Genomic DNA, 57,671 nt, shown 5'->3' on the forward strand with positions numbered 1-57,671 from the left:
AGACGGCATAGGAGATGATCTCGCGGGGAAAACGAAAGCCCTTCAGGCGTCGAATTGTCGGCACGGTTTTCATGATGACCGCCTATCCCGACGGAACCCCGTGATCAACTTGGCAATGCCCTATGATTGCCTGCGGAGCCCACAGATTGCGCAGTAGGCGATCATAGCCGGGTTTCAGGTCCCTACAGTGGTTTTGCACAAACTACACCGCAAGGCAGACCGACCATGGCCGGTAACAGTATTGCACAGGCCGAGCCCGTTTTGGCGGTGATTGATATTGCCATGCCCCGCCACGAAGTTTTGACAACTATTCCCGGCAGGAAGCGACACCAATCCTCAACATACCTCGCCAGGGTACTAGTGAGACATAAAAACCGGAACTTTACTGGTCCTCGTTACCTCATGCGTGACACCACCAAAAAGGTCTTGAGAGAACTTGCTATGTTCGTACGCCCCCATCACGATTAACTTTGCGTCCAGTTCTCTGGCCGTCTCTTGAATAACCTCGGCGATACCGCCCTTGCTTTTTGGACGGGTAACATGCTCTGCGTCGACATTATGACGCTTCAGATGCGTCAAGATATCCGCCCCCTCCGGCATTTTCGGAAAGCTAGACCCAACACTTAGTATTGTCACCCGACGCGGCTTTTCCTCGAGGATCGTCATTGCATCGTTGAGCGCCCGGGCCGCAGAACGCTTTCCGTCCCATGCGACAAGTGCATGCGATGCAAGCTGATCCGTAGAATATCCATTCGGAACCACAAGAACGGGTCGGCCGCTCTGCAATGACATCATATCCGGGCTGACGGCCCGAAACTCATCTGTTGGCAGGTTGGAATGATAGCCGGTAACGACAAAATCGAAATTTCGCGCCAGCTCTGGCAAGTTGATTTTGCCAATCTCATTCGGCATAATAAAGCGGGACCGCTCTGCAAGGCCTGCCTCGGCAGCCGCCTGTTGGAACAGATCACGTGCTGCTGCAATTTTCTCGTTTCTTGCACTGCCAAGCTTGTCGAGAAGATCTTCTGTCAAACCAAGAACATGCTCGAAATACGAGGATGCGTTCCCATAGACACAAGTCAGCCATGCATCGTGCTTTGCGGCGATTTTTGCCGCGTGCTTAACGCTGCTTGGGAAGCCTGCGCTACCGGAATGTGCAATAAGGATGTTCTTGATGCTCATTTTATCCTCACAATTCGAACTTCATAGGCAAACTAGCAATCACAATCTTAGAAGTCTATGATTTTATGAGGAACAGTACACGCCCTGCATCCCGACAAAGAAAAGACTGGGCAAGCAAGCTGCCCAGTCCCCTGGTGATACAAGCCCTACATTCCGCTTCATGAGGAGTGCAGGATGCTTGATCACCCTTTCTTGTTCGCTTCAATCTCGTCGAGGAACGGAATGTCTGACCTGAGACCCGTTTCCTCCTCCGTTTTGAGGTAGAATCCGTCCCAACGAAGGAGACGGAAGAATGAAGCGATCACGGTTCAACGAAGAACAGATCATCGCGATCCTGAAGAAGCAGGAGAGCGACATTTCGAAGGCGGTTGTGTGCCGAGAGCATGGGATCAGTTCATGATCAGCCCCACCTGCGTGGTCCGGTTTGATTGTTAGTGCATGACCGGTCTCGGGTCCATCAGAGCGATGGTTTCCGGGGCGGGTGGGCGATATCAAGGCACTATGTGGTCGTTTGGTATTGTAGTGTTTCCTCCATTGCTCGATCAGGATTTCCGCTTCCCGAAAGCCGTAGAAGACTTCTCCCGTGAGCAGTTCATCGCGGAACCTGGCATTGAAGCTTTCGCAGTAGCCGTTCTCCCAAGGTGACCCGGGCGCGATGTAGGCAGTCTTGGCGTCGGCGGCCCTGATCCAATCCTGAACGGCCTGAGCCACGAACCCCGGGCCGTTGTCAGACCGGATGTAAGACGGCACACCCCGCATGATGAACAGGTCGCTCAAGGCATCGATCACGTCATCCGAGTTCAGCTTGCGCTTCACCTTGATCGCTAGGCATTCCCGGCTATGCTCGTCCAGGATGTTGAGCGTCCGGCAGTGGACAAAGTCATAGCTCCAGACGTGGTTGCGATACTCAGGGCGCAGCCGGACACGGGATCCGTCATTCAGCCAGAGCCGTCCCTTCTTCGGTTGCTTCATTGGCACCTACAGCCCCTCTCGCCGCCATACGCGCTCGACCCGCTTGTCGTTCGCCTCCCAGCCCGCATGTCTCAGAAAAGCGGCGATCCGACGATAGCCGTAGCGGCCATACTGCCGCGCCAGTTCGATCATGTCCGCGACCAGACGCTCCTCATCGGCACGGCCATGCGGCACTTTCCTCTGTGTGGATCGGTGCTGCCCCAGGACACGGCAGGCGCGTCTCTCTGACAGATGGAACCGGGTGCGGACGTGATCGATGCAGGCACGGCAGCGAGCGGGGCTCAGAAGTTTTCCTTTGGCGCCTCCGCCAGGATCAGCTTGTCCAACGTCAGATCCGAGACGGGTTTTCTCAACCGTTCGTTCTCTTTCTGGAGGCGCTTCAGTTCCCTGAGCCGGTCGGTTCCCATACCCCCGTACTGCTTGCGCCAGCGATAATAAGTCTGCTCTGTAATGCGAACCTTGCGGATCGCATCCACCCGGGACATGCCTTGCCCGACAAGCACTTCAACCTGCCGCAGCTTCGTGACATTCTCTTCCGGCTTGTGTCTCTTCGTAGCCATTCTGATCCTCCATTTTCCTAAACATAACGGCGGACCACTTCAGTGTGCGAGGATCAATGCAGGCGGCCCGCCTTGCAACAAATCAAGCATCCCAGGGATTTGACGAAGACGAACTTACCGTCTTCTTTGCGGCGATGGACAAGCTGATCAGCAACCTTTCACATAGCTGACCGTCCCTCGGCGTTCACTCAAGCGTCGGAGCAATCGCAAGGATGATGACCCCCGTCGCAGCCAGAGCAGCCGCAATGTAGAACCTGGGGCCAGGCCGTCTTTCGGTTTTGAAGATATGCCCAGCAAGCCAGGCTGCAAAGAACATCTCGATAGATGACATGATGGCAACGACGGTCACACTGGTGAACATCAACGAGAAAAACAGTGCGACTTGTCCGATTGTCATCGCACCACCAGCCAGCAATTGCCACCCGCTTGGCTTATGCAACCTCCATGAAAGCCCTACCCGGCCACGCAATCGAAAAAGCCCCCACCCAACGAACCATACCAATCCCGTCAACGCACCAATGAACACCCCGGCCAGCGGATCAGGCAAGGTCTGCATCGCGAGTTTGCGCGCTACGAAGGAGCCACCATAACCCGCAGCAGAGCCAAGCGCCAAAACCCGACCCTTGGTCCTGTCCTGTGGCGAAGGTTCCGTAGAGACCAGGGTCGATACCGCCTTGGCGGACTTGCGAGTCATCATGATCAACACGCCACCTGTCACCAGAATAAACGCAATCACAATAGAAGTCGTAATCACCTCTCCAAGCAGGAGAAATGCGAAAATCGCTGCAAAAACAGGAATCAGACGCCGGATGAAGCCTGTCTCGATCGCGCCAGCCAGCTCCACCGACCGAAACAACGTCAGGCGGCCAACCACATTCCCCAGAACACCCGCCAGCACAAAATAGGCCACCCCGATCAGTACGGGCTGGCTAACAGAAGGCAGCTCTGGCCCCCAAACCAGCCAAAGGGCACCGGAAACGAAACCTGTCATCAACACTGACAGCAGAACATCATTCCCGCGCCCTTGGGCGGATTGAGAGCTTTTGGCAATTGCGACCGAGCTAAGCGCATAACAAAACGCACCAAACGCGGCCATCAGACCACCAAAGCCAGCAGTCATTGGTCTAATCGGGCAACAAGAGCGGCGCTATTCATCCGCGACAAGCTGATCCAGGAAGCGTTCTGCCGACATGATTTCACGCATGGGCAGCTTTTCCTGCTGCTGCATAAGCTCTGTCGTGTATGTCAGCCCCTTGCCATCCCAGAACCACCAGTAAATGATCTCGCCCTTCTTATCCCGAATGGGCATTCTGAAAATTGGGAACTCCCTTTCAGCACGGGGAATTTCAACCGTACCCACCCGGGCGTGTTTCAGCCCGAGCTTTTTCAGAACACCACTCAAAGGCACCATCGCGATGGGCGAGGCCTCGCGTGCCAGAACGGTTACAGCTTCGGGCCGTTTCTGGAATGGGCCTTTCAAGAACTTCACGACCGGGGGATAGCTGGGATGCGTATGCGTAAGCTGCACATAAGCCAAACCAGCAGATGTTTCGATCTCAACAATGTCGCCAGGTTGATAATCTTCCATTCTCGGCATTCCTCTTACAGGCTATAGGCTTCCAGGGTCGACGGATGGAACAGCTCTTCGATCTCCACACGGCGCGGCGACAAGCCCTGGCTTACGTGGTAGTCCAAAAACTTGTTGAGCACATGCGCATTTCCACTGACGCCATAGCTCCAAGGGTCATCCCCCATCAGCGCGTGGACACGGTTGAGATTGTCCTCCACGAAGGGCATCGTCACCTTGGTGGCAGATGTGTCCGAAAGGGCCTCTTCGGCCAACCGTTTTGACTGCGTAAATGCCTTGAGCAATGCCGCGGGCAAGAACGGGTATTCTTCTGCCAGGCTCCGGCGTACGCCCAGTACGTGCATGATCGGGAAGATTTTGGTTTTCTCGAAGTAATATTCCGCCGCTGTAATGCTGTCTGCGAACAGTCGCCCAACATGCGGATGACGTTCAGCAAAGCAACGCGGCCAGCGCGGCCCGATAAAGCCATCAATTTCACCCGCTTCAAGCATGCTGTTCAGCGTGCTACCTTCTGGGGCTTCCTCCATACGAATGTCATCGGGCAACTGAACCTTGATTTTTTCAGGCCGGCCGGGTGTGTCCATGCCGCCGCGCACCCAGATGATATCCGAGGGCTTAACGCCATATTCCTCTTCCAGGATACCACGCACCCAAACGTTAGCTGAAAGCTGATATTCGGCGATACCGATACGTTTGCCCTTCAGGTCTTCTGGTTTGTTAATCCCTTTGTCCGTGCGGATATAGACAGAGGTGTGACGGAACGCACGGCTCAGGAAGACCGGGATTGCCACATAATGCGGATTCCCTCGGGCAACCGAAATCGAATAGGACGACAGCGAGATCTCGCTGATATCGAAAGCCTCGTGGCGGAACGCGCGAAAGAACATTTCTTCCGGCGACAACAGCATCGGAACCGGGTCTACTCCGTCGATCTGAACACGCCCATCCACGATTGCCCGTGTGCGGTCATAGTTACCCATTGCAAGGGAAAGTTTGAGATTGCTCATCCTGTCGGCTCCTAGTGATTTGTTTTACATTGCCGCTGAAGATCGACCGCTTGTCCGGTCTCTGCGGATTGCAAGATCGCGTGGCAAACCTCCAGGCTTGCCAGCCCCCATTCCCCTGTTTGGTCGGGGGCCTTGTTATGACGCACGGCATCCACCAGCGCATCCAGAACGGTTCTGCGTGGTGCCGGTCCGAATTTGGCTTCGATAAAGCCGCGTTCGGTGTCACCGAACACTTCTATCCCATCCGGGGTCAGTCGCAGATCGGCACGGTCACAAAGCGCGATCACCGGACCGAAATGTTCGTTATGTTCAGCCTCAATCGTCGTGCCGCTGCCGAATGTTCGTGTAGTTTTCAGCCGGACCTCGTCATCAGGGTTGAGATCCAGCAAAGCACGCCTTGCTCCACCGTAAGCCCCTTCTGATTTACGCTGTCCAAGCTCTCCGACATTGTTCATCCAGATATCACTGTCGAAATGCGCATAGCCCGAGTACGTCATGTTCGCGACACACCCCCCGGCAAAATTCATCAGTGCAGTGAATGCGCCCTCGGTCGGGCGCTTGGGATCCCATGCGCCCGTCATGGCATAAATTTTTTCGGCCATGCCGCCGGCAAGCCTGCGAACCACATCAATCTGGTGGATCGCCTGACTGAACAGCACGCCCCCACCCTCTTCGGTTCGCAGCTCTTCCGGGCGACGCGGACGATAGAGGAAGTCCGTATAGTTAAAGGCCTGGATCATGCGCAACTGACCGAACTTTCCGCTGGAAATAAGTTGCGTGGCCAATTCAACCGGCGGGTCGAAACTGTGACTCGGCCCAACTATCAAATGCACCCCAGCCTCCTTGGCTGCGGACACCATTACTTCGGCATCCTCCATCGAAACGGCCAACGGCTTTTCGACAAGGATATGTTTGCCCGCGCGCGCCGCAGCTAACACATGATCCACATGCATCTGGTGCGGCGTCGCAATGTAAATGGCCTCAACGTCAGGGTCTGCGCACAATTCCTCGACGGTGGCATACCCTGTGCCACCGTACTCTTTTTCGAATGCGTCGCGGCTTTCCTCCCTTGGGGCGGCGGCAGCCGTCAGCTTCACACGGGTGTCGGCATCAAACGAAGGCACCATGAGCATGAAAGCACGCCCAAGCCCCGCCACGCCAAGACGAACGGGATCAGAGGTCAAGAACCAGCCTCCCGGATTTGGCGCGCGAAACGCAAATCATGATCTGGCTGCCTTTTTCTTCTTCCATCAGCACCATATCACGATGATCTGCCTCGCCTTCCAGTAGGCGGGTTTTACAAGTACCGCACGTGCCACTTTCGCAAGAACTGCTTGTTGCGAAGCCAGCATCACGCAGTGCTTCGAGGATAGAACGATCCTCAGGAACAGTAACCGTTTGGCCGCTTTTCTTCAGCTCGACTTCGAAAGCAACGTCATCCTGACGAACCACATCAACAGGCTTGAAATCCTCGAAGTGGACACGGCCTTCGGGCCAGTGACCCGAGAAAGCTTTGATTTCTTCCATCAGCGGTTTGGGTCCGCAGCAGAAGACATGGGTCGCGCGCGGCGTCACCAGATCGTCCCAGAAATCATAGACAGCGTTCGGATCGCCGTCATCGTGGTGCACGATGATCCGGCCTTCGAAATCTTTCATCAGCTCATCAAGATAGGCCGATTCTTCCGCGCTCCGGCTTACGTAAATGATCCGAAGCATCTTACCTTTCTTATCCAGATAACGCGCCATCGAATAGATTGGCGTGATACCGATACCGCCGGCAATCAAGAGGTATTTCTGCACATCCGTCAGCGGGAAATCGTTTTCCGGGTGCTCGATATTCAACTCTGTCCCGACAACAGCTTGCTCATGCATGGAGGCAGACCCCCCGCGCGACTGCGGCTCTCGCTTGATGGCGACCACATATTCTTTTGGGTCGCTCCCATCATTTACCAGAGAGTATCGGCGCATAGCACCCGATGGTGTCTCGATCGTGATATGTGCACCTGGGTTGAACTCTGGCAGGGACTCGCCGCCAACCGGAGCCAAAGTGAATTCTGCAATAGTAGGTGTCAGATCGCGCCGTTTTTCGACGCGCATTTTGATCTGCTCCATGGGGTCCTCCCGTCCGTTCGCTTCCGAAATATAATTAGATAGCTAAGTTCAAGATGTCAACTGGACGCACCGCCCAGCCACGCGCTAATTGTGTCTAGAAATCACATATTTGGCCCTAAACGGTCTTCTCGTCCGCCAATATCCTTGGCCGACATGACAACCCCTGCTTCAGACAGGTCCGAAACGCCATGACATCCCGTAAAAATCATGGTCCTGCGCATCTCGTCTTCGAGAATCGAAAGCGCGCTGGAAACCCCCGCACGCCCCCGCGCCGCCAGGCCGTAAAGAGGTGCCCTGCCCAGCAGCACAGCGTCCGCCCCCAACGCAAGCGCCTTGACGATATCACTGCCGCGCCGAACACCACCATCAAGCAAAACTGTCATATGTTGGTCCAAGACGGACACAATCTCTGAAAGAATTTCAATCGTCGCCGGAGCTCCATCAAGCTGCCTGCCACCGTGGTTGGAAACAACCACCCCATCAGCGCCTTCGCGTTGTGCGGCCATTGCATCCTCAGCACACATGATCCCCTTAATCACAAGTGGCTCCTGCCACAGCTTCCGAAGACGCCTTACATCGTCCCAGGAAAAATTCGGGTTTCGTTGCGCCCGCGTAAATTCGGCAAGCGCCTTGTCGCTGACATCATCCCCCTAAAAGGCCGCCAGATTTTGCAGTCGCGGCCTATGTTGGCTCAGCCATACGGATTTGAACCATCTCGGATGCAACAATCCGTCCAATACGACAGAGGGGCTCATGCGGATTTCATGCGCGAAACCATGCCGCAAATCCCTCTCTCTTTTGCCACCCACCAACGAGTCGACAGTGATTACAAGAACACTGTAGCCCGCAGCCGACGCCCGTTCGATCAATGCATTGGAAAATGCTTCTTTGCCCCATGGGTACAGCTGAAACCAAAGTGGCCAATTATTTTTCTACGCGATTTCTTCCATAGTCGTGTTTGACGCTGTCGAAACCGTAAATGCGACCCCGGCCTGCTTTGCTGCGGCTGCAAGGTGCAAGTCCCCTTCTGGCCAATAAAGCCCGTTCAGGCCGGTTGGTCCGATTTGGAAAGGCGCCGCATACTTCTGACCGAACAGCGTGACAGAGAGATCGACATCCCCACCCTTGAGAATACGTGGCTTGAGTCGGATATCATCAAATGCGCTACGGTTCCTGTGCAGCGTGATTTCGCTCTCGGCACCACCATCCAGAAAATCAAATACCACACGGGGCAAACTCCGCCTGGCTCGGGTGCGAAAATCTTCGATGTTTACTTCTTGCCGCATCCGGCCTCCTGCCTCCTGCCAATTTCAACATGGCCACCAACCATGCTCAGGGCCAGAATCAAAATCCGCCCAAGGTCTATGCGGCCCCGGGCGGATCTGTTTGCAAACGTCGGACCGGTTATTCAGCTGCGGCTGTTTTGCCCGAAGTATTCAGCAAGGTGCGCCAATCCACATCTTTCGGATAAACGCCTTCATGAGAGTTGATCATGCTTTGCGGGATTTCATAATCGGTGCCGATTGCTTTGCCACCCTCTGCCACTTTCTTGGCGGCATCCGCCATCAAGCGACGGAACTCGACGATAGCCAGGTCCGAAGCACCAAGCACATCGGTATGGCGCTGAACGCGCGCGCCCATCGACACCCACATGGCGATATCTTGGTTCGGAATACCTTTGATCCCAGTGAAGTTACCTTCTTTCATGGCATCACGGTCTTGCAAGAAGTCGTTCTCGACAGTCCGCAGGCAGCGCCACTTGTCGTCAACATCCACTCCTGGAACAGCATGGGTAAACTTGCGCCATTCTTCGGTCGACGGCACATTCGGGCCATCCCAAGCGATGAAGTGGAACGCGGTCTCTTCATCATTGATCGGCACGATAACGGCCGCCACACGATAGTTGTTGTTCGGTGGGATCAACGAATAGTAGGGCGCAACAAATTCGGTCACACGGATATAGTTATGGGTCGCCGCGTTTTTGATCGGCGTACGGATTGCAGCATAGTGGAACCCGTAGCTGGTTGTCTCTGTCTGCATACGCGGAGACTTGTCCGTCGAGGGACGGTACCAGGATTTTTCATCGGCAGCAGCACCTTCCACGCGGGCCGGAACCATGTCCGACGAGTGCAGCGAGGACGAGTGGGCACTGTCGATCTGACCTTCGTGGATCTGCGCCCAGTTTGCGGGAATGCGGATTTTAAGGATAGCGATCGCCGAATCCTCGCGCGGGGCAAACGCCGGCGGCTGGAATTCAGGCATATCTTCTTTGTCACCCAGCCAGGCCCAAACGAAACCACCCCATTCTTTCACAGGATAAGAGCGATGCTTCACCTTATCCATAAGGGGGCTACCTTCGGGTTCGGAAGACATGGCAACGACATTGCCATCAACATCCATTTTCCACCCGTGATACAGACACCGCAGCCCGCATTCTTCGTTCCGGCCATAGACCAGCGATGCCTTGCGGTGCGGGCAAAGTTCATCAAGCAGGCCAAGACGCCCTTTGGTGTCGCGGAACGCTACATAGCTTTCCCCGAGCACCTCAACACGAAGCGGCTTGCCGTCGGGCTCTTCCACTTCTTCAATCAGGCATACAGGGGTCCAGTGCTGACGCATAAGACGTGCCATCGGTGCATCACCGGTCACGCGCGTCAGCAGTTCATTTTCTTCAGGTGTAAGCATTGAATCTCCTCCACAGGTCGCCGCATCAGAATTTGCGAAATTTTATTGGGAAACGCCATTATTCTTAGCTCTCTAAGTTTAGTCTGTCAATGGTCAGAGCGATATTCCCTTCACCTCACAAGTAAGAAAAACCCACGTAAATAAAACTACTTATGGGTTTGCGAGCAATTGGTATTATTCCGCGCATGATCGGGCCTTGTGTTCATACAGATCTGCTCTGCCGGTTCCTCTCTGGTTGTTCTATGGCCTCGGGATTCGTACACCCCGCTTGCGCAGCTCCCTGCATCGATCAGAATCACCGAAGTGTATTTTGATCAATAACCTCTTGGGCAAAAAAGCCCGCAGACAGTCATCCGAACAGACCGCGATTGGAACCAAAGACGCGGCCTGAAACTTTTCCGTCTCTCAGTCAAAACGGCAAGTAGCCGCCAAACCTGGCGGCCACTTTGGATTCGCATTCAGCACATTACACGTGGCTGACGTTACCCGCTTGCGGGGACTTCTTCCTTCAACAAGGCCTGTCGTCCAACCAGAGCGATGATAAGCAAGGTACACACAATTGAGACCGCGAAGTACGGGCTAACCGCGCCAATTGCAAAAATCGTCAGGAGACCTCGCTCCAACGAGCTGAGCTGGGTTTTGATAAAGCCTTCCATTGACGCCGAGACTGCAAGAGCACCAGCAACGGCACCAATAACAGCAAGCGTATTTGCCAACGGACCAAGCTCAAGAACGATGCCGGGGTTCCAGACAAAAGCGAACGGCAGAAGGAAGCCAACAATTGCAAGCCGCACAGCCGAGAATGCGATCTTGAATGGATCGTCATCAGCAATCGCAGACGCTGCGATTGCAGCCACAGCGATTGGCGGCGTCAGAGCAGACAGGATTGCATAGTAGAGCAGGAACATCTGGCTCGGCAGCAGAGGGAAACCCAGCTTGGAAAGAGCGGGGCCGACAAGCACAGCCGCCAGAATATACGCACTCGGAGTCGGCATACCCAAGCCCAGCACAATGGTCACCACAGCAGCAATCACTAGCGTCAACAGCGGCTGCGCATTACTGACCGTCAGGATCACGTTAGCCGATTTCATCCCCAATCCTGTCATAGACAGGCCACCAATAACCAGACCAGCAGCAGCACATGCCCCAGCGACAGGCAAAATTTGCAGGGTGGTTGTGCCAAGGCCTTCCACCATTGCCCACAACGACATCCGCGTTTGCTTGAGGATCATCGACGCAAGGATTGTCACCAGAACACCGACACCTGCGGTGAAGGTCGGCGAATAGCCAAGTATCAGCGCCACAATGATCCCGATAATGGGCAGCAAGAAAACCCAGCCGGTTCTGAACGTTTCCTTCGTCGTCGGGATTTCATCCTGAGAAGGCCGCAGATCGTATTTCACTGCGCGGAAGTGCACCTGGGTAAACACGCCCATATAGTACAGCAACGCAGGAATAAGCGCGGCAAGCACGATCGCATTGTACGAGATACCCGAATACTCTGCCATGATGAAGGCAGCCGAACCCATAATCGGCGGCATGGCACTGCCCCCCGTGGACGCCGCAACTTCAACCGCACCCGCAAACCGGGCCTTATAGCCCAAGCGCTTCATCACCGGGATCGTGATGGACCCCGTGGCCACAACATCCGAGGTTGGGCTACCAGACATGGTTCCATACAGACCCGACGAAATGATGGCGATCTTTGCAGGGCCGCCTCGTGCGCCCCCGGTGACCAGAGCCGCCAGGTTGAAAAAGAAGTCCCCTCCCCCAGCCTTGGCAAGGAAAGTCCCGAACATCACGAACAGGAAGACGTAACTTGCCACAACCTGAAGCGGGACACCGAACAACCCATCTGTGGTGAAGATCAGAATATCGAGCAGATAGCTGAACTCGCTGACGCGATGCCCGAACGGCGGCGGCAGAAGATAGCCAAAAAGGTTGTAAATCAGGAACAGCATCACAACGCCTGTCAGCCCCAAGCCAGTTGTCCGGCGCGTGGCTTCGATGGTCAGGAACAGCAGTGACGACCCAAAGAACAACTGATCCGTCGTGAACTGGTCCAGCAGGCTGATACGGTCCGAAATCTCGCCAGAGCTTACATAGAAGTAAATCCCGCAGGCCAAGCTGAGCGCAGACAACATCCAGTCATAAAATGGAATGCTATCTGGCGCTTTCGCGGTTGCACCAATCGCCAAGAAGAGAATCGTGAAAATCCCGGATACGAACAGGATCCCCTGAATGAGCGGGTCTGCGATAATGAACAGATTAGAGTGAATCACCCATGCCGCGAACGCCGCGGCCAGAACCATGACGACGGTCCGCATGGGTGGCTCTAGCTTCCGACGGCGTCCAGTTTCGGTAAGAGAAGGGAAATTCATGCTGGCACCATTTCCATGTTTGTGAGGTTTGGTCAGCTTTGAGTGCGCAAAATCATCCTACTGCCCGTGATCAGCACGGCCAGAGCACGACAGAGGCACTCTTGCAAACGAATCCGGTGCGCTTTGGTCAGCGCACCGGCATTGTTTTCCGAAGGCTTACTTGAGAAGCCCCAGCTCCATGTAGGCGCGCTTCGCGCCCGGGTGGAACGGCAGCGTTCTCTGCGAAACCAGCAACTCAGTTGAGAGCTGTTTCATTGCGTTATGAACGCCGCGGATTTCATCAATGTTCGAGGCAATGCTCTTGGCCAGCATGTAACCGGTTTCTTCGGGCAAGGCATCAGAGGTGATTACCATCGCGCCAAGTGCCAGCGTGATAACATCGGAAGTCTGGTTCTTATAGTTTCCGGCGGGAATGACGTAGGTCCCGGTGCCAAAACGCTCATTGGTCTTTTCGATGATATCCTGAGGCACGCTCAGCAGAACAACGTCGTTGCCTTCATCAACCTTGCGGAACGACGAGTGCCCAACGAAGATACCGTTGATCACCATATCCGTACGGCCATCGCTGATCAGGTCTGCCTGCTGGGACGAACCGCCACGCACCAGAACGCCGCCATTCGCTTCAATCGTTCCTTCGTCATAGCCTGCTTCTTCCAGCATGAAAGTGGCAATATTGGCCACGATGTTACCTGCGTTGTTGTTCGCCACACGGATTGCAGCGCCCGACTTCGCCAAGTCGTCGATGCTGTCGATGTTATACTCTTCGGCAAGAGACTTCTTGATGAAGAAATGCATCGGGGCCCAGTTGTACATGTACCCGATTGCCTGAAGGTTCTCGATGGGCGCCTTGAACGGCTCATCACCCGCTAGCGCCAGCTTGATTTCTGCATCATGGGCCAGACCCAGATCGGTCCGGTTTGCACCCAGCAGACCGATATTTGCGAAACCGCCACCAGTGGCCTGGTAGGTCACGACACCGCTTGCATCGTCAACCTTCACAGCCCGGTCGATCCCTGCGCCCAGCAGCGACCAAAGACCTGACGGACTCCCCCCGGACAACGTGACGTTGACGCTGTCCGCCATGACGCCGGTCCCGATAACGGAGATGCTCAGCGCCGCAACGGCAGCCTTGATTTGCTTTTTCATGGTTTCCTCCCTGTCATATTATCATAGATTTCTAAATTTAGATATCTATCTTATAGATCATTATTAAAAACCGAACTTTGCGTCAACCATGATCGAAACCGAGACACCGTCCAAAAATTTAGGTTAAGAACTGCGAATGGCTTGAACGCTCTCGCAGAGCATCCAAACCCCTACTCACATAAGGTTGCAGCACGCCCAAGGCCTAGCACAAGACTATTCCGAACTCTCTCAGAGCTTCCCCAAAACCATACATCTCAGCGGAAGTAGCCCAACGGAATCACCCGAGCCTAAAAGGCCCGGCTATCGCAGATGAAGCTAAAGAGACCTTCAGGATCCAAGGTTACTTCTGGTCGGTGGGACGCGGACACCGCTCAAAGCAGCTTTTTCCTCATCATCTTCGAGGTTTCGAATCATTACAGCAAGGGCCTTGCGCAATGTTTTCTCTTCGGCACCACTCAGGCCTCTGATGGCGGCGTTATTCACTTCGTGTGCCAAAGGCTCCAGGAGCTCCCGCAACTCCCAACCTTTTTCCGTGAGGAAAGCATGCTGACGACGACGGTTCCCAGCCACATTGCGGCGTTCAATATATCCAAGCTCTTCCATTCGGCTGAGTGCAGTATGCGCAGTAGGCTCTGTCAGATGTGCTCTTTCGCTTAACTCTCGTTGCGACAAACCATCTTCCTGCCAAAGGATTCGAAGGAATATCCACTGCCCGAAAGTCACATTTTGCGTCTGTAACCGCAGCTGCAACGCACGGTTAAACCCTCTTGCCGCAAGACGTACCAAGCGAGCAATGCGCTCGTTATATTGGGTCAAACCGTCGTCTTTCAACGCGGAATCAGATTTTTCGTTCATGTATGCTCAGACCACAAACATCTATTGCCCAAAATCAGTTCTGGGCTTCTACAGGTCCGAGACTATCCCTGTCATCTTACGAAGATGCAAGCCTCAACAATGTCACTACTTTTACAGCTAGTGACATGCGGTGCGCGCAAACCGACGTAAATCTTGCAGCAAACCCTGCTTACAACTTTTCGATTTTTTCTCTCCATATTTTTCGATTTGGGGGTTTCTGCGCGCTTGATGCGTGTTGCGTTTTCGACGAAGATGTCGGGCAAGACGGTGTAGAGCTCAATGGTGTGTCCCGGGATATGCGGGGGGAGGATCACCCGGTCGAAGCCGCGCAGCGGGCGGGCAGCGGTTCGGTTTCCGTCACGCCTAGCCTAGCACCGGCTAGGTGTCCTGCTGTCATCACCCGCACCCGCGCATCCTCATCAATGAAACCCCGCGCGAGGTGTTGATTAACACCGCATCCGGCTTCATCATGCGCAGTTCGGCCTCGCAGATCATTCCTCGTGTCAGCGCGTTCAACGGCACATGGAGGCTCACCAACATCACACATGGCCAGAAGCTCAGCGCGTTTCACCAGCCCCACGCCCGTAGGTGCGGTGTCCGGTATCAGGAACGGATCGTGCACCAGTATCTGTGCCGGATCTGTGCCGGCTCGAACGCCAACTGTCGCTCGATCACCCGGTCCTATCCGCCCCGAATCGATCAATCCGATCGCCCGGCCTCGCACCATCCGCGCAAATATCTGTTGCGGTCGGCCCGCATTCTCGCGCAGCAGGCGCTCGGATTCATGCAGCCGGTACAGCAGCACCAGCATCAGCATCCCTATCGCTTCGGGCATCCCCAAAAAGTTCTCGGGCGTTACACCATTCGTCACGATCAGACCGCGCGCGGCACAGGCCTCCCAGATCTCCCGCACCCACCCCGATCGTTGGAAGTACTAGCGCCCGCAGCCGTGGCGAGGCGTCCAGATCCGCGTCGCTCAGCCCCGACCGCGAACTGACCACGATGATAGCAACGTCCGACAGCAGCGCCTGCCGCTGTTCCTCCGTCAGCCGCAGCGGAACACCTAGGGTGATCTGGGGGCCGCGAACGACCTCCCAGCCTTCGGTCCGCAGACGATCCGAACCCTCGAAGTCCAGTGGGTGACGGAAGTGCCACGCCTCGCCCGCCCAGCCCAACGGCAAACACACAAAGCTGGCACAGACACCTTCCAGACCTTCGCCAAGCGCCCCGGCCTGCGTCATGATATCAAGCTCAACCTCTGCATCGGGGGCGTTCAGCGCAGGTTTGATCGGTAAATCACCGGGCATCTCGCCCGCCCCTACACCCAGAGCATCGGCAATCGCATGCATCGCAACATCCGGACCGCAGGCAGCGCTTGATGCTCCATCCCCCAGCCATTGTGCAGCTGATAATCCAGCGACGCCTGGATCACCTGCTCCTTCACATCGCCCGCCAGTTTCAGCGTGCCCGCGACATCCAGCCAGTCCAGGCTCAGGATCACATCCGCCTCGCGCAGCACCGCGCCCGCCGCATCGTCAATGAAGAAGGCCGGTTTGCCGCGATGCTGCGGGTGATCCGTCGGGAAGGACGCCCCGTTCCGGATATCCGTCAGAACCTTCGCCCCAGCGCCTTGGCGTTCTTCGGCAGATCTGCCGCCCGCGCCACTCCTTCGGCCGAGGGTGCCGCCGGAGGCGACGGCTGGTAACGCGCAAAATCTGGCAACTCCGGTGCCTTCTCGTGCTGCTTTTCCTGGATCGACACGTCGAAGTTCACATAGGTCGGGCCTTTCGGTTCGCTCCACGCGATTACATCCGCACGCAACATCGATTCCAGCGCCGCATCAACCGGCCCCGTCGCCCCATAAATCAGAACCGGCACACGGTCGCAGCACACGTTGAAGATCGCCATCGTACCATGCATCAGACCCACGTTGCTGTGCAGGATCACCGCCAATGGCTCCCCCGCCACCTTCGCATAGCCATGCGCAATCGCAACCGCATGCTCTTCGTGCAGACACAACAGCATCTGCGGATCTTCATTGCCAAGGTGGTTCACAAGGCTGTCGTGCAAACCCCGAAAGCTCGACCCCGGGTTCAGTGCAACATACTTCACTCACCCCCAAACCTCGCAATATATCCGCAAATACATCGCTACCCCACACCCCCAAACTATCCGACGATACTGGGCGCTCAACCTGATACAGCCTGTGGTCTGTCATGTGTCTTGACCTTTCCTTATGAAGTGTTGATGCAACAGCGCCCCATTTTGAAAGGCGTACGCAATAGGTATCCATTGCCCGCCGAAAGGGCGGGCATTTTGCATTTCAGACGGTCTGGAGCGGCTCAGAGGATCAGAAATCCAAACCGAAATCGACGGTTCCCGCCGAATGGGTCAAAGCACCGGAGGAAATATAATCCACATTTGCCGATGCGATTTCGCGCAAACGGCCAAGGGTCACATTCCCGCTGGCTTCGGTCTTCGCCCGCCCGTCAATGCGCTTTACAGCTTCGGCCATGTCTTCGGTCGACATATTGTCGAACATGATGACATCTGCGCCCCCGGCCTGAAGCACCTCGTCCAACTGATGCAAACCGTCGATCTCGATCTCTACCACGACCATGTGACCCACATTTCGTTGAACGGCTTCCAGCACCTGTTTGATGCCACCAGCCGCTGCGATATGGTTGTCCTTGATCAGGATCGCATCGGACAGGGAAAACCGATGATTGTGGCCGCCGCCATGCAAAATGGCGAGCTTTTCGACAAGTTTCAGCCCCGGTGTGGTTTTGCGTGTACAGGTGATACGTGTCTTGGTACCCGCAAGCTCCTGAACATAGGACGCTGTCAAGGTTGCCGTCCCAGACAACCGTCCGGCAAAGTTCAGGGCAACACGCTCTGCGGCAAGGATCGACGCCGCCGATCCCTCTATACGCATCAACGTATCGCCCGCTTTGCAGGCCGTACCATCCGCCACGACAGTCTCGACCACAAGATTGGGATCAATCAGCCGAAACGCGAGAGAGGCCACCTGCATCCCAGAAACAACCGCGTCCTGCCGTGCACGCATTTGCGCCTTGTAGCGCGTGCCTTCAGGCAGAACGGAACGGGTTGTCACGTCGCCTGCGGCACCCAGGTCCTCCATAATAGCGTTCCGAACCATGGGTTCGAGGATGATATCGGGGACGTTCGCAACATTGCTCATTATTTTTTAGATCCTTATCGGTTTGCAAAAGGGGCAGGAAGGGATGGCCTCATCCCGGCCAAAGCAATCAATACAGAAAAAGCTTTTGGATCCCAGACCCCGTTCGCACATTACCTACGCACCGGGTCACTGACCCGACAGATTGATATGCACATTCTTTTCATGGGTGAAGGAAATCAGTTCGCCAATACCTACTTCGCGCCCGATACCCGATTGCTTGACCCCACCGAACGGGGCACCAAGGAAATGCCGACCGACTTCGTTAACCCAAACAAACCCGGCCTCGACGCGTGCAGCCGTACGATGAGCCATCACCAGATCCCGAGTCCAAATTGCACAGGGCAGCCCAAGCTCAAGTGCATTGACCTCGTTCAGCATGGAATCTTCGTCCGACCATTTGCGAACCGCAAGAACTGGCCCGAAAATCTCTTCACGGGCGATACGCATCTGCGGCGTTACATCCGCAAAAATCGTCGGCGCGATAAAGCTGCCTTTCGCCAGCGGACTATCCGTGACCGCATAACCGCCAGTAACGGCGCGCGCACCCTCACTTTTGGCAGAGTCAATGAAACCCATGACCCGGTCGAACTGCGCACGGCTGACAATCGTGCCTATCGTGGTTTCAGGATCCGTCGGAACGCCCGGCTTATATCTTTCAACAGACTCGGCCAGATAGGAAATGACTTCGTCGTGGATATCCTCGTACAGGAATGCGCGACTTATCGAGCCACAGGACTGGCCGCACCAGCCAAAGTTCATTCTAGCGACAATCGCGTCCGCAATCTTTTTCGGATCACTGTCGGGATAGGCAATCAGCGCGTTCTTGCCACCCAGTTCCAGCAGTACAGGTTTGCCCGTAGCGCTGGCGCTTCGCATCACAGCCCGGCCAGCCGACACAGAGCCAATAAGCGTGACCTTTGCAGCGCCAAGGTGCTCGGCCAGGCCAGCACCTGCCTCTAGATCACCCGGCAACACGTTGAATGTGCCTTTGGGCATCAGGCCATAAACAATCTCTGCCAGGCGCTATGCAGTCAAAGGCGCCTGTACCTGCGGCTTGATGATGACAGCGTTCCCTGCCGCCAAAGGCGCCGCCATTTTACCGCCACAAAACATGAACGGATGATTGAACGCCAGGATACGTGCCACAACACTAAGCGGCTGGCGCAGGGTCATATTCACCCGATCCGGCCCCAAAGGGATCGTGTCGCCCTTCATTTCAGTCACAAGACCGGCGAAAAACTCCATCTGGGCCGCCGCGATGGCCGCGTCGCCGCGCACCTCGGTATATGGGTTGCCGCAATTGGCCGCGTCCATCATCGCAAGCTCATCTCCGCGCTTGTGCAAGAGAGCCGCGATTTCCTGCAGAATACTGGCACGCTCAAGAGGAGCAACATCACGCCATTCCTTCAAACACGCAGGCGCTACGTCCACCTCGGCCCGGGTCGCCGCAGCCACTAATCCGATCAGCTGACCTGTGCCCGGGTTAAAAGTCTCCTCGTAATTTCCTGCGCTTGGCGGAACCCATGCGCCCCCACAATACAGCTGCTCCTTACCAGAGAGAGCATGGTTTGCATCCATATTCACCATGCGCATATGACGTTTCCTCCCGCGATTGCCCTTGATTACTTAGATTACTAATATATTCAACCAATGAACCCCATCGCCTGCCAAGTGAAATCGTTGCGCGTATGAAAGGTTTTCGCCGGGCGGCACGCAGGTTAGCTGCCCTGTCAGGCACCCCCCACCGGGTGCCGCTGATCGCTAGCGCATCGGCTGGGGTGACTAATGCCTTCCAAGCTACCAACATTCAAGTGAAATATTGGACCCTCCACTAGCAAGCAAATTACCGCCATACGCTCACTATCTGCTATTTTAGATCACTAATTATTCGCGTAAATACTCTCTTGGATTGAATTATTTTCTGGGCATTCAATTGATTAAGAAAAAGACAGCCTGGCCCTTTCAGGAAGGGTTTATCATCAACGGAACGGCGGAAACCCATGTGTTTACCGACTACCGCTGGAATGATGGAAGCGTGAGCCGCCGCCAGTTTGTGGATCCAAACAGTTACGACCACACGCGTATCACAGTACGGCCGATTTCACTAAAGCTGCCAAGCAGCCAGGATCAGTAGGAGAACCACTCCGAGTGACCCACCGTGCCCTCGTAGTCTCCGTATTCGACCATGATGCTGCGCAAATAGAAGTACGAGGAACTTCCGCCGCTCGGAAAGGCAATCTCCTGCCCGCTTTCCGAGATGAATGTCACGGGCCAGGGCGTGTGGGATCGGTAGACCCGCTGGATGTACCGGCAGGTGCGGTTCTCTCGGTCGCAGGAACGAAGCGACCAGTCCCAATACCGATCACCTCCCCTTTCTCTATAGGCTTGACCGGTGAACCAGATCACATGAGTGCGGTTCAGCCATTCGTATTCGGGCAGGTTGGTGTCGAGCTCGCCCTCCCCGCCGGGCCCGCCCAGCTCGACCGGCACATGGGCAAAGGTGCAGACCCCGAAGGGCGGCAGGCTCGGCCAGGGTGTGATGCGGCGGATCATGGTGCGATAGGCGCGCGCGCAGACCGCGCTCGGGGGGAAGCCTCCCGCCATGCAGAGCATGATGGCGCAGTCGACGTCATAGGCCCGCGCTTTCTCCGGGGCTCCGAACACCGCCATCACTCCCATTGCAGCTGCCATCATCTGTCGCTTCATGTCGCTCTCCCGCAAAAGTTGCGCAGACTATCGCGCAATATGTGTTTATCTGCAATATGTCGTATTGACTCCATATGACTTTATGGCCTTAGTGTCGTGAAGTAGAAGGGCTCTCGTGGGGAGAGTCCGAACATGCCGATAGCGCGCAACCAGATCCTGATCACCATCGATGGTGTCAAAGACCTGTCCGAGAAGGGCATAGCGTTCCGCTGCCGGTATGAACTCGTGGGGTTCACGGACGATGGCAAGCCGCGCTACCAGTGCATCTACCTGCGCGAGGGCGAGCCGGAAGCCATTCTGGTCTCGACCCGGATCACCCCGCACGGGCCAGAGCCGCGGTATTTCAACATATGGCCGGGGCTCTTCAAACATCATCTCGAGTTCGGTGACGGGCGCGATCTGCGCTTTGGTCCTGACTACAGCATCACCCTCGAGGAGCGCGGCTGACGTCATCGCCTTCGGCCGCGACGGCACGGCGCGGACATCCGGCTGGACCTTTCATGGCGAACGACCTGCCTGGGCAGGGCTAGATGATAGCACTGAGGCGGAAGTCTTTTTGGCCTCATTGGACGCCACGCCGCCTTCCGGTCGCGACGGCACCCTCTCCCTGATCCACGCCACCGCAGATCGCCACCAGGGAAACCGCGCCCTGCGGCAGGTCGGCCTCGATGCGGACGACTGGCAGATCCTCTTCCGCGCCCTGGTCGAAGCTGAAAGCAGCTATGACCCGACCGCCGTCAGCCCCAAGGGTGCCTACGGTCTCGGCCAGCTGATGCCGGACACAGCCCGTGCGCTCGGAGTCGATCCGCGCGATCCCTCCCAGAACCTCGATGGCTCAGCGCGGTATCTGCTCGCGCAACTCGGATCGTTCAAGGACATCGACTTGGCGCTGGCAGCCTACAATGCCGGACCGCACCGGGTGGTCGATTATTCCGGCATCCCGCCTTTCACCGAGACCCGCGACTACATCGCGCGCATCCACCGGATCCGGTCCCGACTCGCGGGTACACCTGTTTCCGCGCCGGACATCCGCGTCGCTGCCCGGGTGCCTGCGCGCGCTCCGGTCCTTATCGATCTTCAGTAATACAAGGGAACTTCGCATGCTTCGACATCGCCTCAGCCGCCTCTTGCCCGTCGCCACAACCCTGGCGGCTTTTGCAAGCCCTGCCCTCGCGCAAGACTTGTCCCCGATCCAGACCATGCTGGAAACCGTCGAGGCCGCGCTGACCGGTCCCATCGGGATCGCAGTCGCCACGCTCGCGGTCATCGGCACCGGTTTCATGTGCATGATGGGACGGCTGAACTGGGGCTGGTTCGCCTCGGTCATCATCGGGATCGTGCTGATCTTCTCGGCCGGCACCATCGTCGACGGCTTCTCGTGACATTCCGGCAAAATAGCGTCCTACGAGCGACCCGAACGCGTTGTGCTACGCAAACGCTGCCTCGGGCCCCTCTCCGGACACACATTTCCTTCTAAGCCGGAATATCACCCAATGGCAGAACGATCTCCCCTCTTTCTGGGCCTCGCCCGTCCGCCCAAGTATCTGGGTCTCCCTGTCGGATACCTCGTGGTTCTGGCGACCGGGGTCGTTCTGCCGTTCATCTGGACGAAGTCGATGGTGTTCTTCCTGATCGGGATTGTCGCCTATCCGATCCTCTGGTTCGTCGCCGACCGCGAGCCGCATTTCTTCGAGGTCCTGCGCGTCTCCTACGGCTCTGTGCGCGCGACGAAGAACCGGGCCCTGCATGGAGGCGACAGCTTTGGCGCGTGATGCGGGCACCCTTTCTTCCTTCGGGACCGCCTTGCATCACGCCGGCGGCGGCGAGTTCGCGCGGGAGAGCTATCTGGCCGAGCACCTGCCGTATTTCGCGCTCACGGATGACGATGTCATGGTGCTGCGAGAAGGCGATCTCCTCGCAACCATGCGCCTCGATGGTCTCAATCCGATGACCACTGAGGACGCCCGGCTCGACGCGCTCAAGCGCGCGGTTGCCGCCATCGTCGCCCAGACCGGCAATGCCTTCGGTTTCTACATACACCGGATCTCCGTGCCGCAAAATCTCGGGATGCGCCCCATCGAGGGCGACAGCTTCGCCGCCGCGATCGATGCGCGGTGGCAGTCCCATGTGAAAAACCTGCGCCCCGCCAAGCGCCAGCTTTATCTCAGCGTCATCCGGCGGCCCGACATCTCGGCGCGCATTCCGCTCCTTCGGGCACTGGCCCGCAAGGCCTGGGTCAAGGACCGCGCGACACGGATGCAGGAGTTGAACGAGGTCATGGGCTTCTTCGAGGTGGCGCTTGCGTCGGCCAATCCGGTCAGACTCACGAAAGCTGGCGGCGAATGGCTGGGCTATCTCAATACGCTGAACGCCGGCAGCTTCTCCCCCATCGCCTTCGGGCAAAGTGCCTTGCCCCTCTCGCACACCCTGAGCAATTGCCGCGCGACCTTTGATGGCGACGTGGCCACCCTGACCGATGCAGTGACTGGGCGGGTCAAATACGGCGCGCTCTTCTCAATGAAGACCTATCCCGCACTGACCGACGTCACGCTGCTCGACGCGCTCGACCTGCCCCTCGACATCGTGCTCACGAACTCCTTCAGCCCGATCCCGAACAACATCATGGCCGAACGCATCCAGCGGATCATTCGTCAGATGCACGCCTCAGACGATGCCGCCGTGTCCCTGCGCGAACAGCTGGGACAAGCCGCCGATGATCAGGAGGCAGGACGCATCGCCTTTGGCGACCACCACCTCTCCATCGCGGTCTATGCGCCCGACCGCGACACGCTCGAACGGGCCGCCGCCCAGATCAAACGCGTGGGCCAGGAAATCATGTCGGTGATCGTCCGCGAAAACATGGCGCTGAAGGCGACGTATTTCGCGCAGTCGCCCGGCAACTTCGGCTACCGCGCCCGCAAGACACCAATCTCCTCGATTAATTTCGCTGACTTCGCGGCCCTGCATGGCAGCGTCGAGGGGCGCAGCCCGGACCAGTCGCCATGGGGTCAAACCATCACGGTCCTGCCCACGGTCGGCACTTCTGGCTATCGCTTCAACTTCCACGAGGCGGGAGCCCCAAGCAAGGAACCCACGGTCGGCCATACGCTCGTTCTGGGGCGCACCGGCACCGGCAAGACACTGACCACCGCTTTCCTCGCAGCCCAAGCGCAACGGGTCGGCGCGCGGCTTTTCTTCTTCGACAAGGACCGCGGCCTCGAAATGGCGGTCCGCGCCCTTGGCGGGCGCTATAACGAAATCCGGGCTGGCGTACCCACGGGCCTCAACCCGCTTGCCACCGAGACCGACGAGCGCGGCCGCGCCTGGCTCTCGGACTGGCTCGCGACCCTGCTCACACGGAATGGCACGCTCTCGGGCGAGCAATCCCGCCACATCCAAAGCGCGGTCGGCCAGAACGCCGATGCGGGGGCAGGCCTGCAGCGCTTCGCCAGTTTCGAGACCCTGTTCCAGTCGCTCGATGACGATGGCGAGCTGCAATCTCGCGTCGCCGAATGGGCGCCGGGTGGGCGCTATGGCTGGGTGTTTGACGAACCCGAGCGCGGTGCGGGCCTCAAGCTCACGGGCGACATCGTCGGGTTTGATATGACCGAGATCCTCGACATGACCACCGAGCGAATGGCGGTGCTCTCCTACATCTTCCGCCAGATCGAACGTGTGGTCGAGGATCGCCGTCCCACCATCATCGTGCTCGACGAAGCCTGGAAGCTCTTGGACGACCCGTATTTCGGGGCGCGGCTGGAAAACTGGCTGGTCACGCTTCGGAAGATGAACTGCGTCGTGATCATGATGACGCAATATCCAAGCCAGCTGCGCGACAGCCGCGTTGGCAAGACCATCGTCGAAACAGTCCCGACCCAGATCCTCTTCCCGAACGATCGTGCCACTGTCTCCGACTACGACTTCCTCCGCGTCAACGCCAAGGAGGCGGCCCTTCTCGTGCAGCCCACCATCGGCCAGCGCATCGCGCTCGTTCGCTCGGCGGGCGACAGCGTCTTCGTCGATGCCGATCTCTCTGCGCTCGGAGAGTTGCTGCCCATCCTTGGCGGCGGCGCCACCGGCGAAGCCCGCGTGCCTGCCGATTGGCGCGCCAATCCCGATTTCTGGAGACATGTGATATGAGTTCGCAACCCCTTCTCGCGCTTTGCGCCGCCGCAAGCCTTCTGTCGGCTTGCGAAAAATACACTGAGAAAACCTCGCCATGCTTCGGACGCAAGGGCGAGCCGCAGGTGACCCGGTCCGCACTTTCCTTCTCGACCATGGGCGCACCGGTTCAGGAGACAGCCAAGCCCGACTGTACCTTCGAACCCCTGCCCCGTCCGGAATGAGCCGCGCCGCGATCATATCCACCGGACTCTGCCTCGTCCTCGGTGCCCTGCCCGCGCTCGCCCAGGGCGTGCCGACGCAGGACAATTCCGCGATCGGGCGCGCCATCGCACGGGTGACGGCACTGGCCGAGGATCTGGGTGTCCAGCAGGACAAGGATCGCACGGAGACGACGCTCGCCGATGTCCAGGCCGACCAGTTGCGCGTCCTCGAGGAGATGACTGCGGCGATCACTGGTCCCGGCTTCGATATCCGCGCGCTCGAAGGCAATGCGGATTTCGGGGTGGCGGCGGTCTATCCCAATACCGATCCAAGCCCGATGAACAGCCGCCTCTTCGGCGAGGGTCGCGAGACCGTCGAGATGATGATCGTCGAGGTCGCGGGCGAGTTCGCAGGCGCCCCCGGTGTGGCCCGCGCCGGTCTCTCGGCCACCCAGTGGCGCTGCCTCTTCCAGGCCCTGATCAAGCAGGAGAGCCGCTTCAACGTCGCGGCACAAAGCCCGGTCGGCGCCTATGGGCTGACCCAACTCATGCCCGGCACCGCCTCCGATCTTGGAGTCGACCGCTATGACGTGAAAGACAACCTCCGCGGCGGCGCGCGCTATATCACGACCCAGCTCAACCGCTTCGGCAACATCCCCCATGCACTTGCGGCCTATAACGCAGGGCCGGGTCGCGTGATCGAATATGGCGGCGTGCCGCCCTTTGCCGAAACTCAAGGCTACGTGCGCAACATCTCGAAATTCTACAACGAATACCTCGCCGTGGTGGGCGGCGCCGACGCGCTCGGCACACTCTCTCCCTCGGACTTTGCGCTGGCCGAATATGCCAGCATCTCCGAGGCCGGCGTCTATTATGCCGCCGACAGTTCGGCGACCACCGAGCAGGTCATCAACCGCTTGCGCGCGATCATCCTGCAGATCGATGCGCAACCCAATGCCAAGGCGGCCTGGGAGCTCAACACCTACGCCAAGGCCGAGATCGGCCGCATCCTCAATCTCCGCGTCCGGCTGATGGCGGCAAACCAGCAGCGCGAGGCGGCCTACGCCCAGCACCTCGTGGCCGACCGACTGGCCGAGCGCGACTTCATGCAGATGGGAGTTCCAGAATGAGACATCTTCTCCTGACCGTGGCCGCGGTCACCACACTCGGGTTTGCCTCACCCGCAACGGCCCAGGGCGTACCAACCTTCGATGGCTCGCAGCTTGGCCAGCTCGTGGCACAGCTCGAGCACATGGCCGAGGACCTGAATGTCCAGATGCAGCAGCTCGCGACCATGCGGCTGGAACTGGAAACCCAGCTGTCGCAACTGACGAACCTCGAGGCGCAACTGACCTCACTGATAGAGGGCAGCGGGCTCGGAGAACTCTTCGCCACGGTCGAAGAGTTCCGCGCGCTGCGTGGCAAGCTGGTAGCTCCGCTCAACACCGCGCAGTCTTTGGCCAGCGGGGATTTCCTGAGCGGCTTCAATCCCGGCGCGGAACTCTCGGCCTCGGTCGAACGAGTCCTGTCTGGCAGCGGCTTCACCTCGGAGCGCCTGAGCACGCTCTCGGGATCGGATCAGCCCGCCGACAACCGCATCGCCACCTCCGCCGGGGCCAGTGCCATGCTGTCCGTCGCCGCGCAGGAAAGCCATGAAGAGGCCGGTCAAAGCCTCGAGCGGCTCGAGACCATGGTCGGGCTCATCGACGATCAGGACGGGCTGAAAGCCGCCGTCGATCTCAACACCCGCGTCACCGCAGAGCTTGGCATCATCCTGACCCAGATCTGGCGGCTGGAAGCGGCGCAAGGCGTCAGCGCCGGCCAGCTTGGTGTCGTCGATGCCGCGACCCTCGCGGACGAGCGCAAGTTCCGCTCGATGGCGGTGGATCCATGAGGACCTCCAAGCTTACCCCGAGCCGCTTCACCCTGTTGGAAGCCGGACTTCTAAGCCTTTCGCTTGCCCTGCCGCTCGGCCTCCTTGTCTTGCCTGACGCGGCATCAGGTCAGGATCGGCCCTTCACCTCGATGGAGGTCCCACGGGAAGAAGAGGATGCATGCCGTGTCCCGAAACCGCCCGCCGATCTGGCCGAGACCGCCTATCTCCGCAATGGCTACCGCGCGATCCTGCGCATCCTGATCGCCGAAGAAGCCCTCGCCTCGGAAACCTGCACCTGCCTGCTGGACCAGTTCACCTGGGATCAGGCGCTCACCGCCCTGCCCCGGTTCCAGACCTCGGACAACCCGCGTCTGCCCTTCAACGTGCTCGAGCTCTACGCCAAGGCGGACGCGCTCGAGGCGCAAGTTGTGGAGGCCTGTGCGGAGTAAATGGGGGTCATTCGCGACATCCTTGGCCAGGTCGACGCCGCCGTGAACACCGTGGCACAGGACGGCTTTGTCTCCTCGGCAGGTGCTGTCGGTGACGTGATTTCTGCCGGGGCCGCGCTCCTTGTTGTCCTCCTCGGCATCAACGCCGTGATGCAACTCCGCCCCCTGCCCTTCGGCACCGGCTTTGCCTTCGGGATGAAGGTGGCACTGGTGGGGATATTCGCGCAGAGCTGGGATAATTTCAGCGTCATCTATGACGTCGTCACGCGCGTGCCCGACTCCGTCGGTGCCTCGATCCTCGCGCTCACCGGCTCGGGCGACGAGGCCGGGGTCTATGAGAGCCTCGACAACATGGTCGCCCGCATCACCGCCTATGGCGACACGATCGGCGATCGCGCGGGCTGGGTCTTCGGCGCGGTTCTGGGTGCCATCTTCTTCGTCCTTTCCGCCGTTTTCGCAGCCGTCACCGCCGGGATCATCGCCTTCGCCCGCATCGTCTTCGCGCTCATGATCGTGATCGCCCCCTTCATGATCGTGACCTCGCTCTTCAAGCCGACCCAATCGCTTTTTGAGGCCTGGACCCGCGCCACCATCGGATATGCGCTCATGCCCGTCGCCGCCGCAGGCGCCGCGGGCATCATCGTCGCCATCGCCGAGGCCATCGGGGACGCCTCCGCCGATCCGGGCGATGTCGAGACCGTCAGCCTCATCCTGCCCTTCCTCGTCATCCTCATCCTCAGCGCCGGGATCATGGCCTCGGTGCCCTACATCGCCTCCAACCTTACCGGCGTGGTGGGCATTGCCTCGAATGCCGTGGGTCTCACGGGCCTCGCACGTCAGGGCTTCGTGAACACGCGCCAGTATGGCACCGGCGCAACCGCGCGCCTCGTCACCGGCAAGTCTCCGCACGAGCTGAACCAGATGGCCAATGCGGGCGTGGTCAAAACCGGCGAGATGATCCGCCAAAGCCCCGGCGCGCTCCTCTCCGCCGCCAAGGCCTTCCGCAAACCCTGATGTGAAAGACGATTGACTTGAAGAAGCTTGTGACCAGTTCCCCCGCGCCCGATCGCGATGCTTTCGAGGCGGATTTCATCTACGGGCCACGGCGGCGCGAACGATTTGCCTGGTTTGTCGCGGCGGCCGGCGTACTGGTCGGCGTCGTCGGCATGGTTGCGGGCGCGAGCCTCTTTCCGCTCAAAACGACAGAGACCTTCGTGGTCGTCGTGGACAAGGAAACCGGCGAAATGGACCGGGTAGCCGCCGTACAGGCCCTGACGCTCTCGGAAAGCGACGCCATCATCCAGGCCAATCTCGTGGCCTATGTGGATGACCGCGAGACCTATGACCTGACCGACGGCGAGCAGCGCATCAACTCGGTGCTCGACCGTTCGGATGGCGACGCCGCTCGCACGCTGCGCGATCTCTGGTCTTCCACCAATGAGGATTACCCGATCACCGTCTATGGGCGTGACGCCAAGATCGAGGTGGTGATCAAGTCGGTGAACCAGATCGAGCGCGGTGTGGCCCAGGTCCGTTTCACACGCACGCTGCGTCGCCCCCGCGACACCCGCACCGTCACCCGGTCTTACGTCGCCACCGTCGGCTACGATTTCCAACCTGAAACCCGCCAGCGCCTTCAGGACGTCTGGGCCAACCCCTTGGGCTTCGTGGTGACCTCCTACCGCGTCGACGCCGAAACCCTGGAGAACTGACCCAAATGAGATCTCTACCTGCGCTCCTCCTGGCGCTTGCCATGCCCGTTGCCGCATCCGCCGAAGCCACGCCGCAAGGCGGTCCGCTCGACATCCGCATCCGCACCGCCGTCTACAATGAAAACCAGATCTACCGGATCGAAACTGACTTGCGGCATTCGACCACGATTCATTTTGGGGCGGGCGAGCGGTTTGAAGCTGTGATCGTCGGCGACACCGAAAGTTTCCAGGTCGACCCGATCCCGGAGCTTGGCAATGTACTGACCATCAAGCCGCATGTGGCCAATGCCTCGACCAATATGACGGTGATCACCAACCGCCGCACCTATTCCTTCCACCTGCGCGAAGGCTCGATCCCGAACCGCACCGGCATGTTCTTCGAAGTCCGCTTCCGCTACCCCGACGAGGAACGCCGCGCGACGGGTGCGACCCAGCCCAAGGGCTTTGAAGCCCCGCGCAATTACAACTACCGCGTCTCGGGGATCGGCGATTTCCGCCCCAGCCATATCTATGACGACGGGCGCTACACGTATTTCGTCTTCCCGGAGAACGGTCGCCAGCCCGCCCTCTTCAAGGCCGATGACCAGGGCCGTGAGCGCACGGTGAACTGGACGCAAGCCGGCAACACAGTCCGCGTGCTCGGGGTGAATACCTACTGGACGCTGCGCATCGGGGACGAAGCGATCTGCGCCTGGCGCGACGAAAGCGCCATCTACGTGAGCAATTGACCATGGCCGATCAATCCCCTCCCGACCTTCAGGACCGCCTCGATCAATTCAGCCAGCGCGGCAAGTCCAAGCGCCGCGGCAACAGCCTCGGGGTTGGCGCGCTCGCCGCCGCCCTCGCCCTTGGCGGCGCCGGGGTCGCGTATTTCCTGGCCACCGGCTTGCAGGAAGGCGATAGCGCACTCGAGACCTCCGATGTCGAGACCTTCCAGGACCGCCGCCCCGGCACCGGTGGGCGGCTGGAGTTTCCACCCGATGAGACCGAACAACGGGTCAATGACGCGCTGATCGCCGTCGAAGAAGCGCTTGATGTGCCCGCCGCCCCTGCCCCCGAACCGAGCGCCGAGGTGTTGGCCGAGATCGCCAAGCTCCGCGAGGCCCTCGCCGCCAGCCAGGCCGCCCGCAACTCGGAAATCCAGTCCGCCGTTGCCGACCTGCGCGAAGCCTTCGATGAACAGAAGGCGGCGCTTGAAGCGACGCTCGCCGCCAAGGAAACCGAACTCGCTAACCTCCAACGCCAGACCGAGACCCGCATCGAAGGGCTGCAGGCCATGCTCGATGCCGAACGGGCGCAGCGCGAGGGGCTCGAGGCCGAGCTTGACCGCGAAGGGCTGATTGCCGATCAGCGGCTTCTCGAAGAACGCCGGCGTCAGGAAGAGGAGCAGCGCCAGCGCGAGGCTGAACGGGTCGCCGAGGAGCTTCTGACCGCGCAGATCAAATCCCCCGCCGTAGTCTTTGCCGACGGTCCACGGGGTGGCCAAAGTGGCGCGGCGGTCGCCGATCCTGCTGCCGCTGGAACCGGGGGCCCGGTCCTGTCAGGAAACGAGCAGTTCCTGCAGAGTGCGCGGCCGCTCGAGGTGCAGGAGGCCGCCCGCCTCACCCATCCCGAACGCACGTTGACCCAAGGGTCTGTCATCCAGGCGGCGCTCCAGACCGCCATCAACAGCGATCTGCCCGGGTCTGTCGTGGCGGTGGTCTCCGAGCCGGTCCCGGCCTTCTCCGGGGACCGGATCCTGATCCCCCGGGGCTCCCGCCTTTTTGGCCAATACCGCTCCGGGATCGAGATGAACCAGAAGCGCATCCTGATCCTCTGGACCCGCGTCCTGACCCCGGACGGTACCTCGATGGAGATCGCCGCCGTGGGCGGCGATCAGCTTGGCCGCTCGGGCCTAACCGGTCTCGTTGACACCAAGTTTGCCGAGCGCTTCGGCGGAGCTGCACTGATTTCCGTGATCGGAGCCGCGCCTGCGGTGGCGGCGGAAAGCGCCAACAATGAAACCACCAGCATCGTCCTGGGCGATGTTGGCAGCGATCTTCAGGACGCGGTCGGATCGGTCATCGCCGACCAGGTGTCGATCGCGCCGACGATCTATGTCGATCAAGGCGCGTCGGTCACCGTGCTCGTGGACCGGGATGTGGTGATTTACTGATGGATCAGGCATCACCAGCCTCATACCTCGAGCGCTATCTCGACCCGTTCCGCGACCTCCTAAGGCGTGACGACGTGGTCGAGATCGCGATCAACCCGGATGGCAAGGTCTGGCTCGAGGTCGCGGGCGACGCCACCATGCGCCACGACGGCCAGACCGTGGACCGGACCACAGCCCTCAACATGGCCCAGACCATCGTCGGCGACGCCAAGGCCCGCGTCTCTGAAAAGAACCCGCTCGTCTCCGGCAAGGTGGAATATGCGGGCCGACCCCTCCGGGTCCAGGTCGCCGTGCCGCCCGCCATCGATCGCGGCGCCTCGATCACGATCCGTCTCTTCGCCTCGGGCAGCGTCCGGGATTACGCCCCTGCCTATCTCTTCGGCAAGGCTGTCTCGCTCGACGCGCTCCGCGCCGAGAAGATGAAGAACATTGCCAGTCTCGCCGAAGATAACCTCGAAGGCGCCCTACAGACCCTGGTCGAGGCGCGGCTCAACGTCCTGATCAGTGGCGGCACCTCAACCGGTAAGACCACCTTCGCCCGCCACCTTCTGACCCATGTCAGTGAGCAGGAGCGGCTCATCACCATCGAGGACGCTTTTGAGCTGTTCCCAGGCCAACCCAACACCGTCGCACTCTTGGCCGACCGCGGTGCCGGCTCACAACGCAGCGCCAACGCCCTCCTCCAAGCCTCCCTCCGCATGCGCCCCGACCGGATCATCGTCGGCGAGCTGCGCGGCGCCGAGGCTCTGACCTATCTCGAAGCGATCAACACCGGGCATGGCGGATCGGTCTCAACCATCCACGCCGAAACCGCGGAACTCGCCATCGACCGTTTGGCGATCATGGTGCTGCAGGCTGGCACGCCGCTGACCTTCGCCGAGGTGCGGGAATACATCCGGAAATCCATCGATGTGATCGTGCAGCTGGGGCGGGCCGAGGGGAAGCGGGGGATCACGGAGTTCTATCTGCCTGGAAAACAATCTTGGAGAAGTTCAGCCAAATAATGACACCGAGCCGTCCAGCGAAGCACTCATTCCAGTAAGGTCCAAACTAAAGCGCACTTCAGCTATGGGATCCCCGAAGGCGACAACAGGTACTGGCAAATCTCCAGCTTGGAACATTGCTACAGATTCACCATCAGGATAGGTCGCAAAGCGCGTATCCGATCCATAAATGTCCGCTCCGCCTTTTCGGAGGCACTGGCGAAAGAATTGAGCACGGACAACAGGATCGTCTAATGCAGCGTAAATCTCATCAATCAACTCGCATGCCATTTCACCGCCAGGCAGTTCAATCAGCAAGATGGATGCAATATAGACCCGGATGTCGGCATTAGGGCGAAGCTGTTCAAGCGAAAACCGATGCCGCCGGGAAGACTTCAGAGTCGTCTTCACCTCTAGTGCAAAATGCTCCGTCACAAAGTCGTACCGGGCATGTGCAGACGACGACCACGCCCTAACTGCTGCGTTCAAATCTTGAGCTGTGCGGATGATGTGCAGCTCACCCCAAAGCCCAACGACGTCGTTTAGTTCGTCGTTCAACCGCGTGAACAAATCGGCAATCGCGAGGATTTGGTCGCGGACGGCCGCTGCGGAGTGATCCGCCCCGGGTGCCAGAAACGCCTCTTCTAAGAGGCGAAGGAAGACACGGATGATGTCGGGATCGTCATTCGCAAGGGAAACTAACGTGTAGGTGCCGGACAGAGCGCTTCCATCCTGAAGCTGGATATCGCAGGGGCACGCAAAGCGAACCTCGACGGCCTTCAGCTTCAGATCAGGCTGGCCATCATCCTCGGCCATCTCGAAGAGCAAATAAGGCTGCCCTTGCGCATCCAAGGAAAGCCAGAGGCCGTGGGCACCATCGATCTTGCTCCCGAAGAGATGCTGGCAGGCATCCGGGAAACGGCGGGCAAGTTCCTGATACGCCTCAAACAGCATCGTCCTCTCGTTCCACCCAAACACGCTCCGCCAAACGCTCGGGGATGTGCACAGCAAGCACGGGCAAGTCTTCCAGAAGCACGCGGTTCTTGGCCGCATTTTCTAGGTGGTAGCGATGAATCTGGAACGTGATCGTGTCGTCAGCCCGGATTTGGCGCGCGCCGGGATAATTGGTGCGCGCGTTGCTACCCTGAAAGAGGTTTCTGATCTTAGGCGGGTCTTTGGTATCGAGACTGCGGCGCGCTTCCACGCCCGACCATGGGCCGGAGAAGGCAAAGACGCTGCACCGCATCTCAGGGTCTTCGCTAGCCAGCTTTTCGAGGCCGACCATGATGGCCGAGTGCTGCAAGCTATCGCCGGGGTTCTTGTAGCGGATTTGCCCGATGTAGGGGATTATCTCGCTGAGCGGAATGTCGTCGCTGAACGCCGGAATGGTCTGCTGCTGGTTCCAGCCGTCCTGCTTGTATTCCCAGAAGTCGAACGCGCCGAGTAGCTGGTTCACCGCTTCCCGGTTATCGGCAACGAAGCCGGTATCCTCATAGGGGTAGTCGGGGTAAATCCACCCTTCACGCCCCCGCGACTGGTACATGTCGAGCAAGATGACAGAGCGTCGTGTCGGCTGAAGCCTCTGGCTGAGGAACCAGGTGCGCCGCCAGTCCTTCAGGCCGCCCCCATCTTTGATGTGCTTGGAGATCGATGAACGGACCGATTCCTCGTGGGAAACGTAGTCTTGGAACGCTTCGATGTTCTCTGTCGTCAGATAGATGCGGCAGAGGCCAAGATAGCGCTTCTTGTAGCCGAAGAAGCGAGCGCGCTGCTGGATGTTGTCGGCGTTGCCGATCCCGATGGACCTCGGCATGTAGGAGACTGTCAGGCCTTCAACGGTGAAGCCACGGTCCAGGCCGATCCCGCCGACAAGTATCCAACTATAATCACCCTTCCAATCAATGGAGGGTATCTTGGTCTTCTCGCGTGTGTTGAGCTCGGCGATGGCGGTTTCCGACACGGCGTCGAATAGCAGCGGCTCGATCTGATCAAAGCCATAATTGACGGCATAGGTCTCGCTCAACCGTTCGAAGGCAGTTCGAAAACCTGCCAGCAAGTCGTCATGGCCGTGATGATCCGGGTCGTCCAAGATGGCCGCCCATTCATCGCGCGTGTTCCGCGCCCATCTCGCAAACATCAGATGATCGGCCTTCGGGATGGCCGGGTGGATCATCATGGAGCGATTGCCGCCGCCCTGGTCATCTTCTTCGCGCAGGCCGATGGCTACGCCAACGAAGAAGTCTTTCAGGGCCTCTAGCATGCTGGCAGGCGGGCTCGCTGGCGGATCGTCCCGGTCCGGCACATCGGTTTGCGGGATGAGCTCGATGTACTTGTCCGGCCCGTCCACAAAGAACTCTTTGCCGCCGACATAGGCGTCTCCGGGTGTCAGCACCGCACCGAAGTCAGGCGAGAGCGTGTCGATGCGGCTGATCAGAAGCGGCGCTTGCGGCGTGGCAGTGTAGAGAAGATAGCTGTGATGCGGGAAAAGACGGCGCAGCGCCGTGATGCGCGCGTAGGTCGTGCTCTCTTCCTGTTGCAGGGCCTTGGTATTCATCCCCGCCTGGTCGCCTTCGTCATCAATGATGAGCGTCGGCACGTTCGTCAGATCGACCCCGGTGAGCAGTGTGGCCAGATGATCGAGATGGCGATGCTCCTTCATGGAGACGATCAGCACTGTGCGCGAGCGCGTGCTCCCCTTGCGCCATTTCGCAAGCTCGCTTTTGACCCGCTCAACCTCGGCCCCCTGGAAGCCTTTGTCTCTGGTCGAGAACAGCTTCCAGTTTCGGTTCTTTTCGACCTCCAAGTCCTTCTTCAGACGCTCGAAGGATTGCTCGACCAAGTTGTTGGTCGTGCCGGCCAGAAGAAGGACGATCTGATAGTCGTTGTCGTGCGCGAGCGCGGACAAGCTTGTGAAAGAAAGCGTCTTGCCGCTTTGGACATAGCCGATGATGAGACCGGTATTGTGATCGCCGGGATTCTTTGGATCAGCGCATTGACGCATGATCGACAAGGTTTCCGAGACAAGCCGGGTCTTCTCGACCTCTGAAAGTGATGTGTTTGACTGAAGAAGGCGCGTCAGAGCCGGACCTTGCGCCGGGTTCCACTTGCCGGAAGTCTGGCGATCATGAATTTGGATAATGCCTTCGTCACTCATCGGGGACAGTCCTCGTCACAAGGTTCTTGAGGATTTCATTGGTGTATTGCCGGATTGCTTTGGGGTGATGCGAGGCAAGCTCTGTGGCGATGACTTCTGACAGCGCCATGGTAGCAGCGATGTTCAGCACTGCAGCGAAGCCTTCCGAGTCGAGATTGGGAAACTGCGCCATGAACGGATGGAGCATGGCCACCCGGATTAGCACTTCGCGCGGATCCGGGTCTGTGATGGCTGGTCTGCTCTGGATGGAAAGCCAGTCGCTTTCCCTGTCGGCATAGGACAATTCGAGCTTCACGATCCAAGGCGTCCCCCGGAACAAGAACTCAAACTGAAAATCATCGCGCTCACCTTCCGCAACCGCGTCAAGCTGCTCCCCAACATCGGGAAGGTTTTCGTCCGGCGAAGGCTCGGGGCTCGGCGATACAACACTCGGAAACGTCTGCTGCGATGTAACCAGGGCTCTGTGATCGAACTGCTTGGCCACGGCGGGCGCGGCACTGCGGGCGACCTTGCGCGCGTTGCGAGCGTCCTCCAAGGCCCTGTATTTTTGCGTCTGCTTGATGATCGGCAGGTCTTCGGCGTTCAAGATTTTGTAGAGCTTGCGAAGAAACTCGTCTTCATGCTCGCCCCACTGAACACCGTCCTTGGTGTGCGAGACACTGAAGCCCTTCAGGTGGATTTCGCCGAAGATGCGCTGTGATTCATAGCTGTTTGGCCGCTTGAAGATGTCGGCTGGCCGGTAGGTTTCATCAGCGCTGCCAAGGACCAGTCTGTTGCGCCTGAAGAGCGCGAGACCGGCAAGTCGGGTATCGGCCTTCTCCCGGATAGCAACGAAGCCGGTGGCTGATTTTCCTGGCCCGAGATCGATATCGATATCGCGCTTCCAAGTGATCTGCGGTCCATCAGGGTCTTTGTAAGATGGCGTGACCAAGACCTTGGGTTCGTCATATCTCAGCCGCTCGCCGTCAACGAAGAGCTCCAGCGCGCCGGAGCGCAGGAAGATTCGATAGATGCTGGCCAGATGCTCTTTGATCTTGCCGATGGTCCGGCCCTTAGGAAAACGGCGAATGTCTTCCAGCCGGATTTCTGTGTAGTGCTTGTCGTCCGACGCAACCGAGGTGACGACATTCAACTCTTCGATGCTGTCATGGACGATGCGGTCGATGTCGAAGAAAACGGTGCGCTCGTCTCTTTCGCCAAGTGCACTGGAGCGGACACTCCATTTCGGCGCGAACCAGCATGCTGCACTCTTCATGCCCATGCCGAACTCGGACAGGCCCGTTGCATCGGGCGGGATTTCGGCAGGTCGGAAGGCGCGCTGATAGTCGGATGAGGCAATCCCGGCAGCGTTGTCGAGAACCACGATCCGGCCGTCGTCCGCATCGAAGGTGATATCGACCCGCAAAACGTAGGAACCGCCCGAGATGGCTTCCAAGTCCTTGCGGCGCGAGATACTGCTCTGGATCGAATTGTCAACGAACTCGGCCAAGGCGTACCACGCCTTGTAGTTAAGGTGCGGCAGCACAGAAAGGACGTTTACGCCGGGCCGGATATTGACCGTGTTTAGGCGGCTCATGTTACTCTGCGGCAACGGCCCGCTGTGCGGACTCCGCTGCATCTTCTCTGGTGACAAGGGCGGCGAAGATGCGCTTCACAACTTCAACATTAACGGCATTGCCAAAGGCTTTGTAAGCACCGTTCTTGGTGCTCGGCAAATGGGTGAGCTCAAGGCTTTGCAGGCGGCTGCATTCGCGCGGCGTCATATACCGCCGCTCCCAGCTTACGATGGGAACTTGGCTCGTTGTCATGGAAATTAGCGCGGGAGCTGTATCGGCCTTCTTGATCCGAATACCGCTGGCCCGGAATTGAATTATATGTTGCCAGATGTCTCGCACCCCACCTTTAATGTTCCATTCGAGCTTTTGAAAACTGGGCGGGAAGGATTTTATCTGATCAATCCAAGGATCGATGATTGATCTGTGCTCGGCGTAGAAGGCGCGGTTCTTTTCGATGAAATCGATCTTCCATGCCGGAAAGCGCTCAAGCTTGGTGCGGGCATAACCTGGAAGCGCAGCTTCAGTCTCTTCGGGCGATAGCCCCTTCAAGGACTGCCCGAATGCACCCTTATACCGGCCAAGCCGACGATATCCGCGCTCATACGGAGTGAGGCCATCAAGGGGATAATCCGCGCCAAATTCCATCGCCCAAATCGGGAATGACGGCAGTTCCATATTTTTCGGGAACGCCGCCACGAATTCCTGCCAAATTGACAGGTAATGGACATGGTTTGGGCTTAGGTGCAGAGCATCCTCGGGTTTATCGTCCAAGACGGACGAAATGGAAAGCTGCGCCGCGTCTTCTGGCACCGGCCAGGAAAAGCCGCCGAGCCCTTCGCGGTCGCCTATGATGAAGGCGCGTTCGCGCTTTTGCGGCACCCCGAACATATGCGGGGACAAGCGCGCAAAATCGACGTCATAGTCGAGCGCGCGCAGCCGGGTGCAGATATTCTGCCACGTCCTGCCCCCGTCATGGCGGACAAGGTTTGGCACATTTTCGATGATGAAGAAGCGCGGTTCCTTCACACGCAAAATGTCGATCACGTAATCGATGAGGTCGCCCCATTGGGGACATTGCAGGCCTTTCTGCTCGCCAGCCTTGGAGAACGGCTGGCAGGGAAAGCCTGCGCACAGGACATCATGATCTGGGATCGAAGGAATATCGACGCTGCGGATATCGCCGTGGGGCTTTGTGCCGTAGTTCTTCTCATACAATGAGGCCAGATCAGCGTTGATCTCCGAGGCGAAGACGCACTCAGCGCCCGACGCACTCAACGCCTGATGAAATCCGCCAAGGCCCGCAAAAAGGTCAATAAACTTTAACTGCGCCACGACGGTCAGGCTCTTTTCTATGTGCTTTGGTGGGTCGTTGGCGATGTCCTCAAACAGCCAATCGCTTAATCTCTACACGATATAGATGAGAGATATGATGTCAACGCTAGACCTACTCCACAACCATACGAAGTGCACCTTTTTCTTTTGGACAGATCAGGGGTGCCCGATTGCGTCGGGCCAGGACACAAGAAACCTCACCCACCCAACAGTTCCTCGATAAAGTCCTCCTGCCGGTCGAGCGCCGCCTCCCATTCCTTCGGCACCGCAGCTTCCCGCTCGAGCGTCTCGGGCTCGGTCTGCCCGCGCCTGGCCTCCATCGCCAACACGCTCATCGCCCGCGCTTCGCGGCGCTGTGATCGATCCCGGACAGGCGCGCGTTCGGCTGGTTTCGCCTGCTCGTATGCGCCGACCTCACCGTCACCACCCCAGGGCCCCACGCCTTGCACACTCGGCGGATAGGGGAAGGGCTTGCCCTCCTGACGGGCGAGCATCTCCTTAAAGAACGGATCATCGTAATACTTGATCCGGCTCGCCTTGATCGGGTGCTGCGGCGAGGCGAGGATGATGACCTCGTCGGGGTCCATGAGGCGCGCTTCCGTCTCGGAAAGCAGCGGCCGCTCTTCGAGCCGCGCCGAGGTCGAGGTCGCGCCGAGGAAGCCCTTGTTGCGGCCATACATCCGGGTGACCGCCTCGCGGGTGGTGCTGCCGACCGCGGCTGAGACTTCCTTCACCGTTCGCTGGTCCCGCGGCGTGATGTAGAGCTTCAGCCCTGCCCCGTTCTCGAGGCTTTCGCGGCCTTCGGGCCCGTAGATCCGGTCGAGCGAAGCCAGCGACTGCGCGATCATTGCGACGCGGCCGCCGTAACTTGCCAGCGAATGGATCGCCCGTTCGAGATAGGGCATCGCCCCCATCTGCTGGAACTCGTCGATCATCATCATGACTGGCCAAGGTTCGTCCGGACCCGGTTCGTTGAGCCGAATCGAGGCGATGAGATCGGCGAACATTAAGCGCAGAAGCGGCGCCAGCGTCGCGATATGATCCTCGGAGACCGCGATATAGAGCGACTGCGGAGTCTTGCGGAATGTCGAGAAATCGAAGTCGCTCGCCTCGGTGGCCGAGCGCACCGCCGGGTTGTCCCATTGCTTGAGACCGGCCGTCATCAGCGCCTGAATGTTCGAGGTCAGCAGCCGCGACGAGGCTGAGGCCGCATTGGTCCAGAGCTCGCGCAGGATGTCTTCCTCGGCCTCGTCGGCATAGGTCTTGTACTGGGCGTTCTTGTATTCGCCCCCGGCGACGATCTTGTTCACCTCGCCGAGGTTCGGCGTGCCGCGTTGGATCGCCAGCAGACAGGCCGCAACGAAGATCGACTTGCCGGCCTCGGAAAAGGTGTCGAGCGTCTTGTTGTCCTTGTCGAGGAAGAGGTCTGCCAGGATCGAGACCTCGGTGAAGCGCTGCGCGAATGTCGGGGCCTTGGCAATCCGCGCAAGCGGGTTGTACCGATGTGTGGCATTGGCCCAATCAAACGGGCTGAAGCGATAGACCTCGTCACCGTTCAGTGCGCGAAGCCGCGCGGTCTTCTCGAAGTTCTCGCCCTTCACGTCCAGCACCACAACCGAGCCCGCAAAGCTCAGAAGATTCGGGATCACGAAGCCAACCCCCTTACCGGCCCGGGTCGGCGCGACCATCATCACATGCGGGATGGTGGTCGAGGAGATGAACTCAGCTTTGGACGTCGGGGCTCCGAGCTTGCCACAGACAAAGCCCTTGCCAGGCGCTTGAAGCATGTCGTTCTTCTTCAGCTCCGCCTTGGTCTGCCAGTGGGCCGAGCCATAGTCGTCCCGCTCCTTCTTCCAGGTCCAGGCCAGCGCCAGGGCGCCAAGCCCGATGGCCCCGAAGCCGACAGCGCCAAACCCCACCTTGAAAGCCTCTGGGTGCGCCGCGCGGGTGCCGGCGCTAGTCTTCCAGAGCGCCAACATGTCGAAGCTCTGAAACCCGGTTTTCAGGGCTAGGGTCAGGTAGAAGGCGGCGACGATGGTGCCGATGACGGCGCCGCAGATCACACCGAAAAGAAGTGCGGCCCAGAGGGGAAGTGTCTTGGTCATGGTGCTCATCTCCCCTTTAGAATTCCATCTCGTCGTCGAGACCACGGTCGCGGCCAAGATCGCGGCCCAGCTCCTGCGCTTCCTGCTGGCCGCGCAGCCGCGCCACCTCGGTCGCCTTGTCCTGCTGCAACCCGGCGGCACGGTCGGTGAAGACCTGGTCACCCGTCTCCTCAAACGTCATCTCGAGGAATTCCTGCGTGACGGTGATCTGGTCGAGCTTGCTCGGCAGGGCCGCGTCCAGCACCTCGTAGTTGCCACGCCGAAGTTCGGCCAAGCCTTCCTCGCCCAACTCCTTGAAGAGTTCGGCTTCCAGGGTCCGCTCGACCACCTCTTCCTGTTCCTCGGTGAGTTTGCCGTCGCGCAGCATGTCGGCGAGGTCCTGCAGGTAGGGATTTGGCGTCCGGTCGTCTTCGTCGATCAGCGGCAGGATCTCCTGTTCCTCGTCCGCGAGGGTCCGGCCGATCTCGACGCCCATTTCCTTGGCGCGTTCCATAAGCGCGTCCATCACCCCGTCGACCTTCTCGAGCGCGGCATCGAGCTGGTCGTCATTGGCCGTCTCCACGCTGAGACCGTCCTTCGCCAGCACCGCGTTCATGTCCCGCTCGACCCAGTCCTGTGCCATGCCGTAGTTCCGCGTGCCGCCCGCCGCAATCCGGGCCACCAGCTCCTCGCTGTCCATGCCCACCTCCTCGGCGCGCTCGAGCACGTCGCTCAGCCCTTCGTCCTTGCCGGCCTGCAGCGCGGCGATCAGCACATAGCTGCCCGCCCCCGGCGGATAGGGTTCTTCGAGCTGCTTGCCGAAGCGCGCCCGCAGGTCCGGGTCAGGCACCATCTGCGAGAGGTCCGCGATGATCGGTGCGGCCTTGGCCTCGAAGGCCGCACGCTCGGCCGGGTCCAGTTCTTCGGCCTTGAGCCTCAGCGCCTCGATCGTCCGCTCGGAATAGTCGATCGCATCACCGACGGTCTTGATGTCCTTCATGTCTATCTCTCCTTCGGTGAAGTTCCACGGCGTGCCGGAGCCAAGCCCGTCCGCCATGCCGCGCACAGCACGCGCCATGTGGCGCTGGTCCATCCGGTCCAGCAGGTCGGCGAGGTTCTTGTAGTCCTTGGCGAAGCCCACCACCTGCGCCTGCGCGATGGCTGACTCTTGCGCGGTCATGACGATCTCGCGCGGCAGACGGGCCTCTTCCTTGGCGCGATAGATCTCTTCGATCCCGGCGGGCTTCTCAAAGATGCCGCGCTCGAGCCGGGTGGTGGCGTCGAGCATCACGCCGTAGCCTTCCGCGATCTCGGCCTGCTTCTCGCGCATCAGCTGCGGCGACATCACGCCCTCGGCCCAGCAAGAGAACCAGGTGCCGTTTTCAACGCCGCGGTTGTTCAGAATGATGTGGGCGTGCTTGTGCGCCCGGTCGTCATGGACCGCGAGGACATAGTCCCACTGGTCGCCGTATTCGCCGCTCTCGAAGAAATGCTCCGTCCAGTCCATGGCGATGTCGCGCACCTGATCGACCGTGACGTCGGTCGGGAAGGACAGAAGCATGTGTGAGGTGAAGCCGAGCTTGGTCGAGCCGCGCCAGGTCCCGGCCCAGTCCTCGATGATATCCTCTTTCTGCTCCTCAGAAAGCACCGCGGCATCGGTCAGGGCATTGGTCATCGTCGAGTAGGTATAGACCGCCTTGTCGTTGATGTAGGAAATCTGCGCCCCGAGCGAAGCACGCGTCTTGCAGCCTCCGGCCCGGATCCGTTTGAAGACCGCCGCCCGGCTCTGACCCGACGCCGCCTTCAGCGCGTTGCGCGCCGACATGGTTCCAACGCGCGCGAAACTCCGCCCCTGTCGACGCCCCGCCAGCCGCGCGTCGATCCGCGCCGCGGCTTGGCCCCGGATGCGCTCATCCTCCCAGAGCCGGCCCATGACCGAGGCGTAGAGGGCGAGGGGATCAGCCATTCCTGACGAGCCTCAATCCGCGCTCGATCGCGCGCGGGCCACCCTCCAGAACCGCGCTCTCCGCCCCCTGCCCTTCTTCCTTTTGCGGCCACTCCTGATGACGCAGCGCCTGCGCCGCATCCTTCATCCGGCCCATCTCACGGTTCATCGATTGCGCCAAATCGAGCAGTTCGATCAGCACCGCGCGGTCCGCCTCCGAGACCTCCAGCCGACCGCGATGGACCGCCTTGGCGAGCACCAGTCCGGTGTCGCTCACGTCCCTCGCCTGACGCCATGCGGCGCAGAATTCCGCGACCAGATCGCGGGGTACATCAAGGAATCCGCAGCGACCGCGCAGCACCGCATTCAGCGCCTGCGATCGGTTGGCAAAGCCCCGTTCGCGCCACTCCGCATCGAAGGCGTCCAGCTCGGATCGGCTTGCCCGGAACGCCACCGTCTCACTTGGATCGCGTACCGCGAGCCCCTCGCCCGCCTCCTCTTTCGCGAGCCGGTTCACGTGTCGCGGAGAGATGCCAAACGCCGCCGCAAGGTCCTTCGCGCTCTCGCCCGCCGCAAAGCGCCGCGCGACTTCGATGCGCTCTTCAAGCTTCAGGTTTTTCGCTGGCCTCGGCACGGGTCAGACCCCTCGGACAAAATGTGCAAACATTGGCCATATCCTGCCAACGTCTTCCTTCTCTCCTTCGCTTATACTTCAATATATCACATTGCGCAATAATACGTTTTGCATGATGTGTGTTTTTGCTGACAATGGACGCCGGCGAGACCCCGCGTTACAGCGCGCCATGGAACGGGTCCCGCCCACTTCGATGCAGGACAACCAGGTCGAACGAACTTCCGAAGCTTGTGTTCAAGACGCACGCGACGAAAGGCAAACAACGCTCGATCCGGTCACGGATCGGGCGCCAGGAACACGAAAATGGCCCGCGCGGGATGGCGCGGGTCACGCCCTTTGAGGGCGTCACGAAGCTTCTGAGAGACGGCGTTAGACCTCTGCGGATCCGAAGACCCGCAGGGGTGTCTGGGTCAGTGACCCAGTCCCTGATTGCGCAGGTCGTCGTATCGGCTGCGGGCGATCAGAGCCTCGGTCTCGAGGCTGTCGAGGGTCTCTGGATGGGCGTCTTCATCGAAGGCAGCGAGGTAGGCATCGAAGGCCATGTCGGCTTGCAGTTCGGCGAGGTCGATGGATTGTTCGAGTGTCATGGTGTGATCCTTTCCGTTGATCGTCGTTGGACGGATCGTGGAAAAGACCGGGGGCATGAGAGCGGGCTGCACCCGGCACGGGGCGGAATGAAATGGAGCACGCCGGGGGCAGGTTTGTTGTGAGCGGTGCATCGCAGCGCTCAAGGCGCAGCCGTCCAGAAATCTGCCCCCGGCGTTGCTGGCCGCTCGACCCCGGGCTAGCGATCTGAGAGGCCAACAGGTCGACGGAAAGGCGCGCGGCGATGACATTGGCGTGAGACGTTGCCCTTGGATGCATGACGGTGATCTGCGACTTCCACCCTCGCGGCACAGGGTGAGTTCGGCGCCCCTGGTAGCTTCGCCAAGACGACCCAGGCGCGCGTTGTTCGACCGACGGACGGGGTGCGCTTGCATTGCTCAGCGAGCTGCCAGTTCTCCCTGCGGACAGTCGGTCCTGCTTCGGGTTCGCGCGATCCACGCTGTCACTGAACTGAAAGATCGAAGCCGCGTCCGCGACCTATCCGGTCTGACGACCCGCCTCTGCGTTCGCGTCCGAAATATGCCGCGTTCCTCGAACATCGGCTTTTGAGCCCGCCCATCAGGCGCACCCAAAAACGAGAAATAGCCAGACCGCCGAAGCGGTCTGGCCTTTGGCTTAGGCGGCGTCTTTCGGACCCCAGGGGATGACGGCCTGCAGGGACAGATCGTCCTGGTTCGCGGCCTTGCCGAGGTTGGCGTTGAAACCGTGGTCGCGGATGGTCAGCGTGTAGTAGTCGGCGCCGGTCTCCTTGTTCTGCTTCTTCCAGATGCCGCCGCACTCGACCAGCTTGCCGCGCGGGGAGCGGCCGAGGACGCGGTGCGTGGGGGCCATCGGGTTCGCGCTCGCGACGGGTTCGACCGTAATGTCGAGATCAAAAGTCAGGGTCGAGATGGAGCCGACGCCCTTGGCGGTTTCGATGTCGGCACTGGTGAATTTGATGCAGTTCGTGGTCATTGCTCTTCTCCTTGTTTGCGTTGCAATGATGGTCACGTTGCAGCTGGCCAAGGCCCGGCCACACCGAAGGCGAAGCGCAGCGGAGAGGGGCAGGCGCCGGTCTTTTTGCCTCGCGAGGAATGACCCGCAGGGTCAGGGGAAAAAGATCGGCGACAACCTTTGTGGGCGGGGCGACAGCTGCGACCAGCATGTCATGCAACTCAGACACCGGGAGAAGTGCGGGCGCCGCGAAGGAAGTTGGGGGAACAGCCGAAAGAGAGAAATGCCTGTGGTGGCGACATTTCTGTCCTCTCGCTCCGAGCCGCATCCCGACCAGTCAGAGCTTTGCTGACCCTGCCTCACGTGCCGCGACGGCTGGTTTCCGTGGCAACCCGATGTGTGTGTAGTCTGGAAGAGCAGCAGGGATACCGTCGAAGCTTCGACAACGTGTCCGGATCACCCGGATTTCGAACGGAATCTCTATGGCGGCCCGATATTCTCCGATCCGCGCGTCACGACCATCACCGGCCTTATGCCAGCTGTGGCCAATGCGATCCTGCGGTCGTCGACCATCGTTTGCGACACATGATGATGGGGCGGGACAGCATGTCCGGCAAAGTCAGGAACAACACTGGCAGAGACGCGAGGTACGAGATTACTGATGTCTCGCGCCCGCCCCAGCGACCGTTACCAAATGGCCGAGATGAAGCGTTGCCACGACCATGCGACGGCTGGCCGGGCTGTCTCCGGAGGAGACTGCACCGCCAGCGGCACGGCGCAGGGAGAGGCGGCGTTTCAGCTCGGGGAGGGCGGCTGCTTGCAGCCGACCGAGTAGGGCGCGGTCCTGGCCAAAGGGCAGGAGGGGCCAAAATCATCGAGAGGGGCCCACAGGTAGTTGCTTGCCAAACGTCCACGATGTAAACTTGAGAAGCTCACTTGGGGCTGGCGCGCTGTAAAGTACAGGTCGGCGCAGCAGGTGGAAACCAACCCAGCGAACCTGATCCGGGCCCATTGGATCCTGGTTTGCCGAGCTTCTAGACACTCATCGGTTTGCTCAATCAGCTGCGCGCTTTCCGACTCCTGCTATAGGGCCCACGGCTTGAATTTGGACTCGGAGGCACGCCAGAGGAATGAGCAAAATGAACCTGAACACTGATGTGCAGTCAGCCGAGACCTTCCCGATCAAGCTCGAATGCCTGTCAAAAGGCGTCGACCGAATTCTGGCAAGATGGACCGGCGAAAATCGCCCTACCAAGTTGACACTCTTGAACGATCTTGCCGCCGCAATCTCCCCGGGCTCAAACTGGGGCGCGCTGAAAGCGAAACAAACCAAGCGAGCCCACCCACAGACGCGGCAGAACACCAGTTTCATCCCCGCGATCAATCGAAGCGCCAAAGAATTCCCCGCGCGATTGGCCGAAGTGAAAAACACCGGGAATGGAATTGACCTCGCATACCTCGTCGAAAAAATCCGCCCCCTATTTGCGATGCGGCACGCAGGCGATCCGATCATTGGATTAGAACTCAGCGTCGTGGAAGGGAATGGGTACAGCGATGCGTCCATCTATGCAAAACTGATCTTGAATCGTGGGGACGCGATTGGCATCGCCGAAGCATATGCATCCGACCTGGAACCGATCGCCGCGCAACTCGTCTTCAACGCAGTCCAAAACCTGAACTCCATCGAGTTGTACCCTACCTTGGCGCAGAATGCTTGCAGTGCGCTTCGGATCGTTGTTGGCCCCTTCGATTGCGTGCTGTCTATTCCGGAGTTCTATGGGCGTACGCCTGACGAAAGCCATGCATCTCAAGGGGTGCGGGTCCTTCTTGATGAAGGCGATACGCCGTCGGTCACCGATCTAGATCTGGCGTTGCGCCTGTTATCGGCAGTGGCCCCTCATCTCGGCCAGAAACAATTCGTGGAACATGGGAGCGTCCGGTTCAGGCTGTCCCAGCCACTCATGCAGGTTTGGGAACCGATTGGGTTTGCGACGCCTGACCTTCTCGATGATCGGCCCATGTTCTGGATTCCTGACGGCGAATACTGGGCGCATGAAGGCGATAACTACCTCCTCGATCACAACATTTGGACGCACAGCACACTTGGCGAGCCGCTCGATCTGGCTTTGGCACTGATCAATATCGACGACCCGGATGTCTACCTGAGGGTCGCGCTGACCCCGATGCCAAAGAGGTCGCAGAAATCCGGCCAACGACAAGAGAACTGGCGGGGCGGATTTCATCCCGACTTTCAGGTTCTCCGGATACGAGAGGGTGAACCAGTTCAAGAGCTTTGCCTGGACGACCCAACGAAAGAACGTTTCGAGCGGGGATTCATCGGGTGGGCTATTCACGAAGGGCACGAGGTTGTTGAGGACAGAGCCCGAACAAGAACTGAAGCGCTCATTCCACGGGACTTGAGGCGCGCCTCGCAGCACCTCCTTCAGGTGGAGGCGATTATGAACGGTGCCGACCCAACGGACAAAGAATTATTGCGTCGTATCCGGGAGGGAAAGGGTAGCGATCAGGCTGGCTAGCGATCTGTTTTGCGTCGTCTGCAACGAACAAGCGAGGCAAAGGTTTGCCTCGCTTAACCGTCTTGCGTCCTTGCTGGCAGCTACTGAACGACTATGCTTTCGCCAAGCGCAAAAGCGGCCAGTGCAGGATAGCGCGAAAACACGCCCTGTTCTCCCGAGGCGATCTTGAAAAGCCGAGACTGCGCATCAGCAATCGAGCTCGGGTCATCGGGGTTCAACTGACGAAAGATCGCAAGGACGGGCATGGCGACCTCAACAGTCGTGGCAAGTGTCCCACGTTCACTGAACTCGTTGTTGAAAGCTCCGTTGCCGATATCGTCGACCAAAGCAAAAGCTTCCCTACAAATTTCCGGATAGTCCATGATCAGAGGATTCCCTTGCCTTGATATTGACCGCGCCCAGAAGAGAGCGGTTGCGAGCCAAATAATCCTTTGGCGCGCAACGCAAAAGTTATCTCACCTTTTCTATCATCGATACGGACAATTCAATGCGCCGGAGCTGCCGGCGAAGTGGGGCGCAATCCGGATAAGCGTTCTTCAACATCCGTGCTATCCTACGAAGGGCTGCAACAACGTCGTCAGCAGAGGTCAATGCCTGCAGAAACGCCTGATCCTCATCGGTTCGAGTATAGTAGACTTCGAAGAACTCAGGGCCGTCGAGTTGCCCCCGATCAATCTCAAGGCTGAGCCAATCCTCGAGATCTGAGCGAAGCGCGCTCAAACGCGTATAAACCCCATCTGTCGCATATTGCGACGACATCACTGCCTTGATCACGCGGCCTGCCTGCACATGGCCATCAATTCCGAGTTCACCAGCTGGACGGCGGCGCGAACACCCGGGGTTGTAGTTATAGGGTACGGTGGCCTTGCTCGGAGAGGGATAGATCATCCCCTTGCACCTTGCGCGGCGTTCGTCCTGTTTCGTCTTCGCCATTGGGCTGAGAAACGTCTCCCATGAAGGTACAGATTCGCCCGTCCAGTTTTCGCTGACGACTGGCTCTGGCATGGCACTGATCTTTTCCATCAGAGCGTCAACGTCGTATCCTGAGCGTGTGTCGATACCGACATAGAGATCGCAATCGTAGGGCCGATACATCCCGGGCCAAGACGCCTTTTCAAGCCGCCAGCCGTTGCGGGTCGCCCATGCTGCGCGATTTGAATCGTCGGGCGCGTTGCCATAGGGCTCGTCGATCAGGACGAATTGACCACTGGCCGGATCTACCCAGTCTGTCGAATGGTCGATATTGGGCAGTTTGTCGGTGTCCAGAATTCTGGGGTAGTTCCTGCGGTCTCGGTTCGGTCGCAGTCCTGTATGCTCCATGAAACGGAGCGAACGCTCAGCTGCACAAAGCCTATCCCGCGCATACTCTTGCTTGTGGGCTATGTCATCACAAACGAAATGGTCTTCGGCAACCATTCGAAGGTTTCCGAAACCGCGGACGTATCTGAGCGCACTTTTGGGGCAGAGGTCGAGGATCGGCGTGGAAAGCTCAATCCGCAATGTTTCCCGCCCGCAGCGATGGCCGCGCTCCTTGTCACTCCAGTAGATCGTCAGCAACACATAGGGCTTGGAGTTCGTGAAACCACTGGTGGGCAAAGTGCGGCGTGCATGACGAAAATTGACACAATCGGCAGACTTGGCAGCGAGATCAAGCGCATCAGAATGCTTGATTCCGTTTGTCTTCTTCAGCTGCTTGGCAAGGCGTTTTACCCCAACGAGGGTGGTAGGTCGTGGACCATCGATCAACATGGCTATCTCCCGGCTTGACACCGAACGTCACTCGCCTACCGCCCTACAAGCCAGAGTGTTAGCTGATGGGATCGCTAGAAAGATCTTCGGGCAGTGCTGCCTGCAGCTTCGGAACGGCGAGTGCCATGCTCCTGCCAAGAGCACCTACAAGATAGGATGGATCGCACCATCATGCAACGTGCGTCAGGCTGGCTCGCAATTTTCGAGCACGCCATCTCAAACCAAAGGATTCGGGCCACTATACCCTGATGCGAACGCGTTGCTGCACTCGCGCGTAGAGCTCGATTGGGGCTTCGTGTTCCAGCTCCACAACGATCGCATATCGCTGACGGACTTCCTGATCTGCAGCCCAGCCTCCGACACACCGAACCACGAGGAAATAGTCGGCGCCGTACTGCGGAGTATCCTGGGTGAATTTTACACTCGCCGTTTGCAGCGTGTTGCGGTCACGACGTTGCGGCCCTGGGCTAAGACCACAGTTGAAACGCCCCGCCATCTCTGGCGCCTCCGTATCTTCGCCCGTATGGGATCGAAAATGCTCAAAGACCTGATCCGCTGTGCATCCCCGGATCAACCGGAAGTTCATTCGCGTGCCGACATATTCAGCGCGAGTTCGTCGCACCGGTGGGTCGAAGGCCAGCGAGACATGAATCCAGCGGGGACCATTGCCTTGGAACTCGGCAGGGATCGGGACCTGGTAAACAGCGAATTGGTCCATTCCGAGCGCGTCCTCGGCGTAGAGGACGACCCGATGATCATCCGAGAAGGTTGCTGTGGCAGGGTTTACAACCCCGTTTCCATGAATTTGGTCTCGCTCGGCCTCGATCATGCCGCCCAACCTGCGCTGCGTGGCTTCAGGGACGCGGGCAGAACTAGCCATAAACGCCTTGATGAGGTTCGCCGATGCGTCCGGATGATAACGCAATACTTGCGCCGCCTTGTGTGCCAGATGCGGGGCGGAAAATGATGTGCCCGTCTTGCTCACAATGAGTTGCCGCTGAAAGTCAGCGTTCGTGGTCAAAATGCCCGCATTTGCCAAGTGGGGCGCACGCTGCAAGCGCCGAGCCACGGCGTCGAACACCAATGTTCCACCGTAATCGACGAAATCTGGTTTCTTGATGCCTCCGGCACCCGGGCCAGTACGCGAAAACGGCGACGGTTCATCTGGCTCTGTGATGCGTTGGATGTGAACGTCGAATTCGTGCTCCGGCCCGAGGCCATTGGAATGCGCGAGCGACCCTACTGTTAAGGCGTTGACGGCGCCCGCCGGTTCGCAGACGCGGTTGGCATTTTCCAGAAGATAGCCCGGATACTGCGTGACGCCCTGCTCCAAAGACGTACCGCCCCTGGGGTCGCGATTGCCTGCAGATACGAAAATCAGGACATCAAGTTCGCGCGCGAGCTCGTCCAGGGTCGCGGCCCACGGCCCGACCCGACCGCGCTCGAAGCGTGCACGAGTATCCCCAAGCGAAATGACAAAGAGTTTGCACCCATAAGCTTCCCGAATGCGTTCGATGGTTGTCCGCATCTGGGTCGGCAAGGTGCGGCGCTCGAAAAACTGGCCCTGATCTGTCACTACTTTCGCCGAGATAATCCGAGCGGCGGGGACAAGCTCTGGCTGATCGAGATGATTCCGGAGATCGCCGTAGCAGGCGACACCGGCGACAGCCGTGCCATGACCGAAGACATCGGCCTCGCCAAGCTCTGCCGGAAAGGCCTCACGCGCGACGATACCATCTTCGAGCAGGGGGTTGTCGTTAACACCGCTGTCGAGAATAGCAACCACAGGCAAGTCCACCTCGGGCGGTGACACCGGCGGCACATCCCCCGCAGCAAGGGCCTCAGGCCGTTCCATCTGGATATCGGGCTGTGGCGGAAAATCGACAAATGCGACCTGGGGTATCGCAAGGATCGGCCGAATGGTCTGGCCGGAGGCTCGCACTCGGATGATGCTGATGGAAGGTCCACAATAGTGGTCGTAGAGTTCCCCGTCCTGGCTCTCGACCCAATCGACGATTTCTTCACCCAGCGACCGGCGGGCCGCCTGAGGACCGAACTCCCACAATTCGATATCGACGACGTAGTCCGTATCGTCCTGGAAGTCTTGGACCTCGGAAAATCCTTCTTCGCGCGCTAGAACGCCGAGACGGTCGCGACCTTCAATCGTGCCGATTGCGCCAATCCTGTCAATGAACCCCGCGTAGCGACGATTGCGCTGACCCTGCGGTATTGGACCCTCATATTCGTCGAGCCGGGTCCGAAAGTCCTGCAAGTCATCCGTCGACGAGAACAGGACCAGGGTGTTGTCTTCATCGGTGGACAGCACGGTCAGGCCAAGACCTTCCCAATCCCCCTCCATGCTTGCTCCGCTCATCTCCACCCGAAGGATCAGCGCCGGGTCAACGAACCTCGGAGGAGGCTGCTGTGCACGTTGGTTTTGGACGGCGGCGTCAACCTCCTGTCGGATGCGACCGCCATGACCTCCGCCTCGGGTTGGGGGGTTGGGCACTCTACCATGCTTGCGGCGGGCAAAATTCTCTGGCAGGCGCACCAGGGGCAGGTGCTGATGTTGGGGCAAGGTCTAACTCACGAACCGTTGGCAATCTTGCGAATCCGCATGCGCCGTCGATCGGCATAACGAATGGCTTCTCTGAAATGCTTCTTCGAGATCGACTTTTTGCGATCGAGCAGTGCCAGTTTTTTGGCCTGATTGCAGATCTTCTCGAGCTCGGCATAGGAATAATCCATGGTCCCCTGAACCATGTCTTCGATATCGAATTCGAGTTCCGAGTTCTTCATTGCATTGGTCAGATACCGCCGTGTCATCGCTTCATCCGGATGATCGAACCAGACGACTTCATCGAATCTGCGCCAGATGGCGGGATCGAGTTGCCCGTCCAGGTTGGTGGCCGCGATGAGGAACCCGCTTGGCTGGATCTGATCGATGAAGATCAACAGGGAGTTGACGACTCGGCGCAGCTCGCTGTGATCGCTTCCCTCTTCGCGCGAGCGGGCGAGCGCGTCGAACTCATCGAAGAACAAGACGCAGGGTTGACGGCGGGCGAACTCGAAGGTCTTGCGAATGTTGGACGCGGTCTCGCCCAGAAAAGAGGAGATGAGCCGATCGAGTTTGACATGGAAGAAAGGCAACCCAAGCTGGCCGGCAAAGATCTCAGCGCACAGTGTCTTCCCGGTTCCGGGAGGTCCGCAGAACAGGAGCTTTGAGCGAACTGGCAGGCCGTTCCGCTTGATAAGGTCTGACTTGCGGAACTCATCGATCAATCCCGTGAAGAGGCTGAGGTTCTCGACACTCAGCTGAATGTCCTCGGGGCTGAAGCGCGGTTCGATACGCTGAATGAACTCCTTTGCATCGTCCGGAAATGGAACGAGCCTGTTCATCTCTTTCGGTTGCTGCGCGGACGAAATCGTCTCGAGAGCATTGCGAAGGCCACGCGCAAGAACGCGGTTGTTCTTCTTTTCTTCTTCAGAGATGATCTGCTCGACGACCGCGCGGAATTCATCCTCACGTCCATAGTTGAGCAACAATTTTTTCATCAATTCGCCACGCGCCATGCCGCAACCTCCTGACCAATTTTGTAGCTCAACTTTCGGATGCTGACCACAAGATATTGATATGCGGCCGCTTATTGCCAAGCGATTTGGCGTGCTGGCGCGACAGACGACGTGCACCTCCAAACCAAGCGCACTACCCGGACTGTTCGTAGAGAATTTCCAGCTCCGGCAAGTCCCGCAGGCTCTGAAGATCGAATGTCACCAGAAACGTTTCCGTCGTCACAAAGGTATGCGGCGCCCCGGGTCTCGGCGACCGCGGGCCGCTGGCGATCAGGTCTTTGTAGCGCAGTCGCGCCAATAGATCGCGACTGACCTCCTTGCCGAAGATGTCGGCCAGCCCGGCGCGGTCGATCGGCTGATGATAGGCGATCGCGCAGAGCACCCCCATCTCCATCTCGGTGAAGGCCAACGACTGCTCGCCAAGATCGGCCGCCGCCTTGATCGCGTCTGCAAACTGCGTCTTGGTGCGGAACATCCAGCCGCCGGCCACCTGTATCAACTCATAGGGCCGCCCGGTAAGCTCTGCCTGGACGTCCTCGATCAGCATCTCGACCGAGGCCCCCTGCCCCACCACCCGCGCCAGGTCCTCGCGGCCGACCGGCAAGGCACTGGCGAACAGTACTGCCTCGATCCGTCCCATCCATTTGCGCCAACGCAGCCCCTGCGGCAGGTCTTCGAGGTCCCGATCAAGGACAGCGCCACCCTCCCCCGCAGGTTTCCGTTTCCTTGTCGCGACCGTCATGGCGCGATCCCGTAGAGCCGGAAGGTCGGCCGCCCGGTCAGCTCCCGCGCGACACCCAACTCCACCAACCGGTCGCAAAACCGTCGGGCGGCGCGGTCCGTCATCGGGATTGAGGTCCCGCGAATGTGCGGCGACAGCATCGAGGCCGGGGCGACCGCATCTTCGGACAGGAATAGGTTCACCGCCGCTGCCGATCCTTTCGCCCGGAGCTTCGGCGCCACGGCGCGAAGCGCTTCCGCCCGGCGGGCCAGATCCCGCGCCATTCGGATCGTCTCCTCGAGGGACTCGAGGATCCGCCTCTGGACTGCCAGCTCCGCCCCCTGCCCGTTCGCGCTTACGTCGCGTAGCGCCGTCTTGGTCAGGTACTGCTCCGAGACAGGCAGCACGATCTTCCAGTTCAGCACCCGCGCCAGGACGATGTCCGAGAGCAGGCAGGCGACCCGCTCCGCGCGGTCATCAGTTTCCAAAACGGCACGCATGACGGCCACGCATCCGGCCAGAGGTCCATGGGTCCGGGCCCGATCTTGCCCGGCGTCCAACCAACCGGCCACATCCTCCGCGCGGTCGGGCGCGATCAGGTCTGCGATCTCGCCGGGTCCGTTCAGCCGAAGCCGCACCGCCTCGCGCCAGAACGCCAGCAGATCGCCATCGGGTCCCCGCGGCTCGCCCGGTGGCGTCAGATGGTAGGCATCGCGGATATCCGCCTCCCGTGCCAGCCGGCCTTCCAGTTTCGAGGTCGCCGTCGCCGCAATTAGCGCCAGACGGTTGGCGAGCAGTTTTACGGGCACACCATGCCTAAGATCACCGATCAGCTGGTCGAGCACAGTCAGCGCGGCTCCTGACCGAAAGGCCACAGTTTCAAGGGTTTCGGCACGCCTGGAGGTGACCCAGCCGGGTAGCTGCGGTAGGGATTTCAGGTCGTTCGAGATGGTGGCGGACTGATATGTCATGCCACAACACTAGTCTCTCTCGGCGCTTTCGTCCACAAAATGATGCGCAAACCGCCGCACCTTGCTGTTCTGTACTATGTCCAATAACTTTGCATTATCGGACATTACGGGATACTTTGCAGCACAGTCTCATGAACTGCGGTTTTTCGGGGGAAAGATGTCGCCAGACAGCGAGAAATCGACCTCAGCGTCCTCTAACACGTATGATGATGCTCGCATCGACGACAGAGATCAAGAGGAAAGGGATGGCATCGCCCTGCCCTCTCATGTCGCCGGATCCGGCACGCTGGATCGGCTGGTCGACACAGCCCGCGACTATGCGCGCGCTGCTGCGTCGGACAACACGCTGAAGGCTTACGCAAAGGACTGGGCACATTTTGCACGCTGGTGCCGGATGAAGGGCGCCGAGCCGCTGCCTCCGTCGTCGGAGATGATCGGGCTCTATCTCGCAGCCCTAGCCTCCGGTTCGGGCCCCTCCCCTGCCCTATCGGTCGGTACTATCGACCGACGCCTGTCCGGCCTCGCCTGGAACTATGCACAGCGCGGTTTCACCCTCGATCGCAAGAACCGCCACATCGCGACGGTGCTGGCGGGGATCAAGCGCAAGCATGCGCGTCCGCCGGTGCAGAAGGAAGCGATCCTGGCCGAGGACATCCTCGCGATGGTGGCCACCCTGCCCTATGATCTGCGCGGGTTGCGAGATCGGGCGATCCTGCTGATCGGCTACGCTGGAGGCCTCCGCCGCTCGGAGATCGTCAGCTTGGACGTCCACAAAGACGACACCCCGGATTCCGGCGGCTGGATCGAAATCATGGAAGAAGGAGCTCTGCTTACGCTCAATTCCAAGACCGGCTGGCGCGAAGTGGAGATCGGCCGCGGCTCGAAGGACCAGACCTGCCCCGTGCATGCACTCGGGCAATGGCTTCACTTTTCGAAGATCAACTTCGGTCCGATTTTTGTCGGCACCTCTCGGGACGGCAAGCGCGCCCTCGATACACGGCTGAACGACAAGCATGTGGCCCGGCTGATCAAGCGCACGGTCCTGGACGCCGGCATCCGATCCGGCCTGCCCGAGAAAGGTCGCGTGGCACTGTTCTCAGGTCACTCGCTACGCGCAGGTCTTGCCAGTTCGGCGGAAGTCGACGAACGCTACGTTCAGAAGCAGTTGGGGCATGCCTCGGCCGAGATGACCCGCCGCTACCAGCGCCGGCGCGACCGGTTCCGCGTGAACCTGACCAAGGCCGCCGGTCTCTGATTTTCTGCCCCATCACGCCGCTTGCCCGCTGAGCCTGCCATAGAAGCTGCGCTCGAGATGCAGCTCCCCTGCTCCGGCCTTCTCTACCATGCCACGCAGATAGCCGCCCGGCGAAGACACTTCGCCTGCGCAATGCTTCTCGAAGACAAGCGCCAGCGCTGCTGTCGCCACCTGTTTGCCCAACCGGTCCTGCGCCACGTTCCAGGCATGCTCGGACACCCCGATCATCGGCCTGAGCTGCCCGGCAACCCGGTGCAGATCGCCCCAATCCTTCAGGAACCCGCCCATATTGCGCGCCCAGGACGCGAATTCCGGGCAGGCCTGCATCACAGTCGGCAGATCCAGCGCTGCGCGGTTCTTGCGTACCTCGGCAACCCAGTCTTCCAGCTCCCTGTCAACCTGGTCCTCGGGCTGAGCATTGGGCACCACGGCCGCGACTTCCTCATTTTCTGAGGAATTACGAGTTACAGGATTAAGTTGGTTTGTAATTAGTATATGAGGGTCAGAAATGACCTCCCTGGGGTTCATTCCTTGAGTCTTCTCAGGAGCTTGTTCCTTGGTTTCCGGTGTGTTTTCCACAGGTTGCACGACCTCAGTTGCCTTGAGGTAGGCCGCCTCGACCTGTGCCTGTAGCTCCCTGAACCACGTCAGCAGCCGGGCAAGCTGTTCTGACGCTTCGTGGCGGCGCGGAAGCCGGTCCAGAAGCTCCTCGAAAAGACCTGTGAATTGCGCCCAGGGGCCGCGCAGCACGCTGCTGACGGCCGCCTCGATCCGAGCGCGAATCATACGGCGTGCCACCGTGATTTGGCGCTTCAGGCGCTGACAGAGCTCGCGTTCGGCCTGCAATTCGGCATGAAGCTCCTCGAACTCCTCGACGCGCGCCGACAGCGGCGACAGATCGAAACCATAGGCTTCGACGATGCGCCCCTCGGCGTCCCTGCGGCCCCACCGCTTGCCGTTGGGGCTGTCCTGGAAGGAGATCACGCCGATCTCAGCCAGGCGCCGTGCATGGCGCTTGAGCGCGGAGAGCGAGAAGCCCGTCTGCTCCATCAGATAGGCGTTTGACGCCCAGACAATCGGGCGTTGCCCCTCCTCCCAATCTTGGGCCTGGGTAAAGGCCCCGAGCGTGTCGAGGAGCATCATGTCTCCGGCCTTGAGGCCAATGTAGGCCCCCACCCGCTTCACGGCGACGAACGCCCGCGCCTTGGGTACAGCTACCTGTTCACCGGCTTGGGCAAGCTGCTCTGCGGCAGCGAGACCTGCGGAGGCTTTGCGCCAACCTGAGGGATGCCAGGCGATGGACATACCTCTCTCCTGCTGAGGCACGTATGCCTCAGTTGCTCCAGACGGAGCATCAATGAAATTTTCCATGCTTTGTCAGCAGACAAAGAAATCCCGTTCGCTCAGAAGCGTTTTCTCTTGTGTGGTGATTCGGAGGCTGCTAGATTCTAGGTGTCTAATCTAAGAATTGCGCTCTGCGTAGCAGCCCTCGAAGCTTCGGTTTCGGGGGTTTTCTTTGTTTACCTTTCCTCCTTTCTGCTCGTCCTCACTTGCCCTCGACTGAATTTACATCTGTAAATTCGGCGTAGGATCTCTTGATGATGTCCTCGAGATTGATCTCAAGCCAGTTTGCGAACTCGGCGCTTGCGCCGGACTTCTTCACCGACAGTGACAGGCTGCCGCGACCTGCCTTGATGACGACGCCGTCCAACGGCGTAATCTCTTGAGGACCGCTGACCCCTTTCGTTCCGCGCTTGTTTGCTTCCTTGATCAGCGCTTCCAACCGTTCATCAGACGTCAACGAGGCACTGATCTTAGTCAGCAGGTCGAGCGCGACTTTCTCGGTAAGTTTCCGCTCGAGGAATAGCTCGGCCAGGTCCGTCCACCTCGGCCGACCGGACTTGGGCGCAGCGCCTATCAGGTCGCCGACTCTGGACGGGACATTCTGGGTCACCTTCGTCAGGTGTGAATGCCCTGAGGCGGAAAGGTTCAATACCTGGCGCACTGTCGCGCTTTCGTGACCCGCGGCTTGAATAGCCTCTGCAAAACGCGCCTTCTCGTAGAACGAGAGGTTGCGACGTGCTGCATTCTCCAGCCCTTTAGCCAACAACGCCGTGGCGTCATCGACATCCTGAACGTTTGCACGCACCTTGATGCCGAGCTCCCGGCACGCCTTCAGACGGCGGCGGCCATAGATCGCCTCGAAGCGCCCCTCGGCAGCCTTGGAGCGCCGAACGAGGATTGGTACCTGCTGTCCGCCTTCGCGGATGCTGTTCTTGAGCGCCTCAAAACCCTCATCGTCATCCTCGGCGTTTACAGCTGTAAACTCATCCAGTCGGTCTTTAGGCCCCCAATCATCGATCAGACCAGGATCGATCTCGCGGATAGACGCGAGTGACCCCTGCAGCGCCCCTAACGCAGGCGCACTTGTCTTAGGAGCCCTTTCGGCCGACGTACTGCTGGAACGTGCGATGGTGTTCGCGATACCCGACATATCTCGAAGGGACTTCCTAGCCATTATTTACGCCCCCATGATTGGTGGATCATGACTTCCACTTCGTGGCCCACAGCATCCATCGAGCCTTTTGCGCGATCGTAGGTCGCACGGGTCATTTCCGAGCGCACGACCTCGTAGATGGACTGCTTGAGCATGGTCGCATCACTGATTGCAGTGCTCTTGAGTGCGGTCGCGGACATAACGCGATCCTGGAACAGTGCACGCATG

At 59.3% G+C, this 57,671-nt stretch carries 51 protein-coding genes and 5 pseudogenes (1 of these 56 running past the window's edge); 18 read left to right on the forward strand and 38 right to left on the reverse strand.

The genetic code is table 11. The features are described from left to right. Together SM764_RS22595 and SM764_RS18770 are read right to left on the reverse strand one after the other, a co-directional pair. A pseudogene (locus SM764_RS22595) lies at window positions 1-73 on the reverse strand (IS6 family transposase); the annotation flags it as partial. A gap of 284 nt (window positions 74-357) precedes the next feature. Then, entirely contained in the window at window positions 358-1,182 is an 825-nt protein-coding gene (locus SM764_RS18770; protein ID WP_254696747.1) for a universal stress protein, read from the reverse strand. 292 nt (window positions 1,183-1,474) lie between these two features. Here SM764_RS18770 and SM764_RS18775 point away from each other — a divergent pair. Next, window positions 1,475-1,579 (forward strand): annotated as a pseudogene (locus SM764_RS18775) (transposase); the annotation flags it as partial. Between the two features lie 34 nt (window positions 1,580-1,613). On the opposite strand, the pseudogene SM764_RS18780 reads toward SM764_RS18775, so the two are convergent. The 17 genes and pseudogenes from SM764_RS18780 to SM764_RS18860 all read right to left on the reverse strand — a co-directional run bounded on the left by SM764_RS18780 (window position 1,614) and on the right by SM764_RS18860 (window position 19,283). Continuing rightward, window positions 1,614-2,714, reverse strand: a pseudogene (locus SM764_RS18780) (IS3 family transposase). 184 nt (window positions 2,715-2,898) lie between these two features. Further along, on the reverse strand, window positions 2,899-3,834 hold the full coding sequence (locus tag SM764_RS18785) for a DMT family transporter (protein ID WP_027246166.1): 936 nt from the start codon (window positions 3,832-3,834) through the stop codon (window positions 2,899-2,901). A 27-nt stretch (window positions 3,835-3,861) separates the two neighbouring features. Next, window positions 3,862-4,302, reverse strand: coding sequence for a hypothetical protein (locus SM764_RS18790; protein ID WP_008335528.1), 441 nt, complete (start codon window positions 4,300-4,302; stop codon window positions 3,862-3,864). Between the two features lie 14 nt (window positions 4,303-4,316). After that, window positions 4,317-5,309: an ABC transporter substrate-binding protein gene (locus SM764_RS18795; RefSeq protein WP_027246167.1), complete on the reverse strand. Its 993-nt coding sequence runs from the start codon at window positions 5,307-5,309 to the stop codon at window positions 4,317-4,319. Window positions 5,310-5,320: 11 nt separating this feature from the next. Continuing rightward, window positions 5,321-6,493 (reverse strand): Gfo/Idh/MocA family protein, encoded by a 1,173-nt coding sequence (locus tag SM764_RS18800; RefSeq protein ID WP_027246168.1) that lies wholly within the window; start codon window positions 6,491-6,493, stop codon window positions 5,321-5,323. Continuing rightward, window positions 6,483-7,421, reverse strand: a complete 939-nt coding sequence (locus SM764_RS18805; RefSeq protein WP_027246169.1) for a PDR/VanB family oxidoreductase — start codon at window positions 7,419-7,421, stop codon at window positions 6,483-6,485. Before SM764_RS18805 ends, SM764_RS18800 begins: the two co-directional genes overlap by 11 nt. A gap of 101 nt (window positions 7,422-7,522) precedes the next feature. After that, window positions 7,523-8,707, reverse strand: a pseudogene (locus tag SM764_RS18810) (alpha-hydroxy acid oxidase). Window positions 8,708-8,825: 118 nt separating this feature from the next. Next, window positions 8,826-10,106 (reverse strand): Rieske 2Fe-2S domain-containing protein, encoded by a 1,281-nt coding sequence (locus tag SM764_RS18815; protein WP_008335543.1) that lies wholly within the window; start codon window positions 10,104-10,106, stop codon window positions 8,826-8,828. A gap of 482 nt (window positions 10,107-10,588) precedes the next feature. Continuing rightward, window positions 10,589-12,433, reverse strand: a complete 1,845-nt coding sequence (locus SM764_RS18820) for a TRAP transporter permease (RefSeq protein WP_008335545.1) — start codon at window positions 12,431-12,433, stop codon at window positions 10,589-10,591. Between the two features lie 210 nt (window positions 12,434-12,643). After that, window positions 12,644-13,633, reverse strand: a complete 990-nt coding sequence (locus SM764_RS18825) for a TAXI family TRAP transporter solute-binding subunit (protein WP_008335546.1) — start codon at window positions 13,631-13,633, stop codon at window positions 12,644-12,646. Between the two features lie 327 nt (window positions 13,634-13,960). Then, on the reverse strand, window positions 13,961-14,488 hold the full coding sequence (locus tag SM764_RS18830; RefSeq protein ID WP_232237206.1) for a MarR family winged helix-turn-helix transcriptional regulator: 528 nt from the start codon (window positions 14,486-14,488) through the stop codon (window positions 13,961-13,963). A gap of 310 nt (window positions 14,489-14,798) precedes the next feature. Continuing rightward, window positions 14,799-15,305 carry an NAD(P)-dependent oxidoreductase gene (locus tag SM764_RS18835; protein WP_243614727.1) on the reverse strand — a complete coding sequence of 169 codons (507 nt, stop codon included), beginning with the start codon at window positions 15,303-15,305 and terminating at the stop codon, window positions 14,799-14,801. Then, window positions 15,271-15,837, reverse strand: coding sequence for a hypothetical protein (locus tag SM764_RS18840; RefSeq protein ID WP_234994837.1), 567 nt, complete (start codon window positions 15,835-15,837; stop codon window positions 15,271-15,273). Before SM764_RS18840 ends, SM764_RS18835 begins: the two co-directional genes overlap by 35 nt. Then, complete coding sequence (locus tag SM764_RS18845; protein ID WP_274861451.1) at window positions 15,807-16,007, reverse strand: hypothetical protein; 201 nt, start codon at window positions 16,005-16,007, stop codon at window positions 15,807-15,809. The genes SM764_RS18840 and SM764_RS18845 overlap by 31 nt, the downstream gene beginning before the upstream one ends. 89 nt (window positions 16,008-16,096) lie before the next feature. Then, the gene (locus SM764_RS18850; protein ID WP_170848853.1) at window positions 16,097-16,600 is read right to left on the reverse strand and encodes a thiamine pyrophosphate-binding protein; all 504 of its coding nucleotides are present in this window, start codon (window positions 16,598-16,600) and stop codon (window positions 16,097-16,099) included. A 238-nt stretch (window positions 16,601-16,838) separates the two neighbouring features. Beyond that, window positions 16,839-17,690 carry a carboxylating nicotinate-nucleotide diphosphorylase gene (gene nadC, locus SM764_RS18855; protein WP_274861452.1) on the reverse strand — a complete coding sequence of 284 codons (852 nt, stop codon included), beginning with the start codon at window positions 17,688-17,690 and terminating at the stop codon, window positions 16,839-16,841. Between the two features lie 126 nt (window positions 17,691-17,816). Continuing rightward, window positions 17,817-19,283, reverse strand: a pseudogene (locus SM764_RS18860) (aldehyde dehydrogenase family protein). A gap of 316 nt (window positions 19,284-19,599) precedes the next feature. Between SM764_RS18860 and SM764_RS18865 the strand changes: the two are divergent. After that, window positions 19,600-19,824: a hypothetical protein gene (locus tag SM764_RS18865; protein WP_239368556.1), complete on the forward strand. Its 225-nt coding sequence runs from the start codon at window positions 19,600-19,602 to the stop codon at window positions 19,822-19,824. Here SM764_RS18865 and SM764_RS18870 read toward each other — a convergent pair. Beyond that, entirely contained in the window at window positions 19,818-20,396 is a 579-nt protein-coding gene (locus tag SM764_RS18870) for a hypothetical protein (RefSeq protein ID WP_274861454.1), read from the reverse strand. The two genes, SM764_RS18865 and SM764_RS18870, sit on opposite strands and share 7 nt — an antisense overlap. A 132-nt stretch (window positions 20,397-20,528) precedes the next feature. On the opposite strand from SM764_RS18870, the gene SM764_RS18875 reads away from it, so the two are divergent. The 14 genes from SM764_RS18875 to SM764_RS18940 all read left to right on the forward strand — a co-directional run bounded on the left by SM764_RS18875 (window position 20,529) and on the right by SM764_RS18940 (window position 31,917). After that, entirely contained in the window at window positions 20,529-20,843 is a 315-nt protein-coding gene (locus SM764_RS18875; RefSeq protein WP_008335576.1) for a hypothetical protein, read from the forward strand. Between the two features lie 109 nt (window positions 20,844-20,952). After that, the gene (locus SM764_RS18880; protein WP_446728465.1) at window positions 20,953-21,480 is read left to right on the forward strand and encodes a lytic transglycosylase domain-containing protein; all 528 of its coding nucleotides are present in this window, start codon (window positions 20,953-20,955) and stop codon (window positions 21,478-21,480) included. A gap of 16 nt (window positions 21,481-21,496) precedes the next feature. Continuing rightward, complete coding sequence (locus SM764_RS18885; RefSeq protein ID WP_274861456.1) at window positions 21,497-21,778, forward strand: TrbC/VirB2 family protein; 282 nt, start codon at window positions 21,497-21,499, stop codon at window positions 21,776-21,778. A gap of 111 nt (window positions 21,779-21,889) precedes the next feature. Then, window positions 21,890-22,168 carry a VirB3 family type IV secretion system protein gene (locus tag SM764_RS18890; RefSeq protein ID WP_008335580.1) on the forward strand — a complete coding sequence of 93 codons (279 nt, stop codon included), beginning with the start codon at window positions 21,890-21,892 and terminating at the stop codon, window positions 22,166-22,168. After that, complete coding sequence (locus SM764_RS18895) at window positions 22,143-24,536, forward strand: VirB4 family type IV secretion/conjugal transfer ATPase (protein WP_027246176.1); 2,394 nt, start codon at window positions 22,143-22,145, stop codon at window positions 24,534-24,536. The genes SM764_RS18890 and SM764_RS18895 overlap by 26 nt, the downstream gene beginning before the upstream one ends. Then, window positions 24,533-24,742, forward strand: coding sequence for a hypothetical protein (locus SM764_RS18900; protein ID WP_008335582.1), 210 nt, complete (start codon window positions 24,533-24,535; stop codon window positions 24,740-24,742). Before SM764_RS18895 ends, SM764_RS18900 begins: the two co-directional genes overlap by 4 nt. Next, window positions 24,739-25,851, forward strand: a complete 1,113-nt coding sequence (locus SM764_RS18905) for a transglycosylase SLT domain-containing protein (RefSeq protein ID WP_274861458.1) — start codon at window positions 24,739-24,741, stop codon at window positions 25,849-25,851. Before SM764_RS18900 ends, SM764_RS18905 begins: the two co-directional genes overlap by 4 nt. Beyond that, window positions 25,848-26,615: a type IV secretion system protein gene (locus tag SM764_RS18910; RefSeq protein ID WP_274861459.1), complete on the forward strand. Its 768-nt coding sequence runs from the start codon at window positions 25,848-25,850 to the stop codon at window positions 26,613-26,615. Before SM764_RS18905 ends, SM764_RS18910 begins: the two co-directional genes overlap by 4 nt. Continuing rightward, window positions 26,612-27,046: a hypothetical protein gene (locus SM764_RS18915; RefSeq protein WP_274861460.1), complete on the forward strand. Its 435-nt coding sequence runs from the start codon at window positions 26,612-26,614 to the stop codon at window positions 27,044-27,046. The genes SM764_RS18910 and SM764_RS18915 overlap by 4 nt, the downstream gene beginning before the upstream one ends. Continuing rightward, window positions 27,047-28,060 carry a TrbL/VirB6 family protein gene (locus SM764_RS18920; protein ID WP_274861461.1) on the forward strand — a complete coding sequence of 338 codons (1,014 nt, stop codon included), beginning with the start codon at window positions 27,047-27,049 and terminating at the stop codon, window positions 28,058-28,060. It begins immediately after the preceding gene. A 17-nt stretch (window positions 28,061-28,077) separates the two neighbouring features. Continuing rightward, window positions 28,078-28,758, forward strand: a complete 681-nt coding sequence (locus SM764_RS18925; protein ID WP_274861462.1) for a VirB8 family type IV secretion system protein — start codon at window positions 28,078-28,080, stop codon at window positions 28,756-28,758. Window positions 28,759-28,763: 5 nt separating this feature from the next. Further along, complete coding sequence (locus SM764_RS18930; RefSeq protein WP_274861464.1) at window positions 28,764-29,486, forward strand: TrbG/VirB9 family P-type conjugative transfer protein; 723 nt, start codon at window positions 28,764-28,766, stop codon at window positions 29,484-29,486. Between the two features lie 2 nt (window positions 29,487-29,488). Further along, a complete protein-coding gene (locus SM764_RS18935) occupies window positions 29,489-30,913 on the forward strand; it encodes a TrbI/VirB10 family protein (RefSeq protein ID WP_274861465.1) in 1,425 nt (474 codons plus the stop codon). Next, on the forward strand, window positions 30,913-31,917 hold the full coding sequence (locus tag SM764_RS18940) for an ATPase, T2SS/T4P/T4SS family (RefSeq protein ID WP_274861467.1): 1,005 nt from the start codon (window positions 30,913-30,915) through the stop codon (window positions 31,915-31,917). The genes SM764_RS18935 and SM764_RS18940 overlap by 1 nt, the downstream gene beginning before the upstream one ends. On the opposite strand, the gene SM764_RS18945 is transcribed toward SM764_RS18940, so the two are convergent. From SM764_RS18945 to SM764_RS18985, 9 genes are all read right to left on the reverse strand, one after another. Next, window positions 31,906-32,850, reverse strand: coding sequence for a PD-(D/E)XK motif protein (locus SM764_RS18945; protein ID WP_274861468.1), 945 nt, complete (start codon window positions 32,848-32,850; stop codon window positions 31,906-31,908). The two genes, SM764_RS18940 and SM764_RS18945, sit on opposite strands and share 12 nt — an antisense overlap. Continuing rightward, entirely contained in the window at window positions 32,840-35,050 is a 2,211-nt protein-coding gene (locus SM764_RS18950; RefSeq protein ID WP_274861469.1) for a Z1 domain-containing protein, read from the reverse strand. Before SM764_RS18950 ends, SM764_RS18945 begins: the two co-directional genes overlap by 11 nt. Continuing rightward, window positions 35,043-36,626: an ATP-binding protein gene (locus SM764_RS18955; protein ID WP_274861470.1), complete on the reverse strand. Its 1,584-nt coding sequence runs from the start codon at window positions 36,624-36,626 to the stop codon at window positions 35,043-35,045. The genes SM764_RS18950 and SM764_RS18955 overlap by 8 nt, the downstream gene beginning before the upstream one ends. A gap of 1 nt (window position 36,627) precedes the next feature. Further along, entirely contained in the window at window positions 36,628-37,938 is a 1,311-nt protein-coding gene (locus tag SM764_RS18960; RefSeq protein ID WP_274861472.1) for a DNA cytosine methyltransferase, read from the reverse strand. Window positions 37,939-38,135: 197 nt separating this feature from the next. Further along, window positions 38,136-40,043 (reverse strand): type IV secretory system conjugative DNA transfer family protein, encoded by a 1,908-nt coding sequence (locus SM764_RS18965; protein WP_369002493.1) that lies wholly within the window; start codon window positions 40,041-40,043, stop codon window positions 38,136-38,138. A 16-nt stretch (window positions 40,044-40,059) separates the two neighbouring features. Beyond that, entirely contained in the window at window positions 40,060-41,988 is a 1,929-nt protein-coding gene (locus tag SM764_RS18970; protein ID WP_274861347.1) for a relaxase/mobilization nuclease domain-containing protein, read from the reverse strand. Next, window positions 41,981-42,601 carry a helix-turn-helix domain-containing protein gene (locus tag SM764_RS18975; protein ID WP_274861348.1) on the reverse strand — a complete coding sequence of 207 codons (621 nt, stop codon included), beginning with the start codon at window positions 42,599-42,601 and terminating at the stop codon, window positions 41,981-41,983. Before SM764_RS18975 ends, SM764_RS18970 begins: the two co-directional genes overlap by 8 nt. A gap of 410 nt (window positions 42,602-43,011) precedes the next feature. Further along, window positions 43,012-43,188, reverse strand: a complete 177-nt coding sequence (locus tag SM764_RS18980) for a hypothetical protein (protein ID WP_176832925.1) — start codon at window positions 43,186-43,188, stop codon at window positions 43,012-43,014. Between the two features lie 634 nt (window positions 43,189-43,822). After that, window positions 43,823-44,161 (reverse strand): DUF736 domain-containing protein, encoded by a 339-nt coding sequence (locus tag SM764_RS18985; protein WP_008335621.1) that lies wholly within the window; start codon window positions 44,159-44,161, stop codon window positions 43,823-43,825. A 1,118-nt stretch (window positions 44,162-45,279) separates the two neighbouring features. On the opposite strand from SM764_RS18985, the gene SM764_RS18990 reads away from it, so the two are divergent. After that, complete coding sequence (locus SM764_RS18990; RefSeq protein ID WP_274861350.1) at window positions 45,280-46,677, forward strand: hypothetical protein; 1,398 nt, start codon at window positions 45,280-45,282, stop codon at window positions 46,675-46,677. A gap of 80 nt (window positions 46,678-46,757) precedes the next feature. Here SM764_RS18990 and SM764_RS18995 read toward each other — a convergent pair whose 3' ends face one another. From SM764_RS18995 to SM764_RS19020, 6 genes are all read right to left on the reverse strand, one after another. After that, window positions 46,758-47,039: a hypothetical protein gene (locus SM764_RS18995; RefSeq protein ID WP_274861351.1), complete on the reverse strand. Its 282-nt coding sequence runs from the start codon at window positions 47,037-47,039 to the stop codon at window positions 46,758-46,760. A gap of 88 nt (window positions 47,040-47,127) precedes the next feature. Beyond that, window positions 47,128-48,426 carry a DUF5623 domain-containing protein gene (locus SM764_RS19000; RefSeq protein ID WP_274861353.1) on the reverse strand — a complete coding sequence of 433 codons (1,299 nt, stop codon included), beginning with the start codon at window positions 48,424-48,426 and terminating at the stop codon, window positions 47,128-47,130. 238 nt (window positions 48,427-48,664) lie between these two features. Beyond that, complete coding sequence (locus SM764_RS19005) at window positions 48,665-50,977, reverse strand: S8 family peptidase (RefSeq protein WP_490363088.1); 2,313 nt, start codon at window positions 50,975-50,977, stop codon at window positions 48,665-48,667. Between the two features lie 35 nt (window positions 50,978-51,012). Further along, window positions 51,013-51,999: an AAA family ATPase gene (locus SM764_RS19010; RefSeq protein ID WP_274861355.1), complete on the reverse strand. Its 987-nt coding sequence runs from the start codon at window positions 51,997-51,999 to the stop codon at window positions 51,013-51,015. A gap of 133 nt (window positions 52,000-52,132) precedes the next feature. Further along, window positions 52,133-52,741: an SMC-Scp complex subunit ScpB gene (gene scpB, locus SM764_RS19015; RefSeq protein ID WP_274861356.1), complete on the reverse strand. Its 609-nt coding sequence runs from the start codon at window positions 52,739-52,741 to the stop codon at window positions 52,133-52,135. Next, window positions 52,738-53,691, reverse strand: coding sequence for a DUF1403 family protein (locus tag SM764_RS19020; RefSeq protein ID WP_274861357.1), 954 nt, complete (start codon window positions 53,689-53,691; stop codon window positions 52,738-52,740). Before SM764_RS19020 ends, scpB begins: the two co-directional genes overlap by 4 nt. A gap of 157 nt (window positions 53,692-53,848) precedes the next feature. On the opposite strand from SM764_RS19020, the gene SM764_RS19025 reads away from it, so the two are divergent. Next, window positions 53,849-54,946 (forward strand): tyrosine-type recombinase/integrase, encoded by a 1,098-nt coding sequence (locus tag SM764_RS19025; protein WP_274861359.1) that lies wholly within the window; start codon window positions 53,849-53,851, stop codon window positions 54,944-54,946. Between the two features lie 12 nt (window positions 54,947-54,958). Here SM764_RS19025 and repC read toward each other — a convergent pair whose 3' ends face one another. From repC to repA, 3 genes are all read right to left on the reverse strand, one after another. After that, window positions 54,959-56,251: a plasmid replication protein RepC gene (gene repC / locus SM764_RS19030; RefSeq protein WP_274861377.1), complete on the reverse strand. Its 1,293-nt coding sequence runs from the start codon at window positions 56,249-56,251 to the stop codon at window positions 54,959-54,961. Between the two features lie 241 nt (window positions 56,252-56,492). After that, window positions 56,493-57,440, reverse strand: a complete 948-nt coding sequence (gene repB, locus SM764_RS19035; protein ID WP_274861360.1) for a plasmid partitioning protein RepB — start codon at window positions 57,438-57,440, stop codon at window positions 56,493-56,495. Between the two features lie 23 nt (window positions 57,441-57,463). Next, window positions 57,464-57,671, reverse strand: the 3' portion of a protein-coding gene (gene repA / locus SM764_RS19040) for a plasmid partitioning protein RepA (protein WP_274861361.1). It continues 977 nt past the right edge of the window; 208 of the gene's 1,185 nt are visible here — the last part of the coding sequence; its start codon lies beyond the right edge, outside the window — the gene reads right to left on this strand; its stop codon occupies window positions 57,464-57,466.

It is taken from the genome of Pseudophaeobacter sp. 1A16562, assembly GCF_041008785.1.
GTDB classification, from domain to species: Bacteria; Pseudomonadota; Alphaproteobacteria; order Rhodobacterales; family Rhodobacteraceae; genus Phycobacter; species Phycobacter gallaeciensis_A.

Excerpts from the sequence above, each read along its gene's own strand:
- SM764_RS18885 (WP_274861456.1), top strand. The coding sequence starts at position 21,497 with ATGCTTCGACATCGCCTCAGCCGCCTCTTGCCCGTCGCCACAACCCTG.
- SM764_RS18980 (WP_176832925.1), bottom strand. The coding sequence starts at position 43,188 with ATGACACTCGAACAATCCATCGACCTCGCCGAACTGCAAGCCGACATG.
- SM764_RS18945 (WP_274861468.1), bottom strand. The coding sequence starts at position 32,850 with ATGCTGTTTGAGGCGTATCAGGAACTTGCCCGCCGTTTCCCGGATGCC.
- SM764_RS18795 (WP_027246167.1), bottom strand. The coding sequence starts at position 5,309 with ATGAGCAATCTCAAACTTTCCCTTGCAATGGGTAACTATGACCGCACA.
- SM764_RS18875 (WP_008335576.1), top strand. The coding sequence starts at position 20,529 with ATGCCGATAGCGCGCAACCAGATCCTGATCACCATCGATGGTGTCAAA.
- SM764_RS18910 (WP_274861459.1), top strand. The coding sequence starts at position 25,848 with ATGAGACATCTTCTCCTGACCGTGGCCGCGGTCACCACACTCGGGTTT.
- SM764_RS18935 (WP_274861465.1), top strand. The coding sequence starts at position 29,489 with ATGGCCGATCAATCCCCTCCCGACCTTCAGGACCGCCTCGATCAATTC.
- nadC (WP_274861452.1), bottom strand. The coding sequence starts at position 17,690 with ATGAGCAATGTTGCGAACGTCCCCGATATCATCCTCGAACCCATGGTT.
- SM764_RS18770 (WP_254696747.1), bottom strand. The coding sequence starts at position 1,182 with ATGAGCATCAAGAACATCCTTATTGCACATTCCGGTAGCGCAGGCTTC.
- SM764_RS19020 (WP_274861357.1), bottom strand. The coding sequence starts at position 53,691 with ATGACATATCAGTCCGCCACCATCTCGAACGACCTGAAATCCCTACCG.
- SM764_RS18815 (WP_008335543.1), bottom strand. The coding sequence starts at position 10,106 with ATGCTTACACCTGAAGAAAATGAACTGCTGACGCGCGTGACCGGTGAT.
- SM764_RS18970 (WP_274861347.1), bottom strand. The coding sequence starts at position 41,988 with ATGGCTGATCCCCTCGCCCTCTACGCCTCGGTCATGGGCCGGCTCTGG.
- repC (WP_274861377.1), bottom strand. The coding sequence starts at position 56,251 with ATGTCCATCGCCTGGCATCCCTCAGGTTGGCGCAAAGCCTCCGCAGGT.
- SM764_RS18920 (WP_274861461.1), top strand. The coding sequence starts at position 27,047 with ATGGGGGTCATTCGCGACATCCTTGGCCAGGTCGACGCCGCCGTGAAC.
- SM764_RS18785 (WP_027246166.1), bottom strand. The coding sequence starts at position 3,834 with ATGACTGCTGGCTTTGGTGGTCTGATGGCCGCGTTTGGTGCGTTTTGT.
- SM764_RS19000 (WP_274861353.1), bottom strand. The coding sequence starts at position 48,426 with ATGTTGATCGATGGTCCACGACCTACCACCCTCGTTGGGGTAAAACGC.
- SM764_RS18905 (WP_274861458.1), top strand. The coding sequence starts at position 24,739 with ATGAGCCGCGCCGCGATCATATCCACCGGACTCTGCCTCGTCCTCGGT.
- SM764_RS18985 (WP_008335621.1), bottom strand. The coding sequence starts at position 44,161 with ATGACCACGAACTGCATCAAATTCACCAGTGCCGACATCGAAACCGCC.
- SM764_RS18930 (WP_274861464.1), top strand. The coding sequence starts at position 28,764 with ATGAGATCTCTACCTGCGCTCCTCCTGGCGCTTGCCATGCCCGTTGCC.
- SM764_RS18890 (WP_008335580.1), top strand. The coding sequence starts at position 21,890 with ATGGCAGAACGATCTCCCCTCTTTCTGGGCCTCGCCCGTCCGCCCAAG.
- SM764_RS18955 (WP_274861470.1), bottom strand. The coding sequence starts at position 36,626 with ATGAGCCGCCTAAACACGGTCAATATCCGGCCCGGCGTAAACGTCCTT.
- SM764_RS18830 (WP_232237206.1), bottom strand. The coding sequence starts at position 14,488 with ATGAACGAAAAATCTGATTCCGCGTTGAAAGACGACGGTTTGACCCAA.
- SM764_RS19010 (WP_274861355.1), bottom strand. The coding sequence starts at position 51,999 with ATGGCGCGTGGCGAATTGATGAAAAAATTGTTGCTCAACTATGGACGT.
- SM764_RS18840 (WP_234994837.1), bottom strand. The coding sequence starts at position 15,837 with ATGCATGCGATTGCCGATGCTCTGGGTGTAGGGGCGGGCGAGATGCCC.
- SM764_RS19025 (WP_274861359.1), top strand. The coding sequence starts at position 53,849 with ATGTCGCCAGACAGCGAGAAATCGACCTCAGCGTCCTCTAACACGTAT.
- SM764_RS18950 (WP_274861469.1), bottom strand. The coding sequence starts at position 35,050 with ATGAGTGACGAAGGCATTATCCAAATTCATGATCGCCAGACTTCCGGC.
- SM764_RS18825 (WP_008335546.1), bottom strand. The coding sequence starts at position 13,633 with ATGAAAAAGCAAATCAAGGCTGCCGTTGCGGCGCTGAGCATCTCCGTT.
- SM764_RS18870 (WP_274861454.1), bottom strand. The coding sequence starts at position 20,396 with ATGAAGCGACAGATGATGGCAGCTGCAATGGGAGTGATGGCGGTGTTC.
- SM764_RS18965 (WP_369002493.1), bottom strand. The coding sequence starts at position 40,043 with ATGACCAAGACACTTCCCCTCTGGGCCGCACTTCTTTTCGGTGTGATC.
- SM764_RS18990 (WP_274861350.1), top strand. The coding sequence starts at position 45,280 with ATGAACCTGAACACTGATGTGCAGTCAGCCGAGACCTTCCCGATCAAG.
- SM764_RS18995 (WP_274861351.1), bottom strand. The coding sequence starts at position 47,039 with ATGGACTATCCGGAAATTTGTAGGGAAGCTTTTGCTTTGGTCGACGAT.
- scpB (WP_274861356.1), bottom strand. The coding sequence starts at position 52,741 with ATGACGGTCGCGACAAGGAAACGGAAACCTGCGGGGGAGGGTGGCGCT.
- SM764_RS18805 (WP_027246169.1), bottom strand. The coding sequence starts at position 7,421 with ATGGAGCAGATCAAAATGCGCGTCGAAAAACGGCGCGATCTGACACCT.
- SM764_RS18790 (WP_008335528.1), bottom strand. The coding sequence starts at position 4,302 with ATGGAAGATTATCAACCTGGCGACATTGTTGAGATCGAAACATCTGCT.
- SM764_RS18940 (WP_274861467.1), top strand. The coding sequence starts at position 30,913 with ATGGATCAGGCATCACCAGCCTCATACCTCGAGCGCTATCTCGACCCG.
- SM764_RS18915 (WP_274861460.1), top strand. The coding sequence starts at position 26,612 with ATGAGGACCTCCAAGCTTACCCCGAGCCGCTTCACCCTGTTGGAAGCC.
- SM764_RS18895 (WP_027246176.1), top strand. The coding sequence starts at position 22,143 with ATGGAGGCGACAGCTTTGGCGCGTGATGCGGGCACCCTTTCTTCCTTC.
- repB (WP_274861360.1), bottom strand. The coding sequence starts at position 57,440 with ATGTCGGGTATCGCGAACACCATCGCACGTTCCAGCAGTACGTCGGCC.
- SM764_RS18820 (WP_008335545.1), bottom strand. The coding sequence starts at position 12,433 with ATGCGGACCGTCGTCATGGTTCTGGCCGCGGCGTTCGCGGCATGGGTG.
- SM764_RS18900 (WP_008335582.1), top strand. The coding sequence starts at position 24,533 with ATGAGTTCGCAACCCCTTCTCGCGCTTTGCGCCGCCGCAAGCCTTCTG.
- SM764_RS18835 (WP_243614727.1), bottom strand. The coding sequence starts at position 15,305 with ATGCTGATGCTGGTGCTGCTGTACCGGCTGCATGAATCCGAGCGCCTG.